The sequence below is a fragment of the Mycolicibacterium vaccae NBRC 14118 = CIP 105934 genome (assembly GCF_001552715.1).
GTDB lineage: Bacteria > Actinomycetota > Actinomycetes > Mycobacteriales > Mycobacteriaceae > Mycobacterium > Mycobacterium vaccae.
Genome location: NZ_BCRS01000032.1, coordinates 1 through 40,599 on the forward strand (window position 1 = coordinate 1; position 40,599 = coordinate 40,599).

Here is a 40,599-nt window from a genome sequence, read left to right on the forward strand (position 1 = left end):
CGCGGTCGACATCGAGATCGTCCCGCAGGCCCGCTCGATCGAGTCGCCCGAGTTCGCGGCCCGCCTGGCCGCGGCCAAACGCAGGTAGCTCACAGGTCCAGCAGCGCCAGCTCCGGCGCCTCGATGAGCGACCGCAGTTCGCCGAGGAACGCCGCCGCCTGCGCGCCGTCGGCGATCCGGTGGTCGAACGCGCACGTCAGCGTCATGGTGGGGCGAGCCACCACTGCACCGTCGACCACCACCGCGCGCGGCTTCAGTGCGCCCATGCCGAGGATCGCCGCCTCGGGATGGTTGATGACGGGAATCCCGTCGTCGAGTCCGAGCGCCCCGAAGTTCGACACGGTGAACGTCGACCCTTGCAGCTCACCGGGTTTGACGGTGCCGTTCCGCGCGGCGGCGATCAGCCTGTCGACCTCGACGGCGAGTTGGCGGGTGGTCCGGTTCTGTGCATCGACGACGACCGGCACCAGCAGGCCTCGTGGCGCGGCCACACCGACGCCGAGATGGACCGCGTCGTGGACGTGGACACGCGGACCCTCGACGGTGTCCATCCAGGTCGAGTTCAGCACCGGGTGGCGCCGCAGCGCGACGACCAGCAGGCGAAGCACGAGCACGAACGGCGTGACGGTATCGGCGCCCGCTTCGGCGAGCCGGTCGCGAAGCCGCAGCAGCCCGGTCCCGTCGACCCCGACGGAAGCGGTCGCGTCAGGAATCTCCCTACGCGACAACGCCATTCGCCGTGCCATCTCCAGCCGCACGCCGGTGACCGCGACGGGCTCCTGCCGCGGGGCGTCGACCGCGGCGAGGACGTCGCCGCGGGTCACGATGCCCTCGGGTCCCGAGCCCTCGATCCGCGTCAGGTCCACCCGGTGCTCGGCGGCCAGTTTGCGCACCGGGGGTTTGGCCCTGGCCCGGCGCCGGCTGCCGTCCATCGTGTCGTCGGCACCGTAGCCGACCAGCACCGGCGTGCGCGGCGGGCCCGTCGACGTCGACGACGGCGGGTCGCTCACCGCACTGTCTGTCCGGATGCGCACCAGCACCGAGCCGACGGGCAGCGTCTGGCCTTCTGCGCCACCGAGTTCGGTGATGCGACCGGCATACGGGCTGGGAATCTCCACCTGCGCCTTGTTGGTCTCCACGGTGCACAACGGCTGGTTGAGCTCGACCTCGTCACCGACGGCGACGTCCCACTGCGTGATCGTGGCCTCTTCCAGGCCTTCACCGAGGTCGGGGACCAGGAAATCCTGCACGGCGCTCATGGCCGGCTCATCGCGTTGTCGACGCAGTCGAGCAGCCGATCCACCCCGGGCAGCCACAGCTTCTCCAGCCGCGCCGGTGGATACGGCGTGTCGAATCCGGTGGCGCGAAGCACCGGCGCCTCCAGGTCGTAGAAGCACTCCTCCTGAATCCGCGCCGCCAGCTCCGCGCCGAATCCCAGCGTGCGTGAACCCTCGTGCATCACGACCGCTCGGCCGGTCCTGCGGACCGACGCGGCAACGGTGTCGAAGTCCAGCGGGTTCAACGAACGCAGGTCGACGACTTCCAGACTCGACGGACACATGTCGGCGGCGTTCAGCGCCGTGGCCACCAGCGGTCCGTAGGTGATCACGGTGACGTCGTCGCCGCGGCGCCTGACCTCGGCACGCCCGATCGGCGGCGCCGGATTGCCGGTATCCACCACATCTTTGGCCCAGTAGCGGCGCTTGGGCTCCAGATAGATCACCGGGTCGCGACTTGCGATGGCGTACCGCAGCAGCCAGTACGCGTCGGTCGGTGTCGACGGGACCACCACCTTCAAGCCCGCCGTATGCAGCCAGTGCGTCTCGGTCGACTCCGAATGGTGTTCCACCGCACCGATTCCGCCGAACGACGGGATGCGCACCGTCACCGGCATGTCGATCTCACCGCGGGTCCGCATGCGGTACTTCGCCAGGTGGCTGACCATCTGGTCGAACGCCGGGGCGGCGAAACCGTCGAACTGGATCTCCGGTACCGGGACCAAACCGCGGATCGCCATGCCGACCGCGATGCCGATGATCGCCGACTCGGCCAGCGGGGTGTCGAAACATCTTTGCGCGCCGAAGGTCTCGGTCAGGCCCTCGGTGACCCGGAAGACACCGCCGAGGGTGGCGACGTCCTCACCGAAGACCAGCACCCGCGCGTCGGCACGCATCGCGTCGTGCAGCGCGCGGTTGACGGCCTGCGCCATGGACATCGGCGCGATCCGCTGCGCATCCGGCTCGGGCACGTCGTCGTCGTCGAAACCCAGGGGCCGCTCGATCAGTTGCGTCATCTCAGGACTCCTTCGCCAGCTCGGCCAGCAGCTCGTCGCGCTGCCGCGCCAGATCGGGGGTGATGTCGTGATAGACGGTGTCGAACACCTCGACGATGTCGATATCGGGTTCGTTGATCACCGCATCGCGCAGCTCGGACCGCATTCGCTGCGCGCGGTGCGCGATCCGCTCCTCCAGGCGCTGTGTCCACACCTCGCCGCGCTGCAGGTAGGTGCGGTACCGGGTGATCGGATCCCTAGCGCGCCAACGTTCCACGTCTTCGGCCGGCCGGTACCTCGTCGGGTCGTCGGAGGTGGTGTGCGGGCCCATCCGGTAGGTCACCGCCTCGATGAACGTGGGCCCGCCACCCTCGCGCGCCCGGGCGGCGGCCTGTTCCATCACCGCATAGCAGGCCAGCACGTCGTTGCCGTCGACCCGCACCCCGGGCATGCCGTACCCGATGGCCCGATGCGCCAGTGTGGGGCCCGCATGTTGCCGCTCGACCGGCACGGATATGGCCCACTGGTTGTTCTGCACGAAGAAGACGCAGGGCGCCCGGAACACCGCGGCAAGGTTCAGCGCCTCGTGGGCGTCGCCCTCCGAGGTTGCGCCGTCGCCCAGGAACGCCACCGTCACCGAGTCCTCGCCCAGCTGCCGGGCGGCCATCGCCGCGCCGACGGCGTGCAGGCCGTGGGTGCCGATCGGGATGGACACCGGCGCCACGCACTTGTCGGTGAAGCCGAGGCCACCGTGCCAGCGGCCGCGCCACAACGCCCCCAGCTGGGCCGGTGCGATCGCGCGCAGCAGGAACGCGCCGAGCTCGCGGTACTGGGGGAACAGCCAGTCGGTCTTGCGCAGGCACGCCGCGGCGCCGACCTGGGCGGCTTCCTGCCCGCGACATGAGGCGAACAGCGCCAGCTCGCCCTGTCGTTGCAGGTTGACGAACTCGGTGTCGATTTCGCGGGTGAGGACCATGCACTCGTAGAGCCAGGCCAGTGTCTCGGGTGGGAGGTCTCTGCGGTACCTGGCCTCGGGGGTCGGGGCACCGTCGGGCGCCACCAGTTGAATCGGCTCGCCGAACTCAGAGAGCGCCGACCGTCCCGCCATACCGCCTCCTAGGGTCACTGACGGCGGATCGCGCCGTCAGACGACTGAGGTGCTCAGAGCAGCGGCGGGAGAGCTGGACCCCTGGTGTGGGGCTGCCGGCCGGGCGCCTGGGTGTGGCACCCGTTCGACGACGTGCTGTGCTCGCCGTTGCACTGGGGCACCCCTATTATGCCGACGAACTGTGAACCGGACCACACACGCCGCGGCGCGCGTCGCCGCGTCCCGCCCGTCAGAAGGAAACGCCTGATGCCCGACGCCACCACTCCACCCCGCCCGCGGCCTGGTCTGCTCACCTCGGTGACGAGGAAGTCGGCAGCCGCCTGCGCCGTGGCGCTACTGCTGGCGATCGGGCTGGCGGCTCCGTCGTCGGCGACCGGCGCGATGTGCGTGACGTTCATCCGCCACGCCGAGTCGGCCGGCAACGCGTCGGGTTTGATCGACACCTCGACACCGGGACCGACCCTGACCCCGGTGGGCACCCAGCAGGCGCAGAACGTGGCGTCCACGCTGGGCGACGCGCATTTCGACAGCCTCTACGCCTCGACGATGGTGCGGACGCAACGGACTGCGGCACCCCTGTCGGAGAAGCTCGGCCTGCCCGTCCAGGTCCTCGACGGTCTGCAGGAGATCGAAGCCGGGGTGTTCGAGTACACCCCCGAGCGGGCCGCCGCACAGGGCTACGGCCAGTACCCGGTCGCGTGGGCACTGCAGAATCAGCGCAACCTGCGCATCCCCGGGTCCATCGACGGGAACGAGTTCGACGCCAGGATGGACTCGGCGCTACAGACGATCTGGGACAACGGAGACCGCGACGCCGCCGTGTTCTCGCACGGCGCCGCGATCATGTTCTGGACCATGATGAACATCGACACCCTGACACCGGAGCAGAAGATCGACCTGCTCACCACCGCCCCGCTGGCCAACACCGATCACGTCGTCGTCGAGGGCACCCCCGCGACCGGGTGGACATTGGTGAACTGGAACGGCCGGCCGGTCAGCCCCGAACCGGGTTGCGGCCAGACGGGCTAGGGGGCCAGCGCCACGATGCGTTCGGCGCGCCGCAGCACCGGCATGTCGACCATCTGGCCCTCGTACTGGAACACCCCGCGCTGCGTGCGCGCCGCGTCGAGAACGCGCCGGGCCCAGTCGACCTCGCCGTCGGTCGGGGTGTACCCGGCGCGGATCACCGCCACCTGCGACGGGTGGATGGCGACCTTGACGTCGAACCCGACCGCGACGGCGTCGTCGACCTCGCCGCGCAGCCCGTCGGGGTTCTTGATGTCCAGGTACACCGAGTCCAGCGCCAGCCGACCGTAAGCCTTGGCGGCCAGCAGCGTCTGAGAGCGCACATGGCGGGCCACCTCGCGGTACGAACCGTCGGGGTAGCGGTTGGCCGTCCCGCCCAGCACCGCGAAAAGGTCTTCGGCACCCCACATCAGCGCGTATGCGTTGTCCACCCGAGCCAGATCGACGACGTTGAGCGCGCCGAGCGGGGTCTCGATGAGCACGATCACCTCGTGTGGCGCCAACGCGGAAACCTGTTCGGGGGTTTCGGTTTTTGCCAGCATCACCGTGGTGTAGGGCGTGCGGGCCAGCGCCGCCAGGTCGAGTTCGTGGTCGTCGGTGCCGGCCGGGTTGACCCGCACCACGGTGCGCGTCGGATCCAGCTGCGTCGTCACCAGCGCCTCGCGGGCGGCCGCGCGGTCCTTGGCGGCGACGCCATCCTCCAGATCGAGGATGACGACATCGGCTGCCGCGGCGGCCTTTTCGAACCGTTCCGGCCGGTCGGCCGGGCAGAACAACCAGGCGGGGCCCGCTGTCAGCGCCATCGTCACTCCCCCTCGGGGCGCTTGCGCACCATCGTCTTGCGCGAGGCCGTGGCCACGACGTCGCCGTGCTGGTTGCGTCCGGTGTGGGCGAAGGTCACGATGCCCTCGCCCGGGCGGCTCTTGGACTCCCGCTTGTCGACGACCTCGGTCTCGGCGTACAACGTGTCGCCGTGGAACAGCGGCTTCGGGAAGGCCACCTCGCCGAAGCCGAGGTTGCCGACGATGGTGCCCTGCGTCAGCTGGGCCACCGACAACCCGACCAGCGTCGAGAGCGTGAACATCGAGTTGACCAGACGCTGGTTGAACGGCGGCAACGCATCCGAGAACGCGGCATCCAGGTGCAGCGCCTGGGTGTTCATCGTCAGGGTGGTGAACAGCACGTTGTCGGCCTCGGTGATCGTGCGGCCCGGGCGGTGCTGGTAGAGCACGCCGGTCTCGAACTCCTCGAACCACAGCCCACGCTGGACGACCACCCGCTTGCCACTCGGGGCCTGATCGTTCGTTCCACTCGGGGCCTGATCGTTCGTTCCACTCGGGGCCTGATCGTTCGCTCCGCTCGGGGCCTGATCGTTCGCTCCGCTCACAGCCCCAGCTCCCGCCCGATCAGCATCAACTGCACTTCGGTTGTGCCCTCGCCGATTTCGAGGATCTTGCTGTCGCGGTAATGCCGCGCGACGGGGTACTCGTTCATGAACCCGTAGCCACCGAAGATCTGCGTGGCGTCGCGTGCGTTGTCCATCGCAGCCTCGCTGGAGACCAGCTTGGCCACCGCGGCCGCCTTCTTGAACGGCTTGCCTGCCAACATCAGCGCGGCCGCGTCGTAGTAGGCCGCGCGCGCGGCGTGCGCCCTGGCCTCCATCCGCGCGATCTTGAACGCGATCGCCTGGTTCGCGCCGATCGCCCGGCCGAACGCCTGACGTTCCTTGGCGTACTTGACGCTTTCGTCCACACATCCCTGGGCGGCACCGACCGACAGTGCTGCGATCGCGATGCGTCCCTCGTCGAGGATGCGCAGGAAATTGGCGTAGCCGCGCCCGCGCTCGCCGAGCAGATTCTCCTGCGGCACCCGCACGTCGTCGAAGCTCAGCGGATGGGTGTCCGAGGCGTTCCAGCCGACCTTGTTGTAGGCCGGTTCGGCGGTGAACCCCGGCGTCGGCACCGGCACCAGGATCGCCGAGATCTCTTTCTTGCCATCGCTTTCCCCGGTCACCGCGGTCACCGTCACCAGTTTGGTGATGTCGGTTCCGGAGTTGGTGATGAACTGCTTGCTGCCGTTGATCACCCAGTGACCGTCGTCGAGTTTGGCGGTGGTCTTCGTGGCACCGGCGTCACTGCCGCCCCCGGCTTCGGTCAAGCCGAACGCGCCCAGGGCTTTTCCACTGGCCAGCAGCGGCAGCCACTCCTGCTTCTGGGATTCGTTGCCGAAGCGGTAGACCGGCATCGCACCCAGCGACACCCCGGCTTCGAGCGTGATCGCCACGCTCTGGTCGACCTTGCCGAGCTCTTCGAGCGCCAGGCACAGCGCGAAGTAGTCGCCGCCCATGCCGCCGTACTCCTCGGGGAACGGCAGCCCGAACAGCCCCATCTCGGCCATCCCGGACACCACTTCGTACGGGAAGGAGTGCTCCTCGTCGTGCTTGGCCGCCACCGGCGCCACCACGCTCTGCGCGAAGTCCCGCACGGTCTTGGCCAACTGCTCGTAATGGTCGGGAAGGGTCCCGGTGGCCAGGAAATCTGTCATGACTGCGACTCCTCGATTGCCGTTATCCGGGCCAGCACCTGACCCACTTTCACCTGTTCACCCGCGCCGACCAGCAGGTCGACCACCCCGTCGACGGGGGCGGACAGCGCGTGCTCCATCTTCATCGCCTCGACGGTGACCACCACCGTGCCCGCCGACACCGTCGCCCCGTCCTCGACCCCGACGGCCACCACGGCCCCCGGCATCGGGCTGGTGAGTTCGGCGTCGCCGCTGTGCACATCGTCCGCCCGCACCGGCGCTTCCCGCACCTCTTCGACCATCTGCACCCGGCCTGCGCGGGCCAGCCAGATCTGTCCGCCCGTACCCGCGGCCAGGTACTCGGTGCGCACCCCGTCGACGGTGACCACCAACCGGTCCCCGGTCACCGCGGCGCTCAGGGTCCGGCTGTCACCGCCCTCCACGGTGGCCGTCGCGTCGTCGGGGGTGCCGGTGAGCCAGACGTGGTCGGTCCGCTCCCCGGCGCGCAGCCGGACCGGCGTCGGGGCGCGGCCGGCGATCCGCCACCCCGAGGGCACCTCCCACGGACTGGACGGCGCCGCCGGCCACGACCGCAGCCAGCGGTAGGCAGCCGCGGCGATCAGCTCGTCGTCGGTGGCCGTTGCGGCCATGAAATCGGGCAGCCGCCGGTCCAGGAGTCCGGTGTCGAGATCTCCCGCGATCACGTCGGGGTCGGCGAGCAGGAAGCGCAAGAACTCGACGTTGGTGGTCAGCCCCAGCACCGCGGTGTCGGCGAGCGCCTTGTCGAGAGCGCGCAACGCGCCCGCGCGGTCGTCGGCGTGGGTGATCACCTTGGCCAGCATCGGGTCGTAATCGCTGCCGACGACGGTGCCGCGGGTGATGCCGGAATCGACCCGCACACCGGGGCCGGACGGTTCACGCAGCCCGATGACGTCACCGCCGGTGGGCAGGAAGCCGCGGGCCGGGTCCTCGGCGTACACGCGGGCCTCGATGGCGTGACCGTCGAGTCGGATGTCGTCCTGGACGACCGGCAGCTTCTCCCCCGCGGCGACACGCACCTGCAACGCGACCAGGTCCAGGCCGGTGACCATCTCGGTGACCGGGTGTTCCACCTGCAGCCGGGTGTTCATCTCCATGAAGAAGAACTCGTCGGGTCGGTCGGCGGAGACGATGAACTCGACCGTGCCGGCCCCGGCGTAGTCCACGCTGCGCGCGGTGTCGCAGGCGGCGGCGCCGATGCGGGCCCGGGTCTGCGGGTCCAGCAGCGGTGACGGGGCCTCCTCGATGACCTTCTGGTGCCTGCGCTGCAGGCTGCACTCGCGCTCACCGAGGTGGACCACGTTGCCGTGGGTGTCGGCAAGCACCTGCACCTCGATGTGCCGCGGGTTGAGCACGAACCGTTCCAGGAACAGGGTGTCGTCGCCGAATGCCGAGGCGGCTTCGCGGCGCGCGCTGGCCAGTGCGGCAGGCAGCTCGGCCGCGTCGTGCACGACGCGCATGCCCTTGCCGCCGCCCCCGGCGGAGGGTTTGACCAGCACCGGGAAGCCCACCTCGGCCGCACCGGAGATCAGGTCGTCGTCGGTGAGTCCGGGACGGGACACACCGGGAACCACAGGTACGCCGAAGGCCGAGACGGCCGCCTTCGCCGAGATCTTGTCGCCCATCGTCTGGATCGCGGACACCGGCGGACCGATGAACACGATCCCGGCGGCGCCCAGCGCGTCGGCGAATTGCGCGTTCTCCGAGAGGAATCCGTACCCGGGGTGCACTGCCTGAGCGCCTGTGCGGCGAGCGGCGTCGAGCAACGCGTCGATCGACAGGTAACTCTGACGGGCCGGTGCGGGCCCGATGCGCACAGCCACGTCAGCCTCGGCGACATGGCGGGCGCCGGCATCGGCGTCGCTGAACACGGCAACCGAACGAATCCCCATGGCGCGTAACGTGCGGATCACCCGTACCGCGATCTCGCCGCGGTTGGCGACCAGGACGGTGTCGAAGAGGTTGTCGGTCATGGGGCTCACATCCTGAAGACGCCGTAGGACACCGGCTCCAGGGGCGCCTGGGCGGTCACCGAAAGTGCCAATCCGACAACGGTTCTGGTATCCGCGGGGTCGATGACGCCGTCGTCCCAGAGTCGCGCGGTCGAGTAGTAGGGGTTGCCCTGGTCCTCGTACTGGGCGCGGATCGGCGCCTTGAACGCCTCTTCCTCCTCGGGCGTCATGTCCCCGCGGACGGTGGCCAGCACCGAGGCGGCCTGCTCGCCCCCCATCACCGAGATGCGGGCGTTGGGCCACATCCAGAGGAAGCGCGGCGAGTAGGCGCGCCCGCACATCGAGTAGTTCCCGGCGCCGTACGAGCCCCCGATCACCACCGTCAGCTTCGGCACCCGCGCGCAGGCCACCGCGGTGACCATCTTGGCGCCGTGCTTGGCGATGCCGCCCGCCTCGTAGTCGCGACCGACCATGAACCCGGAGATGTTCTGCAGGAACAACAACGGGACCACCCGCTTGTCGCACAGCTCGATGAAGTGCGCCCCCTTGACCGCGGACTCCCCGAACAGCACGCCGTTGTTGGCGACGATGCCGACGGGGTGGCCGTGGATCCGTGCGAACCCGGTGACCAGCGTGGTGCCGTAGTCGGCCTTGAACTCGGCGAACTCACCGCCGTCGACGATGCGGGTGATCACCTCGTGCACGTCGTAGGGCACCCGGGAGTCGACCGGGACAACGTCGTAGAGCTCGGTCTGATCGGCCACCGGCGCCACCGTCGGCGTGATCTCCCACGGGGCGGGCGCCTTCGGGGCCAGAGTGCCGACGATGGTGCGCACGATGCGCAGCGCGTCGCGGTCGTCGTGGGCCAGATGGTCGGTCACCCCGGAGACCTTGGAGTGCAGGTCTCCGCCGCCGAGCTCTTCGGCGGTCACGACCTCGCCGGTGGCGGCCTTCACCAGCGGCGGCCCACCGAGGAAGATGGTGCCCTGATTGCGCACGATCACGGCCTCGTCGCTCATCGCGGGAACGTAGGCGCCGCCGGCGGTGCACGAACCGAGGACCGCGGCGATCTGCGCTATTCCGTTGGCGCTCATGGTCGCCTGGTTGTAGAAGATGCGGCCGAAGTGTTCACGGTCGGGGAACACCTCGTCCTGGCGCGGCAGGAACGCACCGCCGGAGTCGACCAAATAGATGCACGGCAGCCGGTTCTGTAGTGCGATCTCCTGAGCACGCAGGTGCTTCTTGACGGTGACCGGGTAGTAGGTACCGCCCTTGACCGTGGCGTCGTTGGCCACGATCATGCATTCGCGTCCGGAGACCCGCCCGATCCCCGCGATCATGCCCGCACCGGGGCACTCGTCGTCGTACATGCCGTCGGCGGCCAGTGCCGCCAGTTCCAGGAACGGGCTGCCCGGATCGAGCAGTCCGTCGACGCGGTCGCGCGGCAGGAGCTTTCCACGGCTGACGTGGCGCTCGCGTGCGCGTTCGGGCCCGCCGAGCGCCGCCACGGCGAGCTTGCCGCGCAGCTGGTCGACCAGCGCGACATGGCTGTCCCGGTGAGATGTCCGCGCTGCCATCGCTGAACCGCCTTATAGTTAATGACGACTAACCGGATGATATGTTAATCACCATTAACTGACGATGTCCAGCACCGGCGGGAGGTGTCACCAATGACGTCCACCGACGCGTCCTCTCCGCGCAGCCGGGCCAAATCCGATCGGCGCAGTCAGCTGGTCGCCGCCGCGGAGCGGCTGTTCGCCGAGCACGGCTATCTCGCGGTGCGACTGGAGGACATCGGGGCGGCCGCCGGGGTCAGCGGGCCCGCGATCTACCGGCACTTCCCCAACAAGGAAGCGCTACTGGTGGAGCTGTTGGTGGGCATCAGCACCCGGCTGCTGGCCGGGGCCACCCAGGTGGCCACCGAAGCCGGTGACGCCGACACCGCGCTGGAGAACCTGGTGGACTTCCATCTCGACTTCGCGTTCGGCGAACCAGATCTCATCCGGATACAGGATCGCGACCTGGGCAGCCTCCCGGCGGCCGCCAAGCGGCAGGTCAGGCGTAAGCAGCGCGAGTATGTCGAGATATGGGTCGAGGTGTTGCGCCGCCGCACCCCGCAACTGTCCGAGGCCGACGCCCGGTTGATGGCGCACGCGGCGTTCGGCCTGCTGAACTCGACGCCGCACGGCGTCAAACCCGGTCTCACGAGTTCGGCCGAGGCCGGCCCGCGTACCGTCCTCAAAGCGATGACGATCGCGGCGCTGACCTCGGCCGAACTACGGTCTTAGGGTGAAACCCCCCGCAGGGGGCTAATACCAGACTTTTCTGCCACCGACGGGCCGGCCGACGGAGCCGAGCACCCAGAACACGGCGCCGATCACGAGCAAGACCACACCGATGTAGGTGAGGATCGAGATACCGAAAATAAGACCCAGGATCAGCATAATCGCGCCCAGGACGATCATGGTCACTCTCTTCCTTTTGGTGGTGTTATTCAGTTTCCTGCGTCAGTGATGTCACTGACTGGGTTGCGGAACGTTGCAATCCGTCACCTTCGGATTCACGCCCGCGTAGTTCAACGGGCCCGCCACGACTGTCAGCGCGATGCTTCCAGCTGTGGCGCAATTGGTTTCGCCACCGGTGAAGTAATCGCGTTGATAGGCAGCGAACACGCCGATCAACAACCAGACGAGCACAATGACGCCGAGAGCGCCTCGCATGCCATGCCTCCTCCGTCTGCGCGACCTTGTGGCGCGCAGCAGAGTTTTACCCCGAAGAAAATTGCGGCAAACCTCGCGGCGTCAGGTCATTCGGCGAAAGCGTCGCACAGCCACTCAACCATTGCTTTTCGCAGCACGGCGCGGTTCTCGCGTTTGTCGATCTCGTGGCCGTCGTCGTCGAAGGTCAGCAGTTGCACCGGGCGGCCCAGCTCGGTCAGCGCGTCGTACATCTGCCGTGACTCCGCAGGCGGCACGTTGGTGTCGTTGAGCCCGTGCACGAGAAGCAGCGGTGCGGTGACCTTGTGGGCGCGCGGCAACGGGGACAGCCGGTCGAGTAGATCCTGATCGCTGACCGGGTGGCCGTACTTCGGGTAGGCGGCCGCGGCGATCCACTGCTCAGTGCTGCGATACCACGTGTTGAGGTCGCTCATGCCGCAGATGCTGATCCCCGCGGCGAACTCGTCGGGGTGGAACGCCAACGCCGCCTGGGTCAGGTAGCCGCCGTAGGACCAACCGCAGCACGCCACCCGGCCCTCGGGCGCGTGGCCGTTGCCCACCAGGAAGCGCGCGGCGTCGGCGACGTCGTCGATCGCGGCGAACCGGCGCTCGCGGTCGTCGGCGTGCATGAAGGACCGGCCGAATCCGCCGGAGCCGCGCACGTTGGGGAGGAAGACACAGATGCCCTCGTCCAGCAGCGCCGGGAAGAACTCGTTGTAGCCGGGCCTGCCCTGCCCCTCGGGGCCGCCGTGCAGGAACAGCATCGCGCCGATCGTCTCCACGCCCTCGGGGGGCCGGAACAACCACCCGCTGAACGCCAGGCCGTCGCGGGCGATGATCGTCTCCAGCGTGGGGTCGGCCGACACCGGGCCGCTGCTGGGTTCGCGGTCCACCAGCTGCCACTCACCGGTGCGCGGATCGACCAGCTCGACCGTCGGTGGATTCGACGGACCCTCAACCGTCACCGCCAGCATCGACCCGCCCGCGCTGATGCTCAACTCGCTGGCCACCATGCCCGGCAGCGGAATCGGTTCCTTGAGGGTCTCGTCCGCGTACTCCAGGATCTGTAATTCGCTGGCGCCGTGCAGATTCCACAACATCGCCACCGTCGACAGGTCGTCGCTGACGGTGAACTCGTCGAGTTCGTAGCCCGGCCGCTCGGCCAACACGTGATAGGAGACGCCGTCCGCGGTCACGGTCACCTCGAGCAGACGCGCGTGCTGGGCGCCGTTCTCACTGCGGATCAGCGCCCGCACATATCCTTCGGTGCTGTTGAGCCCGTACTCCTTGGCCGGATGGTAGAGCTCGGTGATCTCGCCCTCGGGGCCGGACCGCAACCGACGCGGACTGTGGTCGTCGAGGATGACACCGGTGTCGGTGGTCGAGCCCGGATCGTATGGCAGCAGCGCGGTCTCGGTGAGTCCGCGCAGCATGATCAGGTCGCGGTAACCCCGTGGACCCACCCGCACCAGCGACGCCCCGCACCAGGAGTCGACGAGCCGGCCGCCCGAACGCCGGTCGAGCACCGTGACCGGGCCGCCTTCCGGGTCGAGCAGACACGAGCTGCCCACTCCGTCCTCGCCGGTGAGGATCGCCGCCACCTGGGAGCCGTCCCAACCGATGAGCTCCGCGGTGCCTTCCACCCCGGACGGCCAGCTGTCGATCCTGCGCGCAGCGCGGTCGTCGGGATCGGTTGTGACGACCCAGATCTGACTTCGGGTGCCGCCCTCGGGCGCGACCTGGCACGCCAGCCAGTGGCCGTCGGCCGAGTGCATGACACGCGTGACCGGGCCGACGACGGGCAGCTCGACATCGCGCGACGAGCTCGCCCGCCACCCGAGCAGGAACCGCTGCACCGCCCTGGGGTATCCGCGGTCGTCGACCAGATGGGCGAACGCGGTGGCGTCAGGAGACATCGACGCGCCGTAGATCCGGCGTACCTGTTCTGCCACGGTTCCCGATTGTGCACGGTCAGCGGCGGCCATGGGGTACGGGCCGGTGCCGGGACGCACTGAGCGCTCGCACAGGTACCCTGCAGCCATGAGGTGGTCATGACGGAGTCACCGTGGGGCCGCGGACGTGAGGAGCAGTCTGGCTGGGGCGGACGTGAGGAGCGATCTGGCTGGGGCGGACGTGAGGAGCAGTCTGGCTGGGGCGGACGTGAGCAGTCCGGTAATCCCGGCTACCCCGGCCACCCGGGCTACTCCGACCCCGCATACGCCAGCCAGACGCCGTACGGCCAGCCCTATCAGCCGCCCTCGGCGCCGCAGCCCACCGAACGCCTCCCGGTCTACTCGCCGTACGGATACGACCCGTACGCGACGGGGCAGTATCCGCCACAGCCACCGCCCGGTCCGGGTGACGAGCAGCCCCCGAAGGACCCGAAGCCGCCGCGGTGGCTCTGGGTAGTCGCGGGTGTGGCGGTGCTCATGGTCATCGGGCTGGTGATCGCGCTGGTGATCGTCAAAAGCTCGCAGCAACAGACGGTGGTGGCGCCGCTGCCTGCGGCCCCGGAGCCGTCGTTCACCACCCAGACCCCCCACGACGACGTCGCGCACGCCGACCACCCGGACGACCACGCCGGTGCTGCCCGCCCCGACTGGGCCGTCCACGTCACCCACGGCGCCGACGGTGCCGGGCGCCACCGACGCCGTCGTCTACACGGTCGAGGGAAGCGGACGGGCCATCAACATCACCTATGTCGACACCGGTGGGCTGCTGCAGACCGAGTTCAACGTGATGCTGCCGTGGAGTAAAGAGGTCGCCCTCCCCCAGCCCGCGGAGGAGTCGGCGAGCATCAGCATCATCAACGTCGGCCGCGAGGTGACCTGCTCGATCACTGTCGACGGCGCGCAACTGGATCAGCGCACCGGCGCCGGCCTGACCATCTGCACTCCCCGGCGCTAACCGATCGGCGGACGCCCCGGGGCGCGTACCGGCAGGAAGAGCAGCAGGCCGAGCACCAGCACCACGAGCAGACCGCCCATGCCCGCCCGCTGGCTGTCGAAGACGTCGATGAACACCGAGAACAGCCACGGCGCCAGGAACGTCGCGGCACGACCGGCCATCGTGTACAGCCCGAACGTCACGCCTTCCTTGCCGGGGGCGCACAGCCGCAGCATCAGGGTCCTGGCCGAGGACAGCGTCGGGCCGATGAACAGGCACAGCAGCAGACCGCACGCCCAGAAGGCCGCCGCGCCCGACTGCGTCATCATCACCACGCCCACGACGATCATCGCGGTCAAAGACCCCACGATGACGGGCTTGGAGCCCACCTGGTCGTCGACCCGGCCGCCGACCACCGCGCCGAGGGCCGCCACCACGCAGGCAGCGACACCGAACAACAGCACGTCGGCCTGCGAGACCCCGTAGACGGTCACCCCGAGCACCGCGCCGAAGGTGAAGATCCCGGTGAGCCCGTCGCGGAACACTGCACTCGCGCCGAGGTAGTAGACGAAGTTCCGGTCGCGTCGCCATTCGCCGCGCACCTCGGTCCACAGACGGCGGTAGGCGCCGGCGAACCCCACCCGCTCAGCCGGGTCGTGCGCCGGGGCACGCGGCACCGAGATCAGCAGCGGAAGCGCGAACAGCGCGAACCACGCGGCGACCAGCAGCATGGCCGCCCGCACGTTCTGTCCGTCGTCGACAGGCAGTCCCAGCAGGCCGCGGGTGTCCCCGTCACCTGCGATGAATCCGAGGTACACCACCAGCAGGGCCAGCACACTGCCGAAATACCCCAGCGCCAAACCGATTCCAGAGATCCGCCCGGATGTCGCCGGGGTCGACAGCTCGCGCAGCATCGCGTTGTAGGGCACGGTCGCCAGCTCGCTGCAGGCCGCGGTGCACGCAAGCAGCACCAGACCGGGCCACAGGTACCGGTGGTCGTCGCGGATCAGGCTCATCGACGCGGTCAGCAGCACGACCAACCCCGTCAGCAGCGCCAGCGCGCGGCGGCGCCGGGCAGGCGCGTTGACCCAGACCCCGGTCACCGGTGCGAGGAGCGCCACCACCAGGCCCGCCAGCGCCAGGGCACGGCCCAGCCAGCTCGCCGGGCTGGTGTCGCCAGGCAGGTCGTCGCCGACCGTGGCGGTGAGGTACACGGTGAAGACGAACGTGATCACGATCGCATTGATCGCCGTCGCCCCGAAATCCCACATCGCCCAGGCCAGCACCTGTCCGCGTGTCGCGGTACGGGCAGGTGGTCCGGTCGTGGGCGACACCTCGGTCATGGTGGCCCACGATATAGTCCGGCGCATGCCCGTCCCCGCTCCCAGTGCGGATGCCCGTGCCGTCGTCACCGGTGCATCCCAGAACATCGGCGAGGCGCTCGCCGAAGAGCTCGCCCACCGCGGCCACAACCTGATCATCACCGCACGCCGCGAGGAGGTGCTGGAGTCGCTGGCCCGGCGTCTGCGCGACACCTACGGGGTGACCGTCGAGGTGCGCGCCGTCGACCTCGCCGATCCGCAGGCCCGCGCCGCGTTCTGCGAGGAGCTGGCCAGCCGCGAGATCTCGATACTGTGTGCCAACGCCGGCACCGCGACGTTCGGTGCGGTGGCCTCGCTGGATCCGGCCGAGGAGCGGAAACAGGTGCAGCTCAACGTCCTCGGCGTGCACGACCTCGTCTTGGCGGTGCTGCCCGGCATGGTCGAGCGCCGCGCAGGCGGGATCCTGATCTCGGGGTCGGCCGCGGGCAACTCCCCGATTCCGAACAACGCGACCTACGCGGCGACGAAGGCGTTCGTGAACACGTTCAGCGAGTCGCTGCGCGGGGAGGTGAAGTCTGCCGGCGTGCACGTCACCGTGCTCGCGCCGGGGCCTGTGCGCACCGAGCTGCCCGATCCGGACGAGCAGTCGCTGGTCGAGCGGCTGATCCCCGACTTTCTGTGGATCGACACCCAGTACACCGCGAAGGTGTCGCTGGATGGGTTGGACCGCAACAAGATGCGCGTGGTGCCGGGCATCACGTCCAAGGCGATGTCGGCGGCCAGCGGGTACGCCCCGCGCGCGATCGTGGCCCCGATCGTCGGTGCGGTGTACAAGAAGCTCGGCGGCGACTGAAACTCCCCTCTTGCGCCGAACGTGCATTCCACGCGCGGAAATTCGCGATTTCGCCGCGTGGAATGCGGTTTCGGCGGGGTCAGCGCCGGCGTCTGCGGCGGCCGGTGCCGAAGATGCTGCGGGTGATCTCGCGACCGATCACCGTGCCCGCCGACCGCATCGCGCTCTTGAACGCCGGATTGTCCATCATCTTGTCCAGGAAGCCGGGGCCGTCGGGTTCCACCGGCGCCGGCATCGGCGGCACGTCCCACGTCGGCGGCACGTAAACCGGGGGCGGCGGGGCGGCGGGCTGCTCGGCCACCGGGGGTGACGGCGGCGGTGGCTGCGGTGCCAGTTTCGCCGCGAGCCGCTCGTAGGCCGATTCCCGATCGATGGTCTGGCCGTACTCGGCCTGCAGCGCGCTGCCGGATGCGGCCGCGGCGATCGCCTCGGATCCGATGGTGTCCATCAGCGAACGCGGCGCCCGCATGCGCGTCCAGGCCACCGGCGTGGGCACGCCCTTTTCGGAGAGCACGGTGACCACCGCTTCGCCGATACCCAGCGCGGTCAGCGCCGACTCGAGGTCGTAGACGGAGGTCTTCGGGTAGGTCCGCACCGTCCTCGTCAGCGCCTTCTGGTCGTCGGGGGTGAACGCGCGCAGAGCGTGCTGAATCCGGGCGCCGAGCTGGCTGAGCACCTCCTTGGGGACGTCGGTGGGCAGCTGGGTGCAGAACAGCACCCCGACGCCTTTGGAGCGGATCAGCTTGACCGTCTGTTCCACCTGCTCCAGGAACGCCTTCGACGCGTCGGTGAAGAGCAGGTGCGCCTCGTCGAAGACGAAGACCAGCTTGGGTCTGTCGACGTCACCGACCTCGGGCAACGACGTGAACAGGTCGGCCAGCACCCACATCAGGAACGTCGAGAACATCACCGGCCGCGCGGCCTGAGCACCCAGCTCCAGCAGGGTGATCACACCGCGGCCGGACGCGTCCACCCGAATCAGGTCCTCGGGTTCGAGCTCCGGTTCGCCGAAGAAGGTGTCGGCGCCTTCGGCCTCCAGGTTGACCAGAGCGCGCAGGATCACCCCGGCGGTGGTGGTGGACACCGCGCCGAGGGCCTTCAGCTGCGGCTTGCCTTCGTCACCGGTCAGATACTGGATCACCGACCGCAGGTCTTTCAGGTCCAGCAGCGGCAGCCCCTGCTGGTCGGCCCAGTGGAAGATCAGGCCCAGGGTGGACTCCTGAGTTCGGTTGAGACCGAGCACCTTCGACAGCAGGATTGGACCGAAGCTACTGATGGTGGCGCGCACCGGCACCCCGATGCCCGCGGTGCCCAGCGACAGGAACTCCACCGGATAGGCCGTGGGGGTCCAGGTGTCGCCGGTGTCGGCGGCGCGCCGACGCACGTTGTCGTCGGGTTCACCGGGTCTCGACAGCCCCGACAGGTCGCCCTTGACGTCGGCCATCACCACCGGCACACCGGCCGCCGAGAGCTGCTCGGCGAGCACCTGGAGCGACTTCGTCTTCCCGGTACCGGTCGCGCCCGCCACCAGGCCGTGCCGGTTGAGCGTCGACAGCGGCACCCGCACCCGCGCCGCCGGGTCGCAGACCCCGTCGACCACCACGCAACCCAGCTCCAGGGCTGCGCCGTCGACGGCATAACCTGCGGCGATCTGCTGCGTGGCGGTCGGGGCCGACTCGCTGGTCATGGGTGGCACATTAGCCCGCTTCAGCCCGCGATTGGCCGGGTGTGGTCAGCCCGTCTCAGCGGCGGGGCTTACTGTGAGCGCTGTGCGTGACGAACTGGTATGGATCGACTGCGAGATGACCGGCCTGGACCTCAAGTCCGATCTGCTCATCGAGATTGCGGTGCTCGTGACCGACTCGGAACTGAATATCCTGGGCGAGGGCCTCGACGTGGTCATCCACGCCGACGACGACGCGTTGTCGTCGATGATCGACGTCGTCGCCCAGATGCACACCAAGTCCGGGCTCGTCGAGGAGGTGCGCGCCTCGACCGTCGACGTGGCCACCGCCGAGGACATGGTGCTGACCTACATCCGGGAGCACGTCAAGCAGGCCAAAACCGCACCGCTGGCGGGCAACTCGATCGCCACCGACCGCGGGTTCATCGCCCGCGACATGCCCAAGCTCGACGACTTCCTGCACTACCGGATGATCGACGTCAGCTCGATCAAGGAGCTGTGCCGGCGCTGGTACCCGCGGATCTACTTCGGTCAGCCGGAGAAGGGCCTGGCCCACCGTGCACTTGCCGACATTCACGAGTCGATCCGCGAGCTCAAGTACTACCGCCAGACGGCCTTCGTGGCGCCGCCCGGGCCGTCGACCAGCGATATTGCCGCCATCGCGGCCGAACTCGGACCGGATTCGCGCCGCGATTCGGTTCCAGAGGACAAGAGCAGCTAGTATGACCAAGCCGCTTTCCGAGCGGCGATGGTGGCTGTAGTTCAGTTGGTAGAGCACCAGGTTGTGATCCTGGCTGTCGCGGGTTCGAGTCCCGTCAGCCACCCCAACAGGTGGGAGCGCCGTCTACTCCGGTAGGCGGCGCTCCTTTCTTTTGTCTCTTTTGTCGGGCCGGCCGAGTCAGTGAAGCCCGCTGACTTAGGAATGCCACAGCAGCCGGTGAAGCGAGGTCTTTCACGTCCACCAGGATGACCGTCGGGACGATGCAGTACATCAGTCCGGAAGCGATCGAGGGCGTCGATGTCGGTACCCTTTCGGCATCTACTCCCATCGGAGGCTGCAACCGGGTGTGTGGGTCACGCCTGATGAGCGAATTGGTGCAACGCGACGATGACGTCGCAGCCCTGCATCGGCGACCCAACCAGGCGGTGGATCTCCGTGACGTGGGTGCGAGCCGTTCAACGCCGACTTGGAGGCGATGGCCGACGGCGAATTGGCGGCCAGCGGCTTCGACTGGGTGATTCTGCGTCCCGCCGAGCTGACTGTGGCACTGGCCTGGGACGCGCGCGCTGACCCACACGCCCGTATCACGGGACAACGTGACCGCCGCGTTGGCACAACTCGTCCATCAACCCGGAGGTCTCTCGCGTCGTCCTCGAACTCACCGACGGTTCGACCGGGATCAGCGAGGCAATCGAGGCGTTGGGGGTCTGGAGCCGCGCTGGCACGCCGCAGACGTCCGCGGCTCTCGTCACTGGGCGAACGTCTTCAGAGTGCCGTCAACCAGTACGGCCACCGGGGGTCGGACATCTTCAGGCGCGCCCGCATCAGCTTCCAGCAACCGTACTTGTGATAATCGAAATCCCACGCGGAATTGAGCTGCTGATTGACGCAGGCCCACAATCCCCACTTCAGGTCTGCCAACGCACTGCATACCTGAACTCGCGACAGCAGGTCGAAGTCCACCCTGCCGTAGTAGTCTTCCACGAGTTCCAGCAGCTGTTCTTCCCCGTAGAACATCTCGGTGGTCAAAACGGCCAACTCGTAAGCGCGCTCGTTGTTCGACGCAAACTCGAAGTCGACCATCTTCATCTGTTTGCCAACAGCGACAAGGAAATTGCCTGGCATCGGATCGTTATGACAGGCAACCAGTTCCAATCCTGAACTCAGCATGGCCGACTTCGCCACTTGGTACTCGCCCAGAATCAGTTCGGCATCGGCGGGTAACCTCACGGCGTGTTCGTGGACGCCTTCGAGATGCTCGTCGATCATGTCGAAGACCGTCTTGGTGACGCTGAGTAGAGCGCCGTCGTGCAACACCCGGTAGAGATCGATGATCTGGTGGGGGATGCTCGGATCCTTGAAATCTCCGTTGGTGCAGGCCCGATAGTCCTCGAGGAACTCGATCACCTCGACCCCGCTGTCGGAATCGAAGTAGACCAGCTCAGGCCCGATTCCTCGTTCGCCCGCGCGGCGGGCCGCCTCGTTGGCGACCACACGGTCGATGAAGGCGTCACTACCGTCTCCGGGGATCTTGAGAAAGTATCGCTTATCGGATCCGGAGACCGTGATACGCCAGTTGCTGTTCTGCAGCCCACCAAACACCGGTGCATACTCGATCTTCCTACCGCGCCACGGGGCGATCGTCTGCAAGACCTCCTCCACGCGGCGTTCGGTGGCGGTGCGAGCAGTACCCACCTCCCGGTTTCCGGTCGTGTCTCGTGTTGTCGCGTCCGCGGTCACAGGTTCCTCAGACGATCGTGGAAGTGCACGTCGCCCAGGCCCGCACGTGCTCGCACGAATTGCCAGTCGGAGAATTTCGAGTACTCCAGGGTGCCCGGCCGGGCGGTGTCGGCGTACGCACCGACCATTCCCCACCGGACGCAGTCAGCGACGCCGTAGACCCGCGCGCGGTCGAACAACGACTGATCAAACGTGCCCCACGCGATCTCGAACGCCGCCCGGGCGTCCCCGTCGAATGAGCGGACCTCTGCCAGCATCACGCCGATATCCTGCAGCGGGTCCATCTGCGCGGCGACATCCCAGTCGAGGAGAAGCATGTCGCCACCGTCGGTCAGCAAGACGTTGGAGACATTGCCGTCCCCGTGGCACGGCACCACATCGAATCCCGTTGCCATTATCCGCTTCTCAGCCATGTCGAGCTGCCGCATCATCCATCCGAAGTCTTTCGGCAGCGGCACGGAGTTGGCCTGGATCAACGCGGAGAGAGCCCGGATGTCGTCGAAAACGCTAGCCGTGCGGGAGATCGATCCGAACAGGTGCACCCGCGCCCGTAGCGTGAGCAGCTGCTCGAGTCGGGCATCGTCGTCGAAAACGTCCAGCGTGGCCGTCGACGATGAGTCAATCAGGTTCTCCAGCACCAGCACCCCGGCAGCTGCATCGGCCGCAAGAACGCGCGGCCCCACGCCGTTCTCTCCTGCCTCAGTGGCTGCATCGAACGACCCAGCTATGTCGACGTAGGCACCGGCGTGCCCGATCATCGATTTCACGAAGGCGTCGCGTGGCGCCAAGGAGTCATCGGCACGGATGTCGAAGCAGTCCGAGTCTGCGCTCCACCAACTCGGACTGGCCATGGCCGGCACGAGTTGGGCGGTGATGGGCCTGTCGGTGAACAACCCCATCGCATGCAACTGTGCGGCTATCGCCGGTTGGGTAGTGCTCGTCAAGATCATCTCCCTCCGGTGTGCGTCGACGCGAACTCCGGCCAGGCGATCGTGAACGGTCGGGACCGCTCTAGCCACTTGGTGAACCGCAGCACTTCGCGGTCGGCGAATCGCGCTCCGACCACCTGAAGGCCCACCGGCATCGCGTCGCTGATACCGAAACACAAGGCCGCGGCGGGCTGACCAGTCTGATTGAACCAGGCAGTAAACCCGCAGTGCGCCAACGGCCGTGACGAATCCAGGCCGCATTCCTCCGCCGCGAAGCCAACTACCGGAAGGACGGGAGCGATCACGAAGTCGTATGCGGCACAGGCAGCCCGCATTCGCTCCGCCGACTTCGCCACCGCCTCGCCGTCGCGTGTGAAGTCGGTGGCGTGAAGGTCAGCAGCAGGTGAACACCACTGGCGGATGGCCGGGTGCACCAACTCGCGCAGCTCGGGTGGGATCGATTGGAGTTCGGCAAGCGCCCGCACTTGAAACAAGCGGTCCAGCGCTAGATAGGGGTCGCCGGCGATTGGGCTCGTCGCGTCACTGGAGGGAGTGAACACCGGAGCCATCGCCGTCACCTCTGCACCCGCATCGCGCAGCACCGCCGCCGCTTCCGCGACCACCGCCAGCACCGCGGCATCGGCGGTGAACCCATGGCCGAGATCGGTCAGCACCCCGATGCGAAGACCGTGCGGCGTCAGAGGATTTCGTACGGGGGGACCGATCTCCGGCGGCAGGCTCCACAGGTCGCGCGGGTCGGGCACAGTCAGTACGTCGTACAGATCGAAGACATCGTCGACGGTACGCCCCATCGGACCTGCCGACCGCATGGTGGATGGCGCGGTGTGCGGGATGCGGCCCTGGGTGGGCTTGAGCGCGACCAGCCCGCAGTGCCCAGCCGGCAACCGCACCGACCCGGCGATGTCGGAACCCACCGATGAGAAACCGATGCCCGCTGCCAGCGACGCGCCCGCTCCCGCGCTCGAACCGCCGGGGTTTCGAGTGGGATCCCAGGGATTGCGAGTGATCCCGTATAGCGAACTGACACCCGCGGCCATCATCCCGAAGTCGGGCATGGTGGTCTTCCCGACGATGACGGCACCGGCCTCTTTCAGGCGCGCAGCCGGAGGCGAGTCGGCGGAGGAGTCGGCGAGGTGCCCGAACGCGGCACAGCCGTGGCGCCACGGCATGCCGGCCGCGTTCACGCTGTCCTTGATGGTGACCGGCAGGCCGTCCATCGGGCTCAGCGGCGCACCGCACGCCCATCGCCCTGCCGAGGCCTGCGCCGCCGTCCGGGCTCCCTCGGTGTCAACATGAGCCATGGCGTTGATGACCGGATTGCGGGACTCGATCCGGTCCAGGGTGCGTTCGAGAACGTCCACCGGCGTGAACGCCCCGCTGCGGTACCCGGATCGAACGATGTCCGCCCCGGCGTCGAGCACGTCGTCGATCACGTGGCCGGGGCCGCCTCGAGTGCGCCAGCGACCATTCGGCGGGTCGTCGCCGTGAGCATGTGGACCCCGGCAAGCATCTGCTCGTCGGAGGTGAACTCTCGTTCGTTGTGGGAGATGCCGTCGACACTGGGGACGAAGAGCATCACCGTTGGCACCACGTCCTTCAGGTTCACGGAGTCGTGGCCTGCCATCGTGGGCAGCTCGCACCACGTCAGGCCGAGATCGTCGGCAACCGCACCTGCCAGGGCAATGCCGGAATCCTGGTAGCTGCTCGAGGGTCGTAAGGCGGCGGATTCGATGTCGACGCTCACCTCGCCGTCGTTCCCGATCTCCGCAACACGCGCCATCAACGACTGATGCGCGGCCTCCAGGTCATCAGCGCGAAGTGCCCGCAGGTCGGCGATCAACCGAACGCGCGCGGGCACCACCACGGGCGAGTTGGGTTCGATCGTCATCCGGCCCACCGACCCGAGCACCGTGTCAGGACCGAACTCGGCGGCCACCGCACGCACGGCCAACACCACCTGGCTGGCACCGACCAGGGCGTCGCGGCGGTACCGCATGTGGGTGGCGCCGGTGTGGGACTGCTCGCCGTGCACCGTGATCGTGTACTTGTACGCTGTCCAATTCTTGGTGACGACGCCGACGTCGAGCCCCTCGTCGATCAACGAGCGCCCCTGTTCGATGTGGATCTCGGCGTAGCAGCTCGCCTGCGGCGCGGCGTCGGCGCCATGGAATCCGATGGCGTTCAATGCCTCCCGCACCGTCACGCCATCCTTGCCGAAACTGTCGAGCGCGTCGTCCGCGCTGAGCTTGCCGGCGAAGACAGCGCTGCCCATCAGACTGGGGTAGAACCGCGACCCCTCCTCGTTGAACCAGTTCACCGCGGCAACGTTGTACCGAGCCCCGCCAGGCGGGTCGGCCAGCACGGCTGCCACCGCGTACGCACCGGCGAGAACACCGTAGGCACCGTCGAACCGTCCGGATGTGGGCTGACTGTCGAGATGAGACCCGACCAGCACGTAGGGGGCTTCTGGGCCACCACCGGTGGTGCGAGCGCAGCCGTACATATTGCCGACCGCGTCCACCCGGCAATGCAGTCCATGGTCGTCGAACCACGCCCTCAACCAGTCGCGCGCCCTCCCATCTGCCGGAGTGGCCGCTTCACGGTCCACTCCACCTCCCGCCGTCACACCGATCTCCGACAGCTCGGCGAAGTCGGCGAGGAAAGCGGCGTCGGACAAGTCCGGACCCGGGTCAGCCATCTAACGCTTGCTCCCGCGACGTCTTGGCCAACTCGTGCAGTTGTCCGTCCATGGATTCATCGTGCACCGGCAGCGGTGCTTTCACACTGGTCTTGGCGGCCGCGAACATGTCGTCCACTCTCGCTTTCTCCGCGTCGTCGGACTTGATGAACGCTGCAGCCCCCAGGAAGATCGCCAGGTTGACCGCGATGCCGACGATACCGCCGGTCAGGCTGCCTAGCCCACGGATGTCATCGGGGTAGATCCACGTCAGAACCATCGCGACCACGAAGCCCACCACCATTCCCGCGACAGCGCCCTGCTTGTTGCCACCGCGCCAGAAGATGCCGAGGAACAGGGGAACCGCCAGCTGCACGACACCCTGGTAGGAGATCTGTGCCAGAAGCTGTAGCCGCTCCATGTTGAACGTCGCATAGGCGACGACGCCTGCCAGCACCATGAACACGGCCATCGAGGTCTTCGCAACGAAAGTCAACTGCTTGTCGGAGAGCGGTCGCTTCTCGGTGTTGACCAGGTCATTGGCGATCTGAAGCCCGCAGACCTGCACGCTCCCATCGATGTGGCCCATGGACGCGGCGAAGACGATGGTGACGCCGAGGCCCAACATCCATGTGCCGCCGTAATCAGACATGATGCTGAACCAGCCCCCCTGTGGAGCGGCGGCCACGTCGGGCAACCCGGTGGCAGCGATGCCGACCAGCATCAACAACGTGTAGAAGACGCCGGAGATCAGCACGGTGCACAATGTCCCGGATTTCACCGATCGCACACTGGAGGCGGTGTAGATGCGCTGGAAACTTGTTGGCCAACAGAGGGATCCGATGACGCCGGTGAAGATCAGCGCGAAGATGTAGAGCGGCCCGTAGCTGTCGCCGTCGCCGGGGAGCACCAGGTACTTGTCGGCGACGTCGTTGAGGTCGGCGAAGCTGATCGGGCTGCCCGCGGCGCCGGACAGCAACACCACGCACACGATCGCCGAGAATACGTACGCCACCGTGCCCTGAAAGGCGTCGGTCATGATCAGGCCGCGCATGCCCATGCGGACAGTCCAGTACTGCCGAATGACGATGACGGCGAGACCGACGAGCAGGCAGGTGGTGACCGACCATGCGCCATCACTTGCGATCTCGAAAACGGTTCCTAGTGCCTGCATTCCGAGCACCACCCACGGGAAGAGCGAGACGATCCCGATGACGCTGGCGATCACCTTGACCGCCGACGAGTCGAACCGCTTGCCCAACAGATCGGGCTGTGAACGCAGGTCGTACTTCTTGCCCCAGCGCCATGCCCGGGTGGCCATGAAGTACATCATCGCCACTCCGAGGCTCGAGTAGGCAAGGCCGTACAGCCCGAAGACCCCGGCACCAGCGGCGAGTCCGAAGAAGGCGATGAACGTGGAACCGGGCCACCACGAGTTCACATAGCTCATCGCCACGTACCACGGCCCGTAACTACGACCACCTACCGCGTACTCGTCGAAAGTCGGTGCAGTCTTCTGCTGCGAGATGTAGAGAATTGCTACGACGATTGCGTAGAACACCGCCAACATGGCGAGCATGATCAGCATGTCAGCCTCCCAGGCTGTCGATGGGTTCCAGCGAGTCGTCGTCGAGTTCACCGCGAATGTCTTCGACGACGTAGAACGCCGTCAGGGTGAGTCCGAGGATGAGCGCGTTGACGATCCAGTACATGACCGCGAACGGGATTCCGAGGATGTCGAATCGGATGCCACTGCCCCACAGATACAGTGGCGGAAAGAGGGCGAACAGCAGAGCCAGTGCGTAGAAGCCGCCGAAAAAGGTCACCACCGATCGGCGACTAAAGCCTCTAATGCGTTCCTTCATCGTCAAATCCTTTGCGCTAGATGGCTCGCTGGGCATCCGTGGTGGATGCGGTCTTCGGGGATACGTGTTCGAGCAGCTCGTCGTGAATGAGCCCGTTGCTCGCCATTCCGTTCAGCGCGTCGAAGGTCCTGCGGCCGTCGAGACTGGTGAACCGGCCGCCCGCCTCCTCGATGATGACCGACATCGGCGCCAGGTCGAAGGGTTGCGCGGTGTAGTCGACCACGGCGTCGACGCGGCCGCAGGCCACCATCGCGTAGCCGAACGCATCCCCCCACGTGCGCACTACCGCCCCGCAGGCGTGCAGATCGTCGATGACCTGGAGGTCCCAGTCCTCGAGCCACGTCGCCATCACGTAGGCACCATCGAGATCGCTGCGGTCGGACACCCGCACCTGCACGCCGTTGCTCCAGCAGCCCTTTCCCAATTCGGCGTGAACAGTGGTCTGCGCACTGGGCAGGTTGATGAGGCCGAACACGATCTCGCCGTCTTCTTGCAAGGCAATCAGATTCGCATACAACGGAATCCCCCGTACGAACGATTTGGTGCCGTCGATGGGGTCCACGATCCAGCGGAACCCGCTGCTGCCGTGGGTCTCCGGGTACTCCTCGCCGGTGAAGCCATCGTCTGCGAACTCCGCTCCGACCGCGTCACGGAGCAATCGCTCGATCCCTCGGTCGGCGTCGGTGACCGGCGTGCCGTCTGCCTTGGTCTGCACCTGCAGGTTGCGCTTCTCGAAGTGTTCGCGCGAGATCCGACCCGCTACATCGGCGAGCCGCATGCTCAACCCGATGCGCTCCGCGCGCCCTGTGCTCATGAGTACCAGCGTCGGAGTAGACCATTTCTGGTTCGTAAATGCTGGCGTTAACTCCACGTAACGGTCGACTCGAGGCGGACGGCGGGCAGCGTGCGAAAAGATGCAACGCCGAACCGGCCCGGTTAGCGTTGGCGTCCTACACCACGGGGTGCAGCCGACAAGGAGCACGTCATGCTTGCGCTTGAGCACGCGAATGCAGCATTGAGGCGGCTAGCGGAGGAACTCACGGAACTGGGTGCGTCCAGGATGCCCACTGAGCGTGCGCTGGCCGACCGCCTACAGACCTCGCGCACCACGGTCCGGAAGGCGCTGGAACTACTCGAAAACGACGGAACGATTCGCAGGGTCAGGGGGCGTTCGGGAGGGGCCTACCTGACCAAGGTGCAACTACAGGACGCCGCTTCGCAGACAGCTCGGCCGCTCTGCAGCGGACGCGGCGTGCTGCGCAGCCTCAACACGGTGAAGGGAATCCCGGAGATTCTGCACGAGCAGGGCTTTCGCGACGGCACGACGGTCATCCGTTCGGGCTTGGTGCCTGCCCCGTCTACGGTGCGTGAGGCGCTGCATTTGTCGAGCGACGAATTCGTGGTCTCGTTACTGAGGCTTCGCCATGCCGACGGCGACACTCTCTCCCTCGAACGGATGTTCCTGCGCACCGAGGTGGCTGAAGTCCTCAGCACGGAGATGAAGTCGATCTACCGCACTCTGGGGTCACAGTTCGGCGTGCAGATCTGCGCTGCGGACGAGTCGATCGAAATGGCCGCTATCTCACAGTCCGAAGGCGTACTGCTCGGCCTCCCGGCAGCCACCCCCGTGCTCAAGCTGAGGCGCGTCGGCTACGACCAACATGGCCGCGCCCTGGAGTACTCCGTTGACCTCTTCCGAGCCGACCGGACGCGGTTGCACGTGCGGTCACAGTCGTCGCCGTCAACAGATTCGGGCCCCAGCTTCGTGCAACCGGCTGCGGGCATTGGATCGAAACCAGCTCGTTACCGCAGCTGAGCAGGACCAGAAATGGTCTACCGCAACTGTGATTGCGGTGAACGCACCTTCGATGACAGACCAGTTGAACGAGATGGCGACCGGCCTCATGTCCCCAGTTCCGGAGCACCGTGGTTCGGCCTTACTGGAACTCCTGCACGCTGCCGGTGTCGCCGTCGCAGGCATGCTGACCGCGCTCGACTCGAATCGTCGAATCGTGGTCGTCGCACGTAGTGGCCACCACGGAGGCCTGCGCGACCAGGTCACCATATCGCTGCTGACTCCGCGCGGCCGGTACGTGGGCGTCCTGCACCTCACCTTCGTCTCCACACCGCTCCCGCTGCCTGCAGTCGCCGTATTGGACATGCTGATACCGCACGCGGCGGGCGTCGCCGCGTCGGTGGGCCGCCGGTCTCAGCTCGGGTTGACGCCCAGGGAGGACGACATTCTGTGCGCGATTGCCGCTGGTTACACCAATGCCGAGATCTCCGAGCGGGATTCGGTGTCGGTTCGGACGGTCACGACTCAGGTCGAGTCGATCTTCCGGAAGCTCGGAGTTCGCAACCGCGTTCAAGCCGCCAGGGTCGCCTTGGACTGCTGTCTGCAGGACCGCCGCTCGTCGGCTCCGCACTACAGCGCCGGTTTGACATCTGACCAGGGCCGCGAAGCCTCGTAGTTGGCCGCGGCGCGCAAGACCGCAGCGTCGGCGCGGTGTCGACCCGCGATCTGTAACCCGACAGGACGGCCGTCACGGGTGAACCCGGCCGGAACGGTGATCGCCGGCGTCGTCGTCATGTTGAAGGGGTAGGTGAGCAACCAGCCAAGGAGTTGGCGTTGCAGCGATTGGCCGTCCAACCATTCCGGAGCGAAGCGATCGAGCGGAAAGGTAGGCGTGGCCAAAGTGGGGCTCACCAGAATGTCGTACGTTCGCATGAATGCGCTGAAGGTGTCCCACATCCTGCCGCGGAACGCCTCCGCCCGGCCGATCTCGACCGCAGTCAGCGTCTCGGCCTGCGCGAAGATCTCGATGAGTTGATCGTCGACCTCGCCGCGCTGAGACTTCCAGTCGAGCACGTCGTACTCACATGAGTAACCAGGTACCCACAGCCCCTTCCACATGGCTTCCTCCGGGTTCCCCCAATCGGGCGTGGCCTCCTCGACCACGGCGCCGAGAGCTTCGAAAGCACGCACCGCCTCCGAGCACACCGACACCACTTCGGGGTCCACGTACCCGAGGCCCAGGTCGGGTGACCATGCGACCCGCCAGCCGGCGATATCGCCCTCGATGCTCGACGCGTAGTCGACGCCGTCGTCCGGCACGCTGTTCGGGTCGGAGTCCGCGGGTCCGGACATGACCGAGAACATCAAGGCCGCATCTGCCACGGTCCGGGTAATCGGCCCGTGGAAGACATGGGTGTAGTGGCGCCCGTCGAGGAGCGTGTGTGGGATGCGGCCCAAAGAGGGCTTGAACCCGACCACCCCGCACATTGCCGACGGAATTCGAACAGAGCCTGCTCCGTCCGCGCCCTCCGCCAACGGCCCCAGACCTGACGCCACTGCTGCGGCGGCCCCACCGCTCGAACCGCCGGCGGTGTGGCCCCGTCTCCACGGGTTGTGGGTGGGGCCGTACAGATGGCTGTCGGTTCCGCCGTAGTAGCCGAACTCAGGTGCGTTGGTCTTGCCCAGGAAGAGGCCGCCGGCTTCTTTCAATCGCGTCACCACAGTGGCGTCGTGGGATCCCATCGTCCCAGCCCGCGGCTTGAGGGAGCTGTCCAAGGGCAGACCGGCCATCGTGGTCAGCCCCTTGATGGAGAACGGAACGCCGTGCAATGGTCCCGCACTCATGCCCCGTGCCGCTTCCTCCTGCAGGGCGCCGGCGTCGGCCATGACCTGTTCGCGGTCGAAGTGGATGTACGCGTTTAGGTCTGGGTTGATCGTCTCGATGCGGTCGGCGAACACGCCGGCGATCTCTGTCGGGGTGATCGAACCGGTCCGCACTGCAGCGGCGAGTTCGGTTGCGGGCATCCAACACAGATCGGCGTCGTTCACCGGTACAACGTAACAAAGCCTCCGACGCCATCACATCCGAAGAATTACGTAGATGCGGTGTTGCGCGACGCTACCGCGGAAAGATTCGCCTGAACTCGAGTGGTCTGGCACCGGAGCACCGGTCAGCGCAGAACCATCAACGGCCGGTCTCGGTCCGCCCGACGTCGCCATAGCCGCTCGGCGACCACCGCGGGGTCTCGACGCTGGTCAGAGCCAATGCCGCGATGCGGTGTAGCTCGCTGCGAAGCGGAGAACCGGGTGGGGTCGGTAGTGGGTAGCACCGCCACAACGCATCGACGCCGCCCTGAATTGCTTCAGGACGGCGTCGAGGTGCGGTCAGGGAGAGCGTCAGACGTTGGCGTTGCCCGCCTTCCACTGCTCCCACGGGACGTTCCAGTCGCCCAGACCGTCGGTGCCGGGCAGCGTGGTGCCCACCGTGTTGACGATCTCGACGATGTCGCCGCGCTTGGAGTTGTCGTGGAACCACTTGCCGTTGCTCGTGCTGACGTTGATGCAGCCGTGGCTGACATTGCTGCTGCCCTGGCTGCCCACCGACCACGGCGCGGCGTGAACGTAGATGCCGCTGTAGGAGATCTGGGTGGCCCAGTCGACCTCGGTGCGATAGCCGTTGGCCGAGTTGACCGGAACGCCATACGTCGACGAATCCATCACCATGTGCGGTCGGCGGTCGCCGACGATGTACACACCGTTGTTGGTCGGCGTGCTGTTCTTGCCCATCGAGACCGGCATGCTCTTGACGACCTCGCCGTTGCGCCGCACCGTCAACGTCTTGGTGTTGTCGTCGACGGTGGTGATGACCTCGTCACCGATCTTGAAGCTGGTCTTGACGTTGTCCTGGCCGTACAGGCCGTCGCCCAGATCCACGCCGTAGGCGTTGACCTCGACCTGGACGGTCGTACCGGGCTTCCAGTACTTGGCCGGGCGCCAGCGCACCTCACGGTTGCTCAACCAGTAGAAGGCGCCCTCGACCGGCGGATCCGTCTTGACCGTGATCGCGCGCTGCGCCGCGAGGCGGTTCGGGATGTTCTCGTCGAAGCGGATGGCCACCGGCTGTCCGACGCCGACGACCTCACCGTCGTTGGGCATGACGTACGGCATCGTCAGGTTCTCCGGCGAGTGCGTCTCGAACGTCATCTCCCGGCTGGTGACTCCGCCGAGACCGAGCGACTGCGCGGTGATCGTGTAGCTCTTGTTGTAGCCCAGCGGCTCCGAGGTCTCCCACGTCAGCCCGTCCTCCGACAACTTGCCCTCGACGGTCTTGCCGTTCTCGTTGACCATCGTCACCGAACCGAGCACGCCGTCCTCGGCACTGACCGTCACCGGGGAGTCGACGCTGACGCCGACAGCGCCATCTTGGACCGATGCCGTCAGCTTCGGGATCAGCAGATCACCGAACGGTGTGCCCTTGTCGGTGATCACCTCCGCCTGCGGTGCTTCCGCGCTTCCGCTGCACCCGCTGAGGCCCAGCACGATCGCCGGAATCAGCACAGCGGCGGTCAGCCATGACCCCCGCCGCCTCGACCGGATCGCCGTGTTGACCTGCCACATAAACCGCCCCACCTCGCCTCATGATTGCGCCCGCAAATTGCTTTCGCCAATTCTACGGGCAGTTCCGACATCCGAGCCCGACGGCGATGTCGCGCGTGAAAACCGTGTTGACGTGGGGATTTCCGTCCAGCGCCACAGGCCTGTTATTGTCTCACACGCGCGCCGTTAGCTCAGTTGGTAGAGCAGCTGACTCTTAATCAGCGGGTCCGGGGTTCGAAACCCTGACGGCGCACTTACGAACAAAGCCCCGCTTCGGCGGGGCTTTGTTCGTTATGGAGCTGTGCGTTGTGGAACTCGTGGCACGGCGGTCGGCGAACGCACGATGCGGGGTCGGGCGGCGCACCGCCCGACCCCGCAACCGCTGCGTCAGCCGCGCGGACCCGCGCCGAGGTTGCCCAGCAGGGGGTTCACCTGGCCCGGCTGCCCCGTGTGCTCACGCTGATGCTGCGCGATCGCCTGAATCAGCGGGTTGTCCTTCATCAACTGGCGGCGGTCTTCCTCCGACAGCTCGTAGAACGTCCACATCCCCCAGGCCGCCGGCCGCACGTACAGCGTGACCTTCTGTCGCTTGCGGGTGTTCTGCGGCAGCATCGCCGGGATCGGCACCACCCGGTCCAGCGTCACAGCGCTGGCCAGTTCCTGGGCGAGCTTCTCCACGTCGGTGGAGTCCTGCAGCTCATAGACCGATGTTTGATGGCTCGGCTGGTCTGGGCCTTGCAGGGCCAGAAACCACGACATACCGCGTCTCCTTTGCTCGTCCTCAAGTCAGCGTCAGCGTAGAGGACGTCGACCCATCGACGGCTTCCGGTGGCGGCAATTCCCAGTACATGCGATTTTACGAATGCGATAATTTATGGGGTGTTCGGCGAGTCCGGACGGCCCCATGTGCTAGTTGTCACGTCGCGGTGACGACTGGATCGCGCCCGATCAGGGCCCCTCGGTAACGGCTTTTTGCGAGGGCCGCAAATTCATGGCCTCTGGGCTGGGCAAAGAGTAGCCGCAGTGTTAATGTTCCAGTTAGCTGGAATCGGCCCTGGGGGGCCACTCCGATCTGGATTACCGAAATCGAGGAATTTGCTGATGTCAGGGCCACGTGAACCGGTCGTCTCCGGTGCCGATGGTGAGGGCTCAGCTGGGGGCACCGCAGTGCAACGACCGTCAGCGGTGCACAACTGCAGCCGTATCGGCCGGGTGGCAAATCCGCCCGGCTTCTCGTTCTCCGATTGGTTCCGGGCCGGCCGTCGGCGCTGAGCCGCCCGGTGCCGCCCCCTACCGGTTGCGGCGGATCGCCACGATGACGATCACCACGCCGATGCCGGCCAACGACGCGATCACCTGCGGTTGTGTGACGAAGCGAAGAACGCTGCTCTTGAGATCGTCGGCGATGCGACTGGGGTTCGCCCTGGCCGCCAACGAGTCCACGGTGACCGCCAACTGCTCGCGCGCCTGATCGATATCAGCCTTGATGGTGTCCGGATCCCGGTCCGCCACTTCTGCCTCCGTTGCCACAGCGTCGGCCGTATTCCGACGATCAGTTTCTAGCGAACTACCCTAGTTGAGCCGGAGCGCTCATGAGCGCCCGGTCGACCGAACATCTACCACTGAAGCTCGGACCGCCTGAAGGGACAACACACCCATGCCCAGACTCGAGGTCGGCGACAAAGCTCCCGCATTCAGCCTCCCCGATGCCGACGGCAACCCCGTCAGCCTCGCCGACTACAAGGGACGCAAGGTCATCGTCTACTTCTACCCCGCCGCGTCGACACCGGGCTGCACCAAAGAGGCCTGCGACTTCCGCGACAACCTCGCCGAACTCAACGAGGCCGGCCTCGACGTCATCGGTATCTCCCCCGACAAACCCGCCAAACTCGCCAAATTCCGCGATGCCGAAGGCCTGACCTTCCCGCTGCTGTCGGACCCCGATCGCGAGGTTCTCGAAGCGTGGGGCGCCTACGGCGAGAAGAAGATGTACGGCAAGACCGTGCAGGGCGTCATCCGGTCGACGTTCGTTGTCGACGAGGACGGCAGGATCGCGTTGGCGCAGTACAACATTCGCGCCACCGGGCATGTCGCGAAGTTACGGCGCGACCTGTCGGTCTGACGCACCGAGACGGTCCAGCAGCAACGCCTCCGCGGTGGCGGCGCGTTCCAGTACACCCAGGTGCAGGCTCTCGTTGACGCTGTGCGCCTGGGTGTCCGGATCCTCCACGCCGGTGACGAGAATCTTCGCGTCCGGGAACGTCGAGGCGAACTCCGCGATGAACGGGATGGAACCGCCGACCCCGGTGTCGACGGCGTCGTGCCCCCACGCGTCGCGGAACGCGCTGCGCGCCGCGTCGTAGACCGGGCCGTGGGCGTCGATCGCGTACGGCTCGCCCACATCGCCAGGTGTCACGGTGACGTGGGCACCCCACGGGGCGTGGGACTCCAGGTGCCGGGTCAGCGCCGCGAGATGCCCGGCGGCATCCCCGCCGGGTGCGACCCGCATGCTGACCTTGGCCCGCGCCCGCGGGATCAGCGTGTTGGAGGCCTGGGCGATCGGTGTGGTGTCGATGCCGATGACGGTGATCGCCGGCTTGGCCCACAGCCGTTGCGCCACTGAACCGGAACCGATCTCGCGCACCCCCTCCAACATCCCCGTGTCGGCGCGCACCCGCTCCGGGGAGTAGTCGACGTCGGCTGCTTGGGCCTCGTGCAACCCTTCGACCGCGACGTTGCCGTCGTCGTCGTGCAGGCCGGCCAGCAGACGCACCAGCACCGAGAGCGCATCGGGAACCACGCCGCCCCACATCCCCGAATGCAGGCCGTGGTCCAGGGTGGCCACCTCCACCACGCAGTCGGCGAGCCCGCGCAGCGAGACCGTCAGCGACGGGATCTCGGTGCTCCAGTTGTCCGAGTCGGCGATGACGATGACATCGGCGGCCAGTGCGTCACGGTGCGCGGCGAGCAGGCGGGACAGCGACGGCGAGCCCGACTCCTCCTCCCCCTCGACGAACACCGTCACCCCGACCGGCGGGTTGCCTCCGTGGGCCCGGAACGCGGCCAGATGCGTTGCGATACCGGCCTTGTCGTCTGCGGTGCCGCGCCCGTAGAGGCGGCCGTCGCGTTCGGTCGGCTGGAACGGCGCGCTGTCCCACTGCTCCGGATCCCCCTCGGGTTGGACGTCGTGGTGGGCGTACAGCAGCACCGTGGGCGCACCTTCGGGTGCCGGGTGTCGGGCGATCACCGCCGGCGCACCGCCCTCGGCCACGATCTGCACGTCGCCGAATCCAGCCTCCGACAACAACTTCGACACCGCTTCGGCCGACCGGTGCACCTCGGGGCGCCGGGCGGGGTCGGCCCAGACCGACGGGATCCGCACCAGGTCTTCAAGATCGGCACGCACGGACGGCAGTACGTCGCGGACACGCTGGACGAGATCGCTCATGCAGTCGAGGTTAGTCCGTCGCCCGCTCAGTCCGTCTCGGCGGCGCGGCGCTCCTCCTGCAGACGGTCCTTGCTGCGCAGCAGTCGCAACAGGGTCACCAGCAGCAGACCTCCGACGACGTTGCCGACAACCGTGTAGCCGAACCACCCGAGCCAGTCGAGATATCCGAAGGGGGCCCGGCCGGTCACCAGCGCACCGAAGATCAGCAGCGAGTCCAGGATCGAGTGGAACAGCTGGCCACCGGCCAACAGGAAAGCGCCCGCAACCGCAGCGGCGATCTTGCCGACCATCGCATCGGTGCCGTGCTGCATGCGGGTCATCAGCGTGATGATCATTCCGCCCAGCAGCGACAGCGCGATCGTCTCCGGCGACATCGGCGCGGTCGCGTAGTGCGCTGCCGACTCGATGGTCTGGTCGTGCAACCGCGGCAGCGCCGTCATGATCAGCCACATCAGCACCCAGCCGCCGACCAGATTCGCGATCAGCGTGCCGCTCCACAGCTTGGCCAGCTGCCCGATGCCGGCCCGTTTGGCGGCCACGGTGGTGACCGGGATCAGGAACCCTTCGGTGAACAGCTCGCTGCGGCCGAGCAGCAGCGCGAGGAATCCGACCGAGAACGCCAGACCTGCCAGCAGCGGTTGGTGGGTGGCGTGCAGGACCAACAGGTAGGCCAGCACGCCCACGGCGATGTCGGTGCCGCCGAAGAACCCGGTGACCAGCACCTCCCGCCAGCTGCGGTGCAGCCGTTGGGTTCCCTCGTCGACCATCCGCCGGAACGCGAACTCCAGCGCGTCCTCGATGGGACTGTCGGATTCCCCCAGCTCGCGCTGGCTCGCCTCGGGCAACGGATCGGTCCTCTCGGGTGCGGACGGTGATCCGCCCGGATACCCCGAACCCAGCCCGCTCACCCCGCGAACGTGCGCAGACTTGGGCTGTGCAACGGCGCGGCGGCCGCAGACACGCACGCTCGCGGGAAAAGGTGGGGGTGTCTAGCGCTCCTCGAGGACGGCGACCGCCGCCGCGGTGTCGGCCTCATGGGTCAGCGACAGGTGGATCGTCACCTCTTTGAGGTGCTCGGCCACGGCCCCGGACAGGCGCACCCGGGGACGCCCCCACATGTCGGTGATGACCTCGATGTCGCGGTGGATCGCTTCGGGCAGCACCGGCCGCTTGGCGAAGCGCGATCCGGACCAGGCCTTGATCACCGCCTCCTTGGCCGCCCACCTCGCGGCGAGGTGGCGCGCCGCCGACGAACTCTTGTCGGCGGCGTCGCGCCGCTCGCCCGGGGTGAACGTCTCCGCGAACACCGTCCCGGGCCGGTCCACCTGCTCGGCGAACTCCGGAATGGAGACGAGATCGATGCCTATCCCGACGATGCCCACGGGCAGCAACCTATCTCACGACTCAACGCCGGTACACGCCGTTCTCGCCGAGCCGCGACGCCGGATCCAGCAACATCGCCGCCTCCTGCGTCTTCTCCGGCTGATCACCGTCGAAGCGCCGGTCGGCAGGCCGCTCGAACATCGGCCGGCCGCCCGCGATCGCCGAGGCCAGCCTGCGCTGTCCGGCCAGGGCCCGCTCCTGAGCCTGGGCGGTGTAGGCCGCCCGCTGCTCGGGAGCCAGCGCCGCCAGGAACGCCTGCGGATGCACCAGTGCGATCAGACCGGACACGTGACCGAACCCGAGGCTGGTGACCAGACCGGCCTTCAGCGGGTACTTGTCACCCAGCCGCAGCGTCTCGCGCGGCCACACGAAGTGCGCCGAGGTCGCCAGCTCGTCGTCGACACAGTCCAGGCTGCGGTTCGGCGGGATGACCCCGTCCCGCAGCATCTGGCACAGGCCCATCAGCTGGAATGCCGCGGCACCGCCCTTGCTGTGGCCGGTCAGGGACTTCTGGCTCACCACGAACAGCGGGTTGCCCGGGGCACGGCCCAACGCGTCGGCCAGCCGCTCATGCAGCTCGGTCTCGTTGGGGTCGTTGGCCAGCGTCGACGTGTCGTGCTTGGACACCACTGCGATGTCGTCGGCACCCACACCCAGCTTGGCCAGCGAACGGGCCAGCTGCGACTCCCTGCCACCGCGGCCGGCGCCGAGGCCACCGAGGCCCGGTGCCGGGATCGAGGTGTGCACGCCGTCGGCGAAGCTCTGCGCGTAGCCGACCACAGCCAGCACCGGCAAGCCCATCTGAAGCGCGAGCGCACCGTTGGCCAGCAGGATGGTGCCACCACCCTGGGCTTCCAGGAACCCGAGGCGACGCCGGTCATTGGCACGGGAGAACCGCGAGTCGCTGATGCCCTTGGCCCGCATCGTCTCGGTGTCGGCGGTGGCCGCCATGTCACCGAAGCCGATGATCGCCTCCAGGGTCAGGTCGTCGAAGCCGCCTGCGACCACGAATTCGGCCTTGCCCAACCGGATCTTGTCGACGCCCTCCTCGACCGACACCGCAACCGTGGCGCATGCGGCGACCGGGTGCACCATCGCGCCGTAGCCGCCGACGTAGGACTGCATCACGTGTGCGGCAACAACATTCGGCAGGACTTCCTGCAGGATGTCGTTCGGCTTGCTCCGCCCCAGCAGGTTGCCGTGATACATGGTCTGCATCGAGGTCATGCCGCCCATGCCGGTGCCCTGGGTGGAGGCCACCTGACTCGGGTGCACCCAACGCAGCAACTCGGTCGGCGTGAAGCCCGAGGACAGGAACGCGTCCACCGTGGCGACGATGTTCCACAGCGCCACCCGGTCGATCGACGTCGCCATGTCGGGGCTGATGCCCCACACGGTCGGGTCGAAGCCGGTCGGGATCTGGGCGCCGACGGTCCGCGACAGCTTGGTCTTGCGCGGAACGCGGATTTCGGTGCCCGCCTTGCGGATCACCTCCCAGTCGCCCGAGTCCGGGATCGGCCGGGCCGCGGTGTGCTCGGGGTCGAACTCCACGAACGCACGCGCGTCGGCCTCGCTGGACACCACGAACCGGAAGTCCTTGTCCAGGAAGACACTGACCAGCAGCGGTGACGCGTGATCGGGGTCGATCGCGCCGTCGTCGACGAACTCGCGGATGCCGCAACGGCTCACGACCTCGTCGTGGTAGCGCTCCACGATCTCCGACTCGTCGATCAGCTCGCCGGAATCGCTGTCATACCAACCGGGCCGGGGATCGTCCTCCCACTTGATCAGTCCGGTGGTCCAGGCCAGTTCCAGCACGCCGGCCGCCGACAGCTCGTTATCGACCTCCATCTCGTAGCGCGTACGCGAGGACCCGTACGGGCCCAGCTCGGCGCCGCCGACGATGACGACCATGTCGGCCGGGTCGACGTCGAGGTCGGCCCACTCCGGCGCGGGCGCGGTGACGGCGGGCCGCGGCGGTGACGGCAGCGCGGCGATCAGGTGATCAGCGGCCTCGTCGTCTTCGGCATCGTCGGCCGGCGCGGACGTCGCGTCCTCACGGGCCTTGGTGGCCAGCGCCGACAGATCGAGCTCCGCTTCGGCCAGGCCGCCGGTCAGGTCCGCCTGCACAGGTTCGCGGGCGGCGGCCACCTTGGTCTCTACGTCGCACAGGTCGAGCAGCATGCTCGCCATCTGCTCGGTGGAGTAGGTGGTCACGCCCGCTTCCTCGACCGCGTCGACGATGACGTCGTTGTGACCCATCAGACCGGTCCCGCGGGTCCAGCCGATCAGCGCGTGCGCCAGGCTGACGCGCTGCGCCCACGAGGTCTCGGCCTTCCAACGGGCCACGACCGCGTCGAGCGCGGCCTTGGACTCGCCGTAGGCGCCGTCGCCGCCGAACATCCCGCGGTTCGGAGATCCCGGCAGCACCACGTGCAGCCGGGCCGCGATGTCCCGGTCCGAGCTGATGTGCGACAGCCCGCCGATGAGCCGTTGCACGGCCCACAGCAGCACCTTCATCTCCATCTCGGACCGCGAGCCCGCGTCGGAGAGGTCTCCGCCGACCCGCGGAGCGGCGAACGGGAACAGCAGCGTCGGGGTCAGCGCGTCCTTGAGGTGGATCGACTTGGGCCCGAGGCTCTCGGTCTGTTCGGTGCCGACCCACTCGACGAGTGCGTCGATGTCGTTGTAGGAGGCCATGTTCGCCGGCAGCACCCACAGCTTCGCCCCGAACCGGGCGTTGTCGCGGTAGAGCTCACGGTAGAACGCCAACCGGGCGTCGTCGAGCTTGGACGTGGTGGCCACCACCGTCGCCCCGCCGTCGAGCAACTGCGCGACGACCGACGCGGCGATCGAACCCTTCGACGCACCCGTGACCACGGCGACCTCGTCGTGGTAGCGGCCGGTGGCGGGATTCTCCGCACCCGCGGCGGCACGCGCGTAGAGCGAGGCGTGCACGTTGCGGCCCGCGGCCAGTGCCTTGCCCTGCCAGTAGGTGGCCTGGGTGCCCACCACGTGGCCGGCGCCCTCGAAGCGTTCCGACAGGCGGACCCAGTCGGCTTCGATGTCCCCTTCGTCCATCAGCCAGATCCGGACCAGGTCCTCACGGGCGCTGGCCCACCGGTCGTCGAGCAGCACGGCCTTGCGACCGTCGAACACCGGAGCCACCAGACGCGGCCAGTCCGAACCGAGTTCGGCCGTGACCAGATCGATGAGCTCGGCATCGGCCGAGGCGTCGGGGGTGACGAACGGTGCGCCGAGACCCAACTGGTCGAGGATGGTGCGGGCCGCCGAGGCGAGCACGCCGTCGGGTCCGGTGACCTGCTCGGCGAATTCGCCGAGGGCGGCGGAGTCCACCACCCCGCCTGCGGCGCCGGCCGCCGACGGCAGCGACACCGCGACACCCCTGCGGGCAGCGACAGCACTGACCGCGGCATCGATCGCCTTGTCCACCGCGGCCGCGTCGGCCAGCGCGCCGTCATGCAGTCCGCCCAGTGCTCCCCCACGGACACTGGACCCCTCACGGGTGCCGAGAGCGACCTCGACGGTGACGTGCTTGACCCAGCCCTCGCCGAGCTCCCAGGTCTTCTTGACCCGCTCGCCGATGTAGGCCGGCCGCTTCCCGGACGGTCCGAAGACCGTGCGCACCTGATCGTTGATCGCGTCCGACAGCACCGGGCCGAACGGCTTGTAGGTGCGGGCCAGCTTGGTGACCTGCGCCTTCAGCCCGGCCAGATCGGCCTCTGCGGCGCCGTCGATGGCGCCCAGGTTCAGCTCGGAACCCAGGTCTACCAGCATCTGGTTACGCCGCGAGGACGCACCGTCGGTGATCGACTCGATCGAGTCCAACGGTTCGATCTGGTCGATGCGGATCTTGGCCGACAGCGCGATGAGCGCCATCGTCGCGTCCGAGGCGTCGAACGTGATGTCGTCCGGGCGGGGCCCACCGCTGGGCGCGGCGGCCGGCGCCGGAGCCGCAGGCGCGGCCGGAACCGCCTCTGCCGGTGCGGCTTCGGCGGCCGGCGCCGAATCACCGGCGGG

The 40,599-nt window shown here is 67.6% G+C and carries 35 protein-coding genes, 2 tRNA genes and 2 pseudogenes; 11 read left to right on the forward strand and 28 right to left on the reverse strand.

All coding sequences use genetic code 11. The features are described from left to right. Positions 1-88, forward strand: a pseudogene (locus tag MVA01S_RS31930) (enoyl-CoA hydratase); the annotation flags it as partial. 1 nt (position 89) lies between these two features. On the opposite strand, the gene MVA01S_RS08770 reads toward MVA01S_RS31930, so the two are convergent. From MVA01S_RS08770 to pdhA, 3 genes are read right to left on the reverse strand one after another with little or no spacing between them, the layout of a single operon-like run. Beyond that, a complete protein-coding gene (locus MVA01S_RS08770) occupies positions 90-1,259 on the reverse strand; it encodes a dihydrolipoamide acetyltransferase family protein (protein ID WP_003928328.1) in 1,170 nt (389 codons plus the stop codon). After that, complete coding sequence (locus MVA01S_RS08775; RefSeq protein ID WP_003928327.1) at positions 1,256-2,293, reverse strand: alpha-ketoacid dehydrogenase subunit beta; 1,038 nt, start codon at positions 2,291-2,293, stop codon at positions 1,256-1,258. Before MVA01S_RS08775 ends, MVA01S_RS08770 begins: the two co-directional genes overlap by 4 nt. 1 nt (position 2,294) lies before the next feature. After that, positions 2,295-3,380 carry a pyruvate dehydrogenase (acetyl-transferring) E1 component subunit alpha gene (gene pdhA / locus MVA01S_RS08780; protein ID WP_003928326.1) on the reverse strand — a complete coding sequence of 362 codons (1,086 nt, stop codon included), beginning with the start codon at positions 3,378-3,380 and terminating at the stop codon, positions 2,295-2,297. A gap of 246 nt (positions 3,381-3,626) precedes the next feature. Here pdhA and MVA01S_RS08785 point away from each other — a divergent pair, with 246 nt between their 5' ends. Beyond that, positions 3,627-4,409: a histidine phosphatase family protein gene (locus MVA01S_RS08785; protein WP_051015186.1), complete on the forward strand. Its 783-nt coding sequence runs from the start codon at positions 3,627-3,629 to the stop codon at positions 4,407-4,409. Here the strand turns inward: MVA01S_RS08785 and MVA01S_RS08790 are convergent. From MVA01S_RS08790 to MVA01S_RS08810, 5 genes are all read right to left on the reverse strand, one after another. Further along, complete coding sequence (locus tag MVA01S_RS08790) at positions 4,406-5,209, reverse strand: HpcH/HpaI aldolase/citrate lyase family protein (RefSeq protein WP_040539709.1); 804 nt, start codon at positions 5,207-5,209, stop codon at positions 4,406-4,408. The two genes, MVA01S_RS08785 and MVA01S_RS08790, sit on opposite strands and share 4 nt — an antisense overlap. Before the next feature lie 2 nt (positions 5,210-5,211). Then, positions 5,212-5,682 (reverse strand): MaoC family dehydratase, encoded by a 471-nt coding sequence (locus MVA01S_RS08795; protein WP_003928323.1) that lies wholly within the window; start codon positions 5,680-5,682, stop codon positions 5,212-5,214. Between the two features lie 107 nt (positions 5,683-5,789). Continuing rightward, a complete protein-coding gene (locus MVA01S_RS08800) occupies positions 5,790-6,950 on the reverse strand; it encodes an acyl-CoA dehydrogenase family protein (protein ID WP_003928322.1) in 1,161 nt (386 codons plus the stop codon). Then, a complete protein-coding gene (locus tag MVA01S_RS08805) occupies positions 6,947-8,941 on the reverse strand; it encodes an acetyl-CoA carboxylase biotin carboxylase subunit (RefSeq protein ID WP_003928321.1) in 1,995 nt (664 codons plus the stop codon). Before MVA01S_RS08805 ends, MVA01S_RS08800 begins: the two co-directional genes overlap by 4 nt. Before the next feature lie 5 nt (positions 8,942-8,946). Beyond that, complete coding sequence (locus MVA01S_RS08810) at positions 8,947-10,497, reverse strand: carboxyl transferase domain-containing protein (protein WP_003928320.1); 1,551 nt, start codon at positions 10,495-10,497, stop codon at positions 8,947-8,949. Between the two features lie 93 nt (positions 10,498-10,590). Here MVA01S_RS08810 and MVA01S_RS08815 point away from each other — a divergent pair, with 93 nt between their 5' ends. Continuing rightward, on the forward strand, positions 10,591-11,208 hold the full coding sequence (locus MVA01S_RS08815; protein ID WP_003928319.1) for an SACE_7040 family transcriptional regulator: 618 nt from the start codon (positions 10,591-10,593) through the stop codon (positions 11,206-11,208). A gap of 21 nt (positions 11,209-11,229) precedes the next feature. Here the strand turns inward: MVA01S_RS08815 and MVA01S_RS30785 are convergent, their stop codons facing one another. From MVA01S_RS30785 to MVA01S_RS08825, 3 genes are all read right to left on the reverse strand, one after another. Further along, positions 11,230-11,391, reverse strand: coding sequence for a hypothetical protein (locus tag MVA01S_RS30785; RefSeq protein WP_169801749.1), 162 nt, complete (start codon positions 11,389-11,391; stop codon positions 11,230-11,232). Positions 11,392-11,436: 45 nt separating this feature from the next. Continuing rightward, positions 11,437-11,640 (reverse strand): hypothetical protein, encoded by a 204-nt coding sequence (locus MVA01S_RS08820; RefSeq protein WP_003928317.1) that lies wholly within the window; start codon positions 11,638-11,640, stop codon positions 11,437-11,439. A gap of 86 nt (positions 11,641-11,726) precedes the next feature. Beyond that, a complete protein-coding gene (locus tag MVA01S_RS08825) occupies positions 11,727-13,553 on the reverse strand; it encodes an alpha/beta hydrolase family protein (protein WP_110765553.1) in 1,827 nt (608 codons plus the stop codon). Between the two features lie 135 nt (positions 13,554-13,688). Between MVA01S_RS08825 and MVA01S_RS08830 the strand changes: the two are divergent. Further along, positions 13,689-14,544 (forward strand): annotated as a pseudogene (locus MVA01S_RS08830) (MmpS family transport accessory protein). Here MVA01S_RS08830 and MVA01S_RS08835 read toward each other — a convergent pair. Continuing rightward, positions 14,541-15,866: an MFS transporter gene (locus tag MVA01S_RS08835; protein WP_003928314.1), complete on the reverse strand. Its 1,326-nt coding sequence runs from the start codon at positions 15,864-15,866 to the stop codon at positions 14,541-14,543. The pseudogene MVA01S_RS08830 and the gene MVA01S_RS08835 overlap by 4 nt on opposite strands. Positions 15,867-15,891: 25 nt before the next feature. On the opposite strand from MVA01S_RS08835, the gene cmrA reads away from it, so the two are divergent. Beyond that, entirely contained in the window at positions 15,892-16,698 is an 807-nt protein-coding gene (gene cmrA / locus MVA01S_RS08840; protein ID WP_003928313.1) for a mycolate reductase, read from the forward strand. A gap of 79 nt (positions 16,699-16,777) precedes the next feature. Here the strand turns inward: cmrA and MVA01S_RS08845 are convergent, their stop codons facing one another. Beyond that, positions 16,778-18,385 carry a helicase HerA-like domain-containing protein gene (locus tag MVA01S_RS08845; RefSeq protein ID WP_003928312.1) on the reverse strand — a complete coding sequence of 536 codons (1,608 nt, stop codon included), beginning with the start codon at positions 18,383-18,385 and terminating at the stop codon, positions 16,778-16,780. 82 nt (positions 18,386-18,467) lie between these two features. On the opposite strand from MVA01S_RS08845, the gene orn reads away from it, so the two are divergent. Continuing rightward, entirely contained in the window at positions 18,468-19,103 is a 636-nt protein-coding gene (orn, locus tag MVA01S_RS08850) for an oligoribonuclease (RefSeq protein ID WP_003928311.1), read from the forward strand. Between the two features lie 30 nt (positions 19,104-19,133). Beyond that, positions 19,134-19,209, forward strand: a tRNA-His gene (locus MVA01S_RS08855). A 659-nt stretch (positions 19,210-19,868) separates the two neighbouring features. Here MVA01S_RS08855 and MVA01S_RS08860 read toward each other — a convergent pair. The 7 genes from MVA01S_RS08860 to MVA01S_RS08890 are packed head-to-tail and all read right to left on the reverse strand — an operon-like array spanning position 19,869 to position 27,149. Continuing rightward, positions 19,869-20,843 (reverse strand): phosphotransferase, encoded by a 975-nt coding sequence (locus MVA01S_RS08860; RefSeq protein ID WP_003928310.1) that lies wholly within the window; start codon positions 20,841-20,843, stop codon positions 19,869-19,871. After that, the gene (locus tag MVA01S_RS08865) at positions 20,840-21,742 is read right to left on the reverse strand and encodes a phosphotransferase (RefSeq protein WP_064635250.1); all 903 of its coding nucleotides are present in this window, start codon (positions 21,740-21,742) and stop codon (positions 20,840-20,842) included. Before MVA01S_RS08865 ends, MVA01S_RS08860 begins: the two co-directional genes overlap by 4 nt. 47 nt (positions 21,743-21,789) lie before the next feature. Continuing rightward, the gene (locus tag MVA01S_RS08870; RefSeq protein ID WP_003928308.1) at positions 21,790-23,226 is read right to left on the reverse strand and encodes an amidase family protein; all 1,437 of its coding nucleotides are present in this window, start codon (positions 23,224-23,226) and stop codon (positions 21,790-21,792) included. Further along, positions 23,223-24,491, reverse strand: a complete 1,269-nt coding sequence (locus MVA01S_RS08875; RefSeq protein WP_003928307.1) for a M20 family metallo-hydrolase — start codon at positions 24,489-24,491, stop codon at positions 23,223-23,225. The genes MVA01S_RS08870 and MVA01S_RS08875 overlap by 4 nt, the downstream gene beginning before the upstream one ends. Beyond that, on the reverse strand, positions 24,484-26,058 hold the full coding sequence (locus MVA01S_RS08880) for a sodium:solute symporter family protein (protein ID WP_003928306.1): 1,575 nt from the start codon (positions 26,056-26,058) through the stop codon (positions 24,484-24,486). Before MVA01S_RS08880 ends, MVA01S_RS08875 begins: the two co-directional genes overlap by 8 nt. Before the next feature lies 1 nt (position 26,059). Continuing rightward, positions 26,060-26,335, reverse strand: coding sequence for a hypothetical protein (locus tag MVA01S_RS08885; protein WP_051015184.1), 276 nt, complete (start codon positions 26,333-26,335; stop codon positions 26,060-26,062). Between the two features lie 16 nt (positions 26,336-26,351). Continuing rightward, the gene (locus MVA01S_RS08890; RefSeq protein WP_051015183.1) at positions 26,352-27,149 is read right to left on the reverse strand and encodes an inositol monophosphatase family protein; all 798 of its coding nucleotides are present in this window, start codon (positions 27,147-27,149) and stop codon (positions 26,352-26,354) included. 171 nt (positions 27,150-27,320) lie between these two features. On the opposite strand from MVA01S_RS08890, the gene MVA01S_RS08895 reads away from it, so the two are divergent. Continuing rightward, positions 27,321-28,151, forward strand: a complete 831-nt coding sequence (locus MVA01S_RS08895; RefSeq protein ID WP_003928303.1) for a GntR family transcriptional regulator — start codon at positions 27,321-27,323, stop codon at positions 28,149-28,151. 28 nt (positions 28,152-28,179) lie between these two features. Next, positions 28,180-28,806 (forward strand): response regulator transcription factor, encoded by a 627-nt coding sequence (locus tag MVA01S_RS08900; protein WP_157895627.1) that lies wholly within the window; start codon positions 28,180-28,182, stop codon positions 28,804-28,806. Here the strand turns inward: MVA01S_RS08900 and MVA01S_RS08905 are convergent. Both MVA01S_RS08905 and MVA01S_RS08910 read right to left on the reverse strand, forming a co-directional pair. After that, the gene (locus tag MVA01S_RS08905; RefSeq protein ID WP_390176126.1) at positions 28,761-30,155 is read right to left on the reverse strand and encodes an amidase; all 1,395 of its coding nucleotides are present in this window, start codon (positions 30,153-30,155) and stop codon (positions 28,761-28,763) included. The genes MVA01S_RS08900 and MVA01S_RS08905 overlap by 46 nt on opposite strands. 372 nt (positions 30,156-30,527) lie before the next feature. Further along, positions 30,528-31,748, reverse strand: coding sequence for a L,D-transpeptidase (locus tag MVA01S_RS08910; RefSeq protein WP_003928300.1), 1,221 nt, complete (start codon positions 31,746-31,748; stop codon positions 30,528-30,530). A gap of 159 nt (positions 31,749-31,907) precedes the next feature. Here MVA01S_RS08910 and MVA01S_RS08915 point away from each other — a divergent pair. Then, positions 31,908-31,980, forward strand: a tRNA-Lys gene (locus tag MVA01S_RS08915). A gap of 134 nt (positions 31,981-32,114) precedes the next feature. Here MVA01S_RS08915 and MVA01S_RS08920 read toward each other — a convergent pair. Together MVA01S_RS08920 and MVA01S_RS08925 are read right to left on the reverse strand one after the other, a co-directional pair. Continuing rightward, positions 32,115-32,486, reverse strand: a complete 372-nt coding sequence (locus MVA01S_RS08920; RefSeq protein ID WP_003928299.1) for a hypothetical protein — start codon at positions 32,484-32,486, stop codon at positions 32,115-32,117. Between the two features lie 531 nt (positions 32,487-33,017). Beyond that, positions 33,018-33,239: a DUF3618 domain-containing protein gene (locus MVA01S_RS08925; RefSeq protein WP_003928298.1), complete on the reverse strand. Its 222-nt coding sequence runs from the start codon at positions 33,237-33,239 to the stop codon at positions 33,018-33,020. 145 nt (positions 33,240-33,384) lie between these two features. Here MVA01S_RS08925 and bcp point away from each other — a divergent pair, with 145 nt between their 5' ends. After that, complete coding sequence (gene bcp, locus MVA01S_RS08930; RefSeq protein WP_003928297.1) at positions 33,385-33,849, forward strand: thioredoxin-dependent thiol peroxidase; 465 nt, start codon at positions 33,385-33,387, stop codon at positions 33,847-33,849. Here the strand turns inward: bcp and MVA01S_RS08935 are convergent. The 4 genes from MVA01S_RS08935 to MVA01S_RS08950 form a co-directional block, all read right to left on the reverse strand. Continuing rightward, the gene (locus MVA01S_RS08935; RefSeq protein WP_003928296.1) at positions 33,826-35,175 is read right to left on the reverse strand and encodes a dipeptidase; all 1,350 of its coding nucleotides are present in this window, start codon (positions 35,173-35,175) and stop codon (positions 33,826-33,828) included. The two genes, bcp and MVA01S_RS08935, sit on opposite strands and share 24 nt — an antisense overlap. 26 nt (positions 35,176-35,201) lie before the next feature. Beyond that, positions 35,202-36,020, reverse strand: coding sequence for a formate/nitrite transporter family protein (locus tag MVA01S_RS08940; RefSeq protein WP_003928295.1), 819 nt, complete (start codon positions 36,018-36,020; stop codon positions 35,202-35,204). A 144-nt stretch (positions 36,021-36,164) separates the two neighbouring features. Further along, the gene (gene acpS, locus MVA01S_RS08945; RefSeq protein ID WP_003928294.1) at positions 36,165-36,557 is read right to left on the reverse strand and encodes a holo-ACP synthase AcpS; all 393 of its coding nucleotides are present in this window, start codon (positions 36,555-36,557) and stop codon (positions 36,165-36,167) included. Positions 36,558-36,579: 22 nt separating this feature from the next. Beyond that, positions 36,580-40,599, reverse strand: a 4,020-nt coding sequence (locus tag MVA01S_RS08950; protein ID WP_303621344.1) for a beta-ketoacyl synthase N-terminal-like domain-containing protein, incomplete at its 5' end; no start/stop codon positions are given.

What these genes read in the sequence shown, in the direction of transcription:
- MVA01S_RS08785 (WP_051015186.1), top strand. Translation starts at nt 3,627, where the DNA reads ATGCCCGACGCCACCACTCCACCCCGCCCGCGGCCTGGTCTGCTCACC.
- cmrA (WP_003928313.1), top strand. Translation starts at nt 15,892, where the DNA reads ATGCCCGTCCCCGCTCCCAGTGCGGATGCCCGTGCCGTCGTCACCGGT.
- MVA01S_RS08825 (WP_110765553.1), bottom strand. Translation starts at nt 13,553, where the DNA reads ATGTCTCCTGACGCCACCGCGTTCGCCCATCTGGTCGACGACCGCGGA.
- MVA01S_RS08910 (WP_003928300.1), bottom strand. Translation starts at nt 31,748, where the DNA reads ATGTGGCAGGTCAACACGGCGATCCGGTCGAGGCGGCGGGGGTCATGG.
- pdhA (WP_003928326.1), bottom strand. Translation starts at nt 3,380, where the DNA reads ATGGCGGGACGGTCGGCGCTCTCTGAGTTCGGCGAGCCGATTCAACTG.
- MVA01S_RS08890 (WP_051015183.1), bottom strand. Translation starts at nt 27,149, where the DNA reads ATGAGCACAGGGCGCGCGGAGCGCATCGGGTTGAGCATGCGGCTCGCC.
- MVA01S_RS08845 (WP_003928312.1), bottom strand. Translation starts at nt 18,385, where the DNA reads ATGACCAGCGAGTCGGCCCCGACCGCCACGCAGCAGATCGCCGCAGGT.
- MVA01S_RS08820 (WP_003928317.1), bottom strand. Translation starts at nt 11,640, where the DNA reads ATGCGAGGCGCTCTCGGCGTCATTGTGCTCGTCTGGTTGTTGATCGGC.
- MVA01S_RS08835 (WP_003928314.1), bottom strand. Translation starts at nt 15,866, where the DNA reads ATGACCGAGGTGTCGCCCACGACCGGACCACCTGCCCGTACCGCGACA.
- MVA01S_RS08800 (WP_003928322.1), bottom strand. Translation starts at nt 6,950, where the DNA reads ATGACAGATTTCCTGGCCACCGGGACCCTTCCCGACCATTACGAGCAG.
- MVA01S_RS08905 (WP_390176126.1), bottom strand. Translation starts at nt 30,155, where the DNA reads ATGCCCGCAACCGAACTCGCCGCTGCAGTGCGGACCGGTTCGATCACC.
- MVA01S_RS08775 (WP_003928327.1), bottom strand. Translation starts at nt 2,293, where the DNA reads ATGACGCAACTGATCGAGCGGCCCCTGGGTTTCGACGACGACGACGTG.
- MVA01S_RS08810 (WP_003928320.1), bottom strand. Translation starts at nt 10,497, where the DNA reads ATGGCAGCGCGGACATCTCACCGGGACAGCCATGTCGCGCTGGTCGAC.
- bcp (WP_003928297.1), top strand. Translation starts at nt 33,385, where the DNA reads ATGCCCAGACTCGAGGTCGGCGACAAAGCTCCCGCATTCAGCCTCCCC.
- MVA01S_RS08790 (WP_040539709.1), bottom strand. Translation starts at nt 5,209, where the DNA reads ATGGCGCTGACAGCGGGCCCCGCCTGGTTGTTCTGCCCGGCCGACCGG.
- MVA01S_RS08935 (WP_003928296.1), bottom strand. Translation starts at nt 35,175, where the DNA reads ATGAGCGATCTCGTCCAGCGTGTCCGCGACGTACTGCCGTCCGTGCGT.
- MVA01S_RS08805 (WP_003928321.1), bottom strand. Translation starts at nt 8,941, where the DNA reads ATGACCGACAACCTCTTCGACACCGTCCTGGTCGCCAACCGCGGCGAG.
- MVA01S_RS08770 (WP_003928328.1), bottom strand. Translation starts at nt 1,259, where the DNA reads ATGAGCGCCGTGCAGGATTTCCTGGTCCCCGACCTCGGTGAAGGCCTG.
- MVA01S_RS08815 (WP_003928319.1), top strand. Translation starts at nt 10,591, where the DNA reads ATGACGTCCACCGACGCGTCCTCTCCGCGCAGCCGGGCCAAATCCGAT.
- MVA01S_RS08875 (WP_003928307.1), bottom strand. Translation starts at nt 24,491, where the DNA reads ATGGCTGACCCGGGTCCGGACTTGTCCGACGCCGCTTTCCTCGCCGAC.
- MVA01S_RS08920 (WP_003928299.1), bottom strand. Translation starts at nt 32,486, where the DNA reads ATGTCGTGGTTTCTGGCCCTGCAAGGCCCAGACCAGCCGAGCCATCAA.
- MVA01S_RS08880 (WP_003928306.1), bottom strand. Translation starts at nt 26,058, where the DNA reads ATGCTGATCATGCTCGCCATGTTGGCGGTGTTCTACGCAATCGTCGTA.
- MVA01S_RS08865 (WP_064635250.1), bottom strand. Translation starts at nt 21,742, where the DNA reads ATGGGGTTGTTCACCGACAGGCCCATCACCGCCCAACTCGTGCCGGCC.
- MVA01S_RS08885 (WP_051015184.1), bottom strand. Translation starts at nt 26,335, where the DNA reads ATGAAGGAACGCATTAGAGGCTTTAGTCGCCGATCGGTGGTGACCTTT.
- MVA01S_RS08895 (WP_003928303.1), top strand. Translation starts at nt 27,321, where the DNA reads ATGCTTGCGCTTGAGCACGCGAATGCAGCATTGAGGCGGCTAGCGGAG.